General features: G+C 69.2%; 35 protein-coding genes and 3 pseudogenes. 15 read left to right on the top strand and 23 right to left on the bottom strand.

The features are described from left to right. Positions 1–173 precede the first annotated feature (173 nt). The 11 genes from AB0H83_RS45065 to AB0H83_RS45015 all read right to left on the bottom strand — a co-directional run bounded on the left by AB0H83_RS45065 (position 174) and on the right by AB0H83_RS45015 (position 13,936). Positions 174–917 (bottom strand): SDR family oxidoreductase, encoded by a 744-nt coding sequence (locus AB0H83_RS45065; protein ID WP_360107778.1) that lies wholly within the window; start codon positions 915–917, stop codon positions 174–176. 111 nt (positions 918–1,028) lie between these two features. Beyond that, entirely contained in the window at positions 1,029–1,805 is a 777-nt protein-coding gene (locus AB0H83_RS45060) for an enoyl-CoA hydratase (protein WP_360107775.1), read from the bottom strand. A 10-nt stretch (positions 1,806–1,815) separates the two neighbouring features. Then, complete coding sequence (mmsB, locus tag AB0H83_RS45055) at positions 1,816–2,706, bottom strand: 3-hydroxyisobutyrate dehydrogenase (RefSeq protein ID WP_360107772.1); 891 nt, start codon at positions 2,704–2,706, stop codon at positions 1,816–1,818. Then, positions 2,703–3,764 (bottom strand): enoyl-CoA hydratase/isomerase family protein, encoded by a 1,062-nt coding sequence (locus AB0H83_RS45050; RefSeq protein WP_360107770.1) that lies wholly within the window; start codon positions 3,762–3,764, stop codon positions 2,703–2,705. The genes mmsB and AB0H83_RS45050 overlap by 4 nt, the downstream gene beginning before the upstream one ends. After that, entirely contained in the window at positions 3,761–4,906 is a 1,146-nt protein-coding gene (locus tag AB0H83_RS45045) for an acyl-CoA dehydrogenase family protein (RefSeq protein ID WP_360107767.1), read from the bottom strand. Before AB0H83_RS45045 ends, AB0H83_RS45050 begins: the two co-directional genes overlap by 4 nt. 1 nt (position 4,907) lies before the next feature. Continuing rightward, positions 4,908–6,416, bottom strand: a complete 1,509-nt coding sequence (locus AB0H83_RS45040) for a CoA-acylating methylmalonate-semialdehyde dehydrogenase (protein ID WP_360107764.1) — start codon at positions 6,414–6,416, stop codon at positions 4,908–4,910. A 253-nt stretch (positions 6,417–6,669) separates the two neighbouring features. Beyond that, a complete protein-coding gene (locus tag AB0H83_RS45035) occupies positions 6,670–9,030 on the bottom strand; it encodes a pyruvate dehydrogenase (RefSeq protein WP_360107761.1) in 2,361 nt (786 codons plus the stop codon). A gap of 14 nt (positions 9,031–9,044) precedes the next feature. Beyond that, positions 9,045–9,908, bottom strand: coding sequence for an enoyl-CoA hydratase-related protein (locus AB0H83_RS45030; RefSeq protein WP_360107758.1), 864 nt, complete (start codon positions 9,906–9,908; stop codon positions 9,045–9,047). A gap of 1 nt (position 9,909) precedes the next feature. After that, positions 9,910–12,015, bottom strand: a complete 2,106-nt coding sequence (locus tag AB0H83_RS45025; protein WP_360107755.1) for an acetate--CoA ligase family protein — start codon at positions 12,013–12,015, stop codon at positions 9,910–9,912. Further along, positions 12,012–12,956: a CoA ester lyase gene (locus AB0H83_RS45020; protein ID WP_360107752.1), complete on the bottom strand. Its 945-nt coding sequence runs from the start codon at positions 12,954–12,956 to the stop codon at positions 12,012–12,014. Before AB0H83_RS45020 ends, AB0H83_RS45025 begins: the two co-directional genes overlap by 4 nt. Further along, positions 12,950–13,936 carry a 2-dehydropantoate 2-reductase gene (locus AB0H83_RS45015; protein WP_360107749.1) on the bottom strand — a complete coding sequence of 329 codons (987 nt, stop codon included), beginning with the start codon at positions 13,934–13,936 and terminating at the stop codon, positions 12,950–12,952. The genes AB0H83_RS45020 and AB0H83_RS45015 overlap by 7 nt, the downstream gene beginning before the upstream one ends. A gap of 291 nt (positions 13,937–14,227) precedes the next feature. On the opposite strand from AB0H83_RS45015, the gene AB0H83_RS45010 reads away from it, so the two are divergent. The 4 genes from AB0H83_RS45010 to AB0H83_RS44995 all read left to right on the top strand — a co-directional run bounded on the left by AB0H83_RS45010 (position 14,228) and on the right by AB0H83_RS44995 (position 18,641). Beyond that, positions 14,228–15,301, top strand: coding sequence for an ABC transporter substrate-binding protein (locus tag AB0H83_RS45010; protein ID WP_360107746.1), 1,074 nt, complete (start codon positions 14,228–14,230; stop codon positions 15,299–15,301). A 108-nt stretch (positions 15,302–15,409) separates the two neighbouring features. Further along, positions 15,410–16,156 carry an ABC transporter permease gene (locus AB0H83_RS45005; RefSeq protein ID WP_360107743.1) on the top strand — a complete coding sequence of 249 codons (747 nt, stop codon included), beginning with the start codon at positions 15,410–15,412 and terminating at the stop codon, positions 16,154–16,156. Continuing rightward, positions 16,138–16,983, top strand: coding sequence for an ABC transporter ATP-binding protein (locus AB0H83_RS45000; protein ID WP_360107740.1), 846 nt, complete (start codon positions 16,138–16,140; stop codon positions 16,981–16,983). Before AB0H83_RS45005 ends, AB0H83_RS45000 begins: the two co-directional genes overlap by 19 nt. Beyond that, positions 16,980–18,641, top strand: coding sequence for an FAD-dependent monooxygenase (locus AB0H83_RS44995; protein ID WP_360107737.1), 1,662 nt, complete (start codon positions 16,980–16,982; stop codon positions 18,639–18,641). Before AB0H83_RS45000 ends, AB0H83_RS44995 begins: the two co-directional genes overlap by 4 nt. Here the strand turns inward: AB0H83_RS44995 and AB0H83_RS44990 are convergent. Next, positions 18,640–18,780 (bottom strand): annotated as a pseudogene (locus AB0H83_RS44990) (IS5/IS1182 family transposase); the annotation flags it as partial. The gene AB0H83_RS44995 and the pseudogene AB0H83_RS44990 overlap by 2 nt on opposite strands. A gap of 133 nt (positions 18,781–18,913) precedes the next feature. Between AB0H83_RS44990 and AB0H83_RS44985 the strand changes: the two are divergent. Then, positions 18,914–19,486 carry a hypothetical protein gene (locus AB0H83_RS44985; protein WP_360107735.1) on the top strand — a complete coding sequence of 191 codons (573 nt, stop codon included), beginning with the start codon at positions 18,914–18,916 and terminating at the stop codon, positions 19,484–19,486. Between the two features lie 347 nt (positions 19,487–19,833). Here the strand turns inward: AB0H83_RS44985 and AB0H83_RS44980 are convergent, their stop codons facing one another. The 3 genes from AB0H83_RS44980 to AB0H83_RS44970 all read right to left on the bottom strand — a co-directional run bounded on the left by AB0H83_RS44980 (position 19,834) and on the right by AB0H83_RS44970 (position 21,319). Beyond that, positions 19,834–20,163: a hypothetical protein gene (locus AB0H83_RS44980; RefSeq protein WP_360107732.1), complete on the bottom strand. Its 330-nt coding sequence runs from the start codon at positions 20,161–20,163 to the stop codon at positions 19,834–19,836. Next, positions 20,160–20,564 (bottom strand): cupin domain-containing protein, encoded by a 405-nt coding sequence (locus AB0H83_RS44975; protein ID WP_360107729.1) that lies wholly within the window; start codon positions 20,562–20,564, stop codon positions 20,160–20,162. Before AB0H83_RS44975 ends, AB0H83_RS44980 begins: the two co-directional genes overlap by 4 nt. A gap of 68 nt (positions 20,565–20,632) precedes the next feature. Further along, positions 20,633–21,319: a hypothetical protein gene (locus AB0H83_RS44970; RefSeq protein WP_360107727.1), complete on the bottom strand. Its 687-nt coding sequence runs from the start codon at positions 21,317–21,319 to the stop codon at positions 20,633–20,635. Between the two features lie 21 nt (positions 21,320–21,340). Between AB0H83_RS44970 and AB0H83_RS44965 the strand changes: the two genes are divergently transcribed. Then, complete coding sequence (locus AB0H83_RS44965; protein ID WP_360107724.1) at positions 21,341–22,162, top strand: SDR family oxidoreductase; 822 nt, start codon at positions 21,341–21,343, stop codon at positions 22,160–22,162. Positions 22,163–22,444: 282 nt separating this feature from the next. On the opposite strand, the gene AB0H83_RS44960 is transcribed toward AB0H83_RS44965, so the two are convergent. After that, positions 22,445–23,062 (bottom strand): TetR/AcrR family transcriptional regulator, encoded by a 618-nt coding sequence (locus AB0H83_RS44960; RefSeq protein WP_360107721.1) that lies wholly within the window; start codon positions 23,060–23,062, stop codon positions 22,445–22,447. 120 nt (positions 23,063–23,182) lie between these two features. On the opposite strand from AB0H83_RS44960, the gene AB0H83_RS44955 reads away from it, so the two are divergent. The 4 genes from AB0H83_RS44955 to AB0H83_RS44940 all read left to right on the top strand — a co-directional run bounded on the left by AB0H83_RS44955 (position 23,183) and on the right by AB0H83_RS44940 (position 26,748). Further along, entirely contained in the window at positions 23,183–24,334 is a 1,152-nt protein-coding gene (locus AB0H83_RS44955) for a mandelate racemase/muconate lactonizing enzyme family protein (protein ID WP_360107718.1), read from the top strand. Positions 24,335–24,360: 26 nt separating this feature from the next. After that, the gene (locus AB0H83_RS44950; RefSeq protein WP_360107715.1) at positions 24,361–25,722 is read left to right on the top strand and encodes a hypothetical protein; all 1,362 of its coding nucleotides are present in this window, start codon (positions 24,361–24,363) and stop codon (positions 25,720–25,722) included. 138 nt (positions 25,723–25,860) lie between these two features. Further along, positions 25,861–26,106 (top strand): reprolysin-like metallopeptidase, encoded by a 246-nt coding sequence (locus tag AB0H83_RS44945; RefSeq protein WP_360107712.1) that lies wholly within the window; start codon positions 25,861–25,863, stop codon positions 26,104–26,106. 9 nt (positions 26,107–26,115) lie between these two features. Continuing rightward, positions 26,116–26,748 (top strand): hypothetical protein, encoded by a 633-nt coding sequence (locus AB0H83_RS44940; protein ID WP_360107709.1) that lies wholly within the window; start codon positions 26,116–26,118, stop codon positions 26,746–26,748. A 261-nt stretch (positions 26,749–27,009) separates the two neighbouring features. Here AB0H83_RS44940 and AB0H83_RS44935 read toward each other — a convergent pair. From AB0H83_RS44935 to AB0H83_RS44925, 3 genes and pseudogenes are all read right to left on the bottom strand, one after another. Then, positions 27,010–27,672 (bottom strand): annotated as a pseudogene (locus AB0H83_RS44935) (tyrosine-type recombinase/integrase); the annotation flags it as partial. 173 nt (positions 27,673–27,845) lie between these two features. Continuing rightward, positions 27,846–28,091, bottom strand: a complete 246-nt coding sequence (locus AB0H83_RS44930) for a hypothetical protein (RefSeq protein WP_360107706.1) — start codon at positions 28,089–28,091, stop codon at positions 27,846–27,848. 417 nt (positions 28,092–28,508) lie between these two features. Continuing rightward, positions 28,509–31,115, bottom strand: a complete 2,607-nt coding sequence (locus AB0H83_RS44925; protein WP_360107703.1) for a CHAT domain-containing protein — start codon at positions 31,113–31,115, stop codon at positions 28,509–28,511. A gap of 101 nt (positions 31,116–31,216) precedes the next feature. On the opposite strand from AB0H83_RS44925, the gene AB0H83_RS44920 reads away from it, so the two are divergent. Genes AB0H83_RS44920 through AB0H83_RS44910 form a run of 3 tightly spaced genes read left to right on the top strand, consistent with a single transcriptional unit; the run spans position 31,217 to position 33,445 of the window. Further along, entirely contained in the window at positions 31,217–32,338 is a 1,122-nt protein-coding gene (locus AB0H83_RS44920; protein ID WP_360107700.1) for a S8 family serine peptidase, read from the top strand. A gap of 60 nt (positions 32,339–32,398) precedes the next feature. After that, the gene (locus AB0H83_RS44915) at positions 32,399–32,947 is read left to right on the top strand and encodes a sigma-70 family RNA polymerase sigma factor (RefSeq protein ID WP_360107697.1); all 549 of its coding nucleotides are present in this window, start codon (positions 32,399–32,401) and stop codon (positions 32,945–32,947) included. Positions 32,948–32,998: 51 nt separating this feature from the next. After that, the gene (locus AB0H83_RS44910) at positions 32,999–33,445 is read left to right on the top strand and encodes a hypothetical protein (RefSeq protein WP_360107695.1); all 447 of its coding nucleotides are present in this window, start codon (positions 32,999–33,001) and stop codon (positions 33,443–33,445) included. A 171-nt stretch (positions 33,446–33,616) separates the two neighbouring features. Here the strand turns inward: AB0H83_RS44910 and AB0H83_RS44905 are convergent, their stop codons facing one another. Together AB0H83_RS44905 and AB0H83_RS44900 are read right to left on the bottom strand one after the other, a co-directional pair. Continuing rightward, complete coding sequence (locus tag AB0H83_RS44905; protein ID WP_360107692.1) at positions 33,617–35,953, bottom strand: hypothetical protein; 2,337 nt, start codon at positions 35,951–35,953, stop codon at positions 33,617–33,619. Positions 35,954–36,046: 93 nt separating this feature from the next. Further along, positions 36,047–39,979, bottom strand: coding sequence for a hypothetical protein (locus AB0H83_RS44900; protein WP_360107689.1), 3,933 nt, complete (start codon positions 39,977–39,979; stop codon positions 36,047–36,049). A 745-nt stretch (positions 39,980–40,724) separates the two neighbouring features. Between AB0H83_RS44900 and AB0H83_RS44895 the strand changes: the two genes are divergently transcribed. Beyond that, positions 40,725–41,186, top strand: a complete 462-nt coding sequence (locus AB0H83_RS44895) for a hypothetical protein (protein WP_360107686.1) — start codon at positions 40,725–40,727, stop codon at positions 41,184–41,186. A gap of 124 nt (positions 41,187–41,310) precedes the next feature. On the opposite strand, the gene AB0H83_RS44890 is transcribed toward AB0H83_RS44895, so the two are convergent. Then, positions 41,311–41,841: a hypothetical protein gene (locus AB0H83_RS44890; protein ID WP_360107683.1), complete on the bottom strand. Its 531-nt coding sequence runs from the start codon at positions 41,839–41,841 to the stop codon at positions 41,311–41,313. Positions 41,842–42,075: 234 nt separating this feature from the next. Here AB0H83_RS44890 and AB0H83_RS44885 point away from each other — a divergent pair, with 234 nt between their 5' ends. Further along, complete coding sequence (locus AB0H83_RS44885; RefSeq protein WP_360107681.1) at positions 42,076–42,312, top strand: hypothetical protein; 237 nt, start codon at positions 42,076–42,078, stop codon at positions 42,310–42,312. Positions 42,313–42,657: 345 nt separating this feature from the next. Here AB0H83_RS44885 and AB0H83_RS44880 read toward each other — a convergent pair. Then, a pseudogene (locus tag AB0H83_RS44880) lies at positions 42,658–42,951 on the bottom strand (hypothetical protein); the annotation flags it as partial.

Here is a 42,951-nt window from a genome sequence, read left to right as displayed (position 1 = left end):
GGCGAGGCCCGGCAGGTCATCGACGCGGTGCGGCTCGCCGTCGAGCAGGGCGTGCACCGCCGCCGCGCACACCGCGGGCATCGTGACGGTCCGGTGTGAAAGTCCACCGGATCATCGCGGAGCGCAGCTCGCGAACCGCATCACGGATGATCCGGTGGACATCGCGGCAGTGACTACTGCGGCGCCATGCGCAACGCGCCGTCCAAGCGGATGGTCTCGCCGTTGAGGTAGTCGTGGTCGGCGAGCATGAGGACGAGCCTGGTGTAGTCGACGGGCTGGCCGAGCCGCTGCGGGAAGGGCACGGAGGCGGCCAACGATGCGTTGACCTCCGGGCCGAGTGAAGCAAGCATCGGGGTGTCGACGATGCCGGGAGCGATCGTGTTGACGCGAATGCCGTTGCGCGCCAGATCGCGGGCGGCCGTGATGGTCATGCTGACGACACCGCCCTTCGATGCGGCGTATGCGATCTGGCCGATCTGCCCCTCGTATGCGGCGATTGACGCGGTGTTGACGATGAGGCCGTGCTGGCCGTTCTCGTCGGGCTCGGTCTTCGCGATCGCCTCGGCCGCCAGGCGCATCACGTTGAACGTTCCGACGAGGTTGATGTCGACGGTGCGCTGGAAGGTCGCCAGGTCGTGCGGGCCGCGCGACGACAGGATGCGCTTGGCCGGAGCGATGCCGGCGCACTGGACCACGAGACGCAACGGGGCGGCCGCAGCGGCGGCGGCGACCGCAGATGCCACCTGCTTCTCGTTCGTGACGTCGGCCGCGACGAACGCCACGCCGTCTGCGGCATCCGTCACCCTTTCAATGGATGCCGCCAGGTCCACGCCCGTGACCCGCGCCCCGCGCTCGGCGAGGGCCCTCGCGGTGGCCGCGCCGAGGCCCGAGGCGGCGCCCGTGACGATGGCCGCCATTCCTGCAAGATTCATGTGTCTCCTCAAGAGCGATCGCTGCACCTGCCGAAGTGGGACCGTGCGAGCCTGTCTTAGGTGCTCCCGTCAAGGCTTCGGGAGCGGCTTCCAGGGTCAGCGGTTCTGGAAGTTCGCGGCGCGCTTGTCGCGGAACGCGGCCATGCCCTCGGTTTGGTCGTCGAGCGCGAAGGTCGCGGCGAACGCCTGCTTCTCGAAGCGCAGCCCCTCGGCGAGCGTGGTCTCCTGCGCCGCCTGCAGCGCGTCTTTCGCGGCATACACGACGGGCAGCGACTTTGCCGCAATGCTCTCGGCGACTCTGGTCGCCTCCGCCAGCAGGTCGGCCGCCGGAACGATGCGCGAGACGAGCCCCGCCCGCTCCGCCTCCTCGGCGCCCATCGTGCGTGCGGTCAGCACGAGCTCCGCGGCCTTGTACTTGCCGACGGCGCGGGGGAGGCGCTGCGTGCCGCCGATGCCGGGGATGACGCCGAGATTGATTTCGGGCTGGCCGAACTTGGCGGTGTCGGCGGCGAGGATGATGTCGCACATCATCGCGAGTTCGCAGCCACCGCCAAGGGCGAAGCCGGCGACGGCGGCGATGATCGGGGTGCGCAGCCGCGCGAAGTCGCCCCAGCCGCGGAACGGGTCGTGCAGGTACATGTCGATGTACCCCTGGTCCGCCATCTGCTTGATGTCGGCCCCCGCCGCGAACGCACGCTGCGAGCCGGTGACGACGATGGCGCCGATCGACGCATCTTCGTCGAAGATCTTCGCCGCCTCGACCAGCTCGCCGATGAGCGTGCTGTTCAGCGCATTGAGCGCCTCGGGCCGGTTGAGTGTGATGTACCCGACGCCGTTTCTCGTGTCGGTCAGGATGGTTTCATACTGCTTCATGGGATCCCTCTCAGGAATTCGCGCTCTGCCTGCGGATGGTGTTGATGACTCCGGAGAAGTCCTGACCCGCGCCGTCCCCGTCCGCGAACGCTGCGTAGATGCGCCGGGCATGCAGGCCCAGTTGCGCGTCCACGCCAGTGAGCGAGATCGCCTGCTCGGCGAGGCCCAGGTCTTTCGCCATGAGTGCGCCGGCGAAACCCGGTTTGTAGTCGTTGTTGGCGGGGCTCGTGGGCACCGGGCCCGGCACCGGGCAGTTGGTCGTGAGCGCCCAACACTGGCCTGACGCGTTGGAGGCCACGTCGAACAGCGCCCGGTGCGAAAGGCCCAGCCGCTCCCCGATGACGAACGCCTCGGCGACGGCGATCTGCGAGACGGCAAGGATCATGTTGTTGCACACCTTCGCCGCCTGGCCCAGGCCGGAGCCGCCACAGTGCACGATGCGCTTGCCCATCACCTCCAGGACGGGCACAGCCTGCCGGAAGTCGGTCTCCTCACCGCCGACCATGAACGCGAGGGTGCCGGCGTCGGCACCGACGACGCCGCCCGAGACGGGCGCGTCGAGCGCACGGTGCCCGGCAGCGACGGCGGTGCTCGCCGCGGCGCGTGCCTCGTCGACGGCGATGGTCGACGAATCGATGAACAGCGTGCTGGGTTTCGCGGCGGGAAGCAACGTCTCATAGGCGGTGAGCACGTGCTTGCCGGCCGGCAGCATCGTCACGACGATCTCGGCTCCGGCGGCCGCGGCCTCAGCCGACTCGGCGATCTCGACGCCGGCCTCGCGGGCGGCATCGAGGGCGGCGGGAACAAGGTCGAATCCGAGCACGCGGTGACCCGCTGCGACGAGGTTCTTGGCCATCGGGCCGCCCATGTGGCCGAGCCCGATGAATGCGATAGTGGTCATGGCATCTCCTTCGACGGGAGCCGGAACCGGATGTCGCCCTCTGGCGGCGCGGCGAAGAACGCCTCGATGTCGGCGGACGTCACATCGGCGAGGGTGGCGGGATTCCATTTCGGATCGCGGTCTTTGTCGACGATTTGCGCGCGGATGCCCTCGGCGAAGTCGTGCGTGGTCGAACTGTGCCGAGATACGCGGTACTCCTGCTGCAGCGCCGCCTCCAGGTCGGGCAGTGCGGCAGCACGTCGGAGCGATGCGAGGGTCGCCGAGAGCGCGATCGGCGACTTCGCCGAGATGGTGCCGGCGAGCTTCGTTGCCTCATCCGTATCAAGCCGGCGCAGCTCGGCGAGGATGGTCGCGACATCGACGGCGCCGAACGCTCCATCCACCCACTGGCGCTGCTCAGCCAGCATGCCGGCGGGCGGCTCCTCCGCGACTGCCGTGATCGCGGCAGTCGCGTCACTCGTCTCCAGCGCCGCCATCAGCTGCGGCAGCTTTTCGCTCGGCACGAAGTGATCCGCGAGCCCGAGCAGGATGGCGTCGGCAGCTCCGACGTTCTCCGACGAGAGCGCGAGGCGCGTGCCGAGCTCGCCCGGTGCGTGCGAGAGCAACCACGTACCCCCGACGTCGGGGATGTAGCCGATGGTCGTCTCGGGGAACCCGATCTTCGTGCGTTCGGTGACGATGCGGTGCGAGCCGTGCGCCGACACGCCGACCCCGCCGCCGAGCACGATGCCGTCCTGGACGGCGATGTACGGCTTCGGGTATGCGGCGATCATCGCGTTCATGGCGTACTCGTCGCGCCAGAATGCGGCAGCGGCCATTCCGTCGCTCATCGTCACGTTGTTGTAGAGCGAGACGACGTCACCACCCGCGCACAGGCCGCGGTCGCCCGCGCCCGTCACCGCGACCGCCGCGACGGAGAGATCGTTACGCCAGCGTGCGAGCGTGTGGGTGATGACGCCGACCATCCCGTGCGTAAGCGCATTGATGGCCTTCGGGCGATTCAGTGTGATGAGGCCGAGCCGACCACGCTGAGCCGTGAGGACCTCGGGTTCGTTCATCCCGATTTCCCCAAGAGCGATCTGCCGACGATCATCTGCATGATCTCGTTTGCCCCCTCCAGGATCTGATGCACGCGCAGGTCGCGCACGACGCGCTCGATGCCGTACTCGTGCAGGTAGCCGTAACCGCCGTGCAGCTGCAGTGCGGAGTTCGCCGCCTTGAACGCGGCGTCGGTCGCGAACCTCTTGGCCAGGGCACAGGCGGTCACCACGTCGGGTGCACCCTCGTCCATCTTGGCCGCCGCCCGCTGCAGCAGGGACCGGGCCGCCTGCAGTCCGGTCTCCATGTCGGCGAGAGTGAACAGCACCGATTGGAGAGCCGCGAGCGGCTTGCCGAAGGCTTCGCGCTGCTGCACATGCTCGACCGCGCGGTCGAGCGCCCACTGTGCGCCGCCGAGCGAGCAGGCAGCCACGTTGATCCGGCCGCCGTTGAGGCCGCGCATGGCGATGCCGAAGCCGTCGCCCTCCTCACCGAGGCGGTTCGCGACCGGCACCCGCACGTCGTCGAGAACGACCTGGCGGGTGGGCTGGGCGTTCCAGCCCATCTTCTTCTCGTTCGGACCGAAGCTCAGGCCGGGCGTGCCGTCCGGCACGACGATCGTGCTGATGCCCTTCGAGCCCGGTTCACCCGTACGCGCCATGACGACGTACACCGACGACGCCCCGGCACCCGAGATGAACTGCTTCACGCCGTTGATGACGTACTCGCCCCCGTCCCGCCGCGCCGAGGTCCTGATCGCGGCGGCATCCGAGCCGGCGCCGGGTTCGGTGAGGCAGTAGCTGCCGAGGGCCCTCATCGACGTCAGTTGCGGCAGCCACCGGGCGCGCTGCGCATCGTCGCCGAACGAGTCGATCATCCATACGACCATGTTATGAATGGAGATGTACGCAGCGATCGTCGTGTCGCCCTTGGCCAGTTCCTCGAAGATCGCCACAGCGTCCTGCCGCGACAACTCCGAACCGCCGAACTCTTCGCGTGCGTAGATGCCGCCGAGGCCCATCTCGCCTGCCTGCCACAGCGCGTCCAGCGGGAAGTGTTTGTCGGCATCCCACGTGTTGGCGTGCGGGGCGAGGACGGTCTTGGCGAAGTTGCGTACGGCTTCGACAAGCGCCTTGCGCTCGTCAGTTGCGGTCGTGTACATGTCAGTGCATCGTCGGGATGACGAAGCTTGCGCCTTCCTTGATTCCGGATGGCCAGCGCGAGGTCACGGTCTTGGTCTTCGTGTAGAAGCGGAACGAGTCGGGCCCGTGCTGGTTGAGGTCACCGAAGCCCGACTTCTTCCAGCCGCCGAACGTGTGGTAGGCGATAGGCACCGGAATCGGTACGTTGACCCCGACCATTCCGACGTTGACGCGGGCGGAGAAGTCGCGGGCGGTGTCGCCGTCGCGGGTGAAGATCGACACGCCGTTGCCGAACTCGTGTCGTGACGGGAGGGCGAGGGCCTCCTCGTAACAGCCGGCGCGCGCGATGATCAGCACGGGACCGAAGATCTCCTCCTTGTAGATCGTCATCTCGGGGGTGACGTTGTCGAAGAGGGTCGGGCCGAGGTAGAAGCCGTTCTCGTGTCCGGGCACGTAGTAGCCGCGGCCGTCGGCGAGCAGCGTCGCCCCCTCAGCGATGCCCTTCTGGATGTAGCCGCTGACACGCTCGACCGCCTCGCGGGTGACGAGCGGGCCGTAGTCGCTGCCCTCTTCGAGCGCCGGGCCGACCTTCAGGTCTTTGACGCGTTCGGCGAGTTTCGCCGCGAGAGCATCGCCCGTCGCCTGGCCGACGGGGACGGCGACTGAGATGGCCATGCAGCGCTCACCGGCCGAACCGTAGCCTGCACCGATCAGGGCGTCGGCCACCTGGTCGAGGTCGGCGTCGGGCATGACGATCATGTGGTTCTTCGCCCCGCCGAAGCATTGGGCACGCTTGCCCGTCGCGGCCGCCGTCGCATAGATGTACTGCGCGATCGGGGTCGATCCGACGAACCCGACGGCCTTGATGCGGTCGTCGTGCAGGATGGCGTCGACCGCCTCCTTGTCGCCGTTGACGACGTTCAGCACGCCCCCGGGCAGGCCGGCCGCGAGGAACAGTTCAGCCAGACGTAGCGGAACAGAGGGGTTGCGCTCGCTGGGCTTGAGGATGAACGCGTTGCCGGCGGCGAGAGCGGGCCCGGCCTTCCACAGTGGGATCATCGCGGGGAAGTTGAAGGGGGTGATGCCGGCGACGACGCCCAGCGGCTGGCGCATCGAGTAGACATCGATGCCGGTGCCGGCGCTGGTCGTGTACTCGCCCTTCAACAGGTGCGGGGCGCCTGCGGCGAACTCGATCACCTCGGCGCCGCGCTGGATGTCGCCGATGGCATCCGGCACCGTCTTGCCGTGCTCGCTGGAGAGCAGCTTCGCAAGCGTCGGGGTGTCTTTCGCGACGAGATCGAGGAACTTCAGCAGGACACGCGCGCGCTTCTGCGGGTTCTGCGCGGCCCATTCGACCTGAGCCTCCTCGGCGTTCGCGATGGCCGCCGCCACCTCGGCGATGCTTGCGAGCGGAACTTTGGCCTGCACCTCACCCGTCGACGGGTCGTACACGTCGCCGTAGCGGCCGGATGTTCCCTCGACATGCTTGCCGCCGATGTAGTGGGTCAGTGTGTGTGGTTCGCCCGTCATCGGGAGTCCTGTTCTCGAGTGCCGTCGTCGGCGCCGGCTCGGGCGTCCTTCGACGAGGGCAGTTGGCATCTAACGCATTGCTTCGGGGTCGAACTGTTCGCCCGCTCCGGCGGTACGACGGTGACGAGGTTGCCCTGGTTCGGATACGGGCGGGCCGGCTCGAACGACTCGCCCGCCTGGTGTTTGCCTGCCTGGTGCCGGCCAACCAGATGCCCGATCGGGAGGAAGGATGCGCGTGGGCGCCCTTCCCGTGCTATTGACGGCCGGCGTCGGCCAAACTGAGCGCAGCCCTGATGATGCTGTCCGTATCGATTCGGTGGTAGCGGTAGACGTCAGCGAGGTCGCCGGACTGGCCGAACCGGGTCACGCCCAGATGCGTGGCGCGTGCCTTGCCGATGCCGGCGAGGAAAGCCAGCGTGTGGGGATGTCCATCGAGGACAGTCAGCAGTGGGGCAGCGCGGTCGGCGGGGAACACCTCGTTGAGAATCCACGACGAACCGTCAGCGAGGCCACGCGTGGCCTGCATCGCACGGAAGAGCAGGTCGGGGCTTGTCACGCAAACCACGTCGGATGGCACGCCGAGGTCTTCGAGCCGATCGGCCGCCGCGAGCGCTTCAGGCACCAACGCCCCCATGGCTGCGATCGTCAACCGGTGCCCTGCGCGGCGGCGGAGCGGATAGGCGCCCGCCACCACCTGGCGCCGCCGCAGTTCCCGGGCGGCGGGATCGTTCGGCACAGCGGCGAGAGACTGGTCGACCGGCCGTGTCGACAGCCGAAGGTAGGCCGATGTGCCGTCGGGGCGTCCCAGCCGTGCCAGGCTCGCCAGGAGGCACCACTCGAGATCGATGGCGAAGGCCGGTTCGTAGCCGATACAGCCAGGCTGTTCGATGGCGATCGAGGGGGTGACGATCGACTGGTGGGCGCCACCTTCAGGGGCCAGACTCACGCCGGACGGTGTGCCAACCAAGATCGACTGTCCGCCGGCGTAGATCCCGAAGGACCAGGGTTCGAGCGCACGAGCGACGAATGGGTCGTAGACCACGCCGATCGGCAGCAGCGGCTCACCCCATCGGCTCCACGTCGCCCCGAGTTCGCCGAGCAGCCCGACGAGGTTGGTCTCCGCGATGCCAAGTTCGATGTGCTGGCCGTTGGGGCGTTCGCGCCAGTGCAGGACCGTCTCGGCGTCGTCGGCGAACCAGTCAAGCCGGTCGGTCGTGGACCAGACGCCAACCTTGTTGACCCAGCCGCCGAGGTTGGTGCTGGAGCTGACGTCGGGGCTGACGGTCACGATTCGCCTGGCTGTTTGCGGTGCCTGGCGGGTCAGGTCGAGAAGCGCCCGGCCCAGTGCGGCCTGGGTGGTGGCGGTCCCGTTGGGGGTGCGACCGAAGTCTTCCGGAAGATGCCCAGGGTCCACGAGGTCAACCGGGTGGCGTCGGAGGCGCTGGGCCACCGTTGCGCACAGCGACGCTTCGGCCGTCCCGGCGGCGAACCGGGCCCACGGGTGGGCCGGGTCCATGCCGAGACGTTCCGCGAGCTCATCCATCTGTTCGCTGCTCAGCAGCGAGGAGTGGTTCTGCGGGTGTCCCTCGGTGGCCAACCCGTGGCCTTTCACGGTGTACGCGAGGATCGCTGTCGGTCGTGTGTCGTCGATGGCGTCGAAGGCATCGCAGATCGAGGCGAGGTCATGCCCGCCCAGGTTGCGGATCGCTGCCAAGAGCTCGTCGTCTTCCACGCCGGACAGCAGCGCGCGGATGGGTGCGGCCGAAGGGCTGACACCCGGCAAGCGTTCCCTCAGCTGTTCAGGGCTGCAGCGCAGCAACCGCTGGAACTCGGCGTTGGACATCTCGTCGATCCGGCGGCGCAGGGCGGCGCCGCCCGTCCGGTTGAACAACTCCTCCAGCAACCGGCCGTACTTGACGGTGAGCACCTGCCAGCCCGCCGCGTCGAACATGCCGCGTAACCGTTCAGCGGCGAGGTGCGGAACGATCCGGTCCAGCGATTGCCGGTTGAGGTCGACGATCCAGACCACCTCACCCAGTTCCGACACGGTGGGATCAAGGATCGCCTCCCAGCAGGCGCCCTCGTCGAGTTCGGCATCGCCGAGGATCGAGTACTGGCGGCCGGTGCCCGCGGCACCGATGTGGCTGTTGACGTAGCGACGTGCCACCGCTCCCCAGATCGGTGCGGTGGCACCGATGCCCACCGACCCGGTCGAGTAGTCGACCAGGTCGGGGTCCTTTGACCGGCTCGGATAGCTCTGGAGCCCGCCGAACTCGCGCAGCGTGGTCAGGTATGCCTCGTCGAGCTCGCCGAGCAGGTAGCTGATGGCGTGGAGCACCGGGGAGGCGTGCGGCTTGACCGACACTCGGTCGTCTGCCCCTAGCTGCCGGAACCACAGCGCCGTCATCAGCGACACCACGGAGGCGCTGGACGCCTGGTGGCCGCCGACCTTGATGCCGGACCGGTTGGGTCGCACCCGGTTGGCGTGGTGGACGATCGCGGTCGACAGCCAGAGCACGTGGCGTTCGACCGCGCGCAACACGGCCATCGAGTCGTCATCTACCGCGACACGTCCGCTCCGGGCCGACAGCGCACCCGTCATGGCTGTGCCCACGCTCGATGAACCTGTCATGCCTGCTCGCCGCCGGCCTCGCGGATGGCTCGCCAGAAGTTCGGCTTACGTTTCTCGAAGAATGCCTGCTGCCCCTCCCTTGGTTCGGGACCTTCGAAGAAGTGGGGGCTGATCTGCGCACCGATACGGCCGGTGCCGGCCACCAGATGATCGATGGCCGCGTCGAAGCTGGCTTTCAGAATTGTCACGCACGACGGTGATTTGTCCAGGATCTCCTCGGCCCACCGGTCCACCTCGTCGTCAAGCTGATCGAGGGGGACGACGGTGTTGACCAGGCCCATCTCCAGCGCTTGGGCCGCGGAGTACTTGCGGCAGAGGATCCAGATCTCCCGAGCCTTCTTCGCGCCCACGACGCTGGTCAAGTACGAGACCACATACCCGTCGATGGGGCTGCCGATTCTCGGACCGTTCTGTCCGAAGATCGCGTTTTCTGCGGCGATCGTGAAGTCGCAGAAGTAGGCCAAGTGGTTGCCTGCGCCGATCGCGTAGCCCTTCACCGCGGCGATCACCGGCTTGCGGCACAGTCTGAGGTGGTGGTTCGGCTGCGGTTCGTAGTAGTAGATCCGCCTGGTGCCGCCCGCGGCCTCGAAGGCGACGTCTCCACCGGCACAGAATGCCTTCTCACCGACGGAGGTGAGGACGACTGCGCCGACTTCGTCGTCATGACTGGCATCGTCCAGGGCCGCGTACAGCTCGTCGAGCGTCACCCGCGTCAACGAGTTGTAGCGCTGCGGTCGGTTGATCGTGATCCGGGCCAGTTGCGCACCGTACTCCCGGTGACGCTTCTTCTCGTAGATGATGTCCGCAAAGTCGTGGCCGGGGGCCGATTCCCACGGCTCCCACACCAAGTTGTCCGGCATTTCAGGCTCCTTTCGTCATGATGCGCGCGTCGACGGCGGTGACGACGCCGGTTCCGAGGTCGATGAGGATCGGGTTGATTTCTACCGAGCTGAGGTCGGGGCGGCTGACGAACCACTTCGCGAGGCCGCACGCGTGTGCGACCAGGCTCGCTGCTGCGGCCGGTGATCGTCGCGCGACAACCCCGCCGACGGCGGTTCGCCGCAGTGCGGCATCGATCTGCCCTTCGTCCGCATACTGCAGAACGCTCATCTGCGTGTCGCGCAGCGATTCGACCGCGACGCCGCCCGTGCCCTGGATGAGCACCGGCCCGAAGGTCGGGTCACGGTGGAACCCGAGAAAGCATTGCAGCTCACCGGTTACTTGCGCCTCCACGACGACGGCCCGCCGGCCCTGGTCCGCGAGCCGCCGGTACGCCGTGCGGACCGCGGTGTCCGAGGTCAGGCCGAGCATCACCAGGCCGTCCGCCGACTTGTGGGTCGAGCTCGGCACGTCGGCCTTGACCACGACCGGAAACCCGAGCCGCGCAGCCGCTGCGGACGCCTCGTCCTCGCTGAAGCAGCGGCGAGCCGGAGCGAACGTCAGTCCGCAACTGGCAAGCGCGTCACGCGCCTCCGAGTATGTGTTCCCCGACGCGGCGATCGCAGAGACCTCATCGTGTTGAGGCGCGGAGAACGGAGCATTGAACAGCGTCGCGGTGGCCTGTCCGACGTCATGGTAGGCCGACAGAGCCGCCACCGCGCGGATCGAGCTGTCGATCATCGGGCGGTCGAGGGCGCGCAGGACGTCCTGCTGCTGGTCGGTCAGGCCGGGGACGCTCCATGACGACAGGACCACCCGTGCCGGTGAGCCGGCGAGGGCGTCGGTGACCGGCGGATAGAGCTTGCCCGCCAGTTCGGGACCGAAGACCGGTGACGCGAGCAGGACCTCCGTGAATGACTCGTCCTCGACGAACGCGCGTACGGCGTCCCGGAGCAGACCGGGGTTACCGATCACCTCGCCCGAGGGATCGAACGGGTTCGCCGCGCGGGTGAACGCGAATTCCGCGTCGACCACCTGCCGGAGCCCGCCGCCCGGTGCGGGCAGTTCGAAGCCGGCGCGGTCGGCGGCGTCGGCGATCATCGCGCCCTCCCCACCGGAGAAGGCGAGGACACCCAGGCGCGGCTTCCTACCGTCCGGACGTCCCCACCGGTCAAGCAGGTGGGCGACCTCCCACAGCTGGTCGAAGTCGTCGACCCAGTGCACGCCCAGCGCTCGGCAGGCTGCCCGCTGCACCTCAGCGTCTCCGGCCAGGGATGCCGAGTGGGCGAGCACCGCGGCGCCACCCTGTGCCGTCTGGCCCAGCTTGAGCAGCACGACACCCTTGCCGGCACGGTCAGCGGTCTCGGCCAATGCCTCCAGCCCCGTGCGGTCGGACAGGTCCTCTGCCACCACCGTCAATACCCGGACTCGCGGATCGTCCAGCAGGGCACGGCCGACCTCCCACAGCGTCAGGTCGATCTGGCCGCCGGTGGCGACGACGTATCCGACGCCTACACCCGCGGCCTGCGCCCGGTTGAACACCACATTGCTGCAAGCGCCGCTCTGGGTCACCAGCGCGACCCGGCCGGCGCGCAGTCGTTCGGGAGGCAGATGGTTGTAGGCGGCCCTCGGTACGTATCCGTCCCAGAGGTTGATCACTCCGGTGGTGTTGGGACCGAGCAGCCGCATGCCGCTCGCGGCGAGGGCCTTGCGGAGTTCGCCGTTGCGTCGCTGACCGTCAGGATCGGCCTTGCCCTCGCCGAACCCCGAGCTGACAAGGGTCACCGAGCGGACTCCTGCGTCGGCGCATTGCCGCACTGCTTCAACGGCGTTGGCCGCGCCGATGGTGATGACGGCCGCCTGGGGCGCTTGCGGCAGGTCAGCGACGCTCGGAAAGCACTGGGTGCCGCGCAACTGCGCTCGGCGCGGATTGACCGGGTAGATGACGCCGCGGAAACCGTGCCGGAGCAGGTTGGCCAGGGGAGCCCCGGAGAATGTCGACGCATCGTCGTTGGCGCCGATCAGCGCGACGCTCGCCGGTCTGAGCAGATCGTCGATGATAGTCCCGTCATGCGATCCGGCGTTCATCGGGCCCTGCCCGCCACCGGGTCGGCCGGCGGGGCCGACTCAGCCGGGTGCCGTGTGTGGGCCAGCTCGTAGCGCCGGACGATCGACACCGCGTTGCGGACCAGTGGGCCTTCGATCATCTCACCGTCGAGGACGGCGACGGTCTCGCCGTTCTCTTCGGCCGCCTGAACGGCCTTGATGGCCGCCATAGCCCACGCGTAGTCGGCGTCGCTCGGAGTGAGCGCGGCGTGGACCGGCGGGATCTGGCGGGGGCTGAGCACGAGAAGACCGTCGAAGCCCATCTGTGCGGCGGCGAGCGCTGTCGTGGTGGTGGCGTCGATGTCGCGGAAGTTCGTCGGCGAGGTGTCGAGCGCAACCACCCCCGCTGCCCGGGCCGCGAGCAGCGTGTGCTGCTTGGCGTACAGCAGTTCCAGGGGAAAGTCCCAGATCGCCCGCTCGGCGCCCAGCCCGATGCGGCGGACGAACAACTCGGCGGACAGGTCACCCGGTCCGAAGAGCAGGCCGCGGACGCGGGGATGGGCGGCGATCTCTTTGGCGTTCAGGATCGCTTCGGTGGTCTCCATCATCACCCAGAGGCGGACGGAGCGCATCGGCCTGGTGGCGTTTCCCTCGGCACGGCGCAGCAGGGCGTCGGCCCGCTCGACGTCCGCCAGCGTGCGGATCTTCGGCAGCATGAGGTCAGTGGCGTCGGCCGCCGTGAGAGCCTCGATGTCGGCCATGCCGAACGGGTGCAGGACGTCGTTGATCCGCACGATCGCCGGCTTGTGCCGGTTCAGGTCCGACCGGAGGAAGTCCGCTACTGCGGCGCGTGCCTCGTTCTTGCGACTGTGGTGGATGCCGTCTTCGAGTTCGATGAGGAGCGCGTCCGCCGATGTGCGCACCGCCTTCGCGACGACGTCGGGTTTGAGCGGTGGGACGACGAGCAACGAGCGGATCAGCATGAAGACCCCTTCTGTTCGATGTGCCGGACCTTGGCGGTTGCTTGCTGGTGCAGGATTGTTGCGGCGCCCACGGCGTCCCCGTGGCGGACGATCTCGCCGTTGATCCAGGCCACCTCGGTCGGTCGGCCTTGGTCGAGGTCGCGGCACATGCTGGAGCGCAGGGCCGCGACGGGCTCGTGGGCGGCGGCGTAGTCGGCCATCAGGCGTCGACCGTGCGGACCTGTGCTGCCACCCCGTACCACCTCGGGCGCGATACCGAGCAGGTCCGCCGCCGCCAGTCGGACTCCGTGCCGGGCAGCGACCTCGGCCCCCTCGGACATGAGATCGACGCACCAGGCCAGCAGGTCCGGGTGGGCGGTCACCTCGCCCATCGTGAGGCGCGTGATCGCGCTGACAGCATTACCCGCGGCATTGGTGACCAATTTGCCCCACAGGGTCGCGTCGATCTGCTCGCTGAGCGTGACCGGGGCGCACCGGGACAGGAGCGTAGCGGCCGGCCGCAGGCCGGCGGGGGCGGTTCCCGACACCATACCGAGGGTGATCCGTCGGCGAGTGCGTCGCTGCACGGCCCGACCACCGTCCAGCGCCGTCCCGTCGAACGCCATGACCGCCGCGGCGACGCTGGTGCCGGGCAGCCAGTCCGCAACGCGATAGGCCTGGAGCCCGTTCTGTGGCGTCACTACCAGAGTCCCATGGACATGGGCCGCGACCGCCGCGACCGCGCGCTCGGTGTCGTCGCCCTTCACACAGAGCAGTACGACGTCTGGGCGTCCGACAGTGCTGTCGACGGCGCTCAGCGGAACGATCGGCGGTCGCACGGTGACCGTACGTTCGGGGGTGAAGACGGTGAGCCCGGAGGCCAACCCGTCCACGGACGTCCCTCGCACCGGAACGAGCAGCACATTCGTTGCAGGCGGGTCGTGCAGGTAGCCGGCCAGGACCCGGCCGAGGCCACCTGTTCCGATCACCCATACGTTCATACGCTCACCTCCCTGCTTGCTCGCAAGCAAAATAGGAGATCGGCGTTGGTCGCGTCAAGCGGGCGCCATGGGCCAGGCGTGGTCGTCTGTGTGCTGCTTCTACTCCGCTCCAGGTGTTGCCCTGCCCCGCTTGCCGCTGGCATTCGACGCCGTTGACAGCCAGGGTTTAGAAGTGCTAGACATCTGCTTGCGAGAAAGCAAACTGAAGCGCCGTCAGGGGAGCGCCGCCATCCCCACGCTTCGAGTTCGGCTCTTCCGCCACACCCCCGCTTTCCCACCTCGGAGGGCACCATGAACTACTGGACCAAGCGCCGCTTCCGCCTCCTGTCGACGACGTGCGCCGTGGCGCTCGCCCTGACCGCCGGCGCCTGCGCCCGGAGCGAGTCAGGTGCCAAGGAATCGCCGTCAGGTAATGCCGACGCTGCGACGCAGGCGATCCGCGACAAGCTTCGACTCCCCACCACCGTCAAGTTCAAGCAGGGCGCCGGCACTGACCTGCTCCCGGAGTACATCGCCAAGGAAAAGGGCTTCTTCACCGCGTACAACCTCGACGTCGAACTCGTTCCGGCCAAGGTCGGCGGCGTGGCCTGGATCCCGCTGCTCGCCAGTGGGCAGATCGACGCCACGGCCGGGGCGGGGGTCAGCGCGCCCATCATCAGCCGGGGCAACGGCGCCAAGGTGATCGCGGTCGCCGCTGGGTTCGTCACCACGGACACGTTCCACAACTTCTCGCTCTACGCGCGCAAGGGCACGGCCGCCGCCAAGCCGGCCGACCTGGTAGGCAAGCGGGTCGCGATCGCCAACGCCGGCTCGACGATTGACATCGGGATCGACGCCTGGCTGCGAGGCGGCGGGATCGAGCCGAACCAGGTGAAGAAGGTCGTCATCCCGTACGCCAACATGCCGACGGCGCTGTTGAGTGATCAGGTGGACGTCATCGGTGTGACCGGTGTTGTCATGGATCCCTGGATGAAGAACAATCCGGCCAAGGCGGAGGCTGTCGAGCTGGTCCGACATGACTCGGATCTGCTGCCCTCGAACAAGCTGTTCACCGCCTATTCGATGCGCGAGGACTACGTGCGCGACCATCCAGACGTGGTCAAGGCATGGATCGCGGCGATGACCGAAGCGACGGATTGGATCGTGAAGAACCCGCGTGAGGCGGCGGAAATCGCCGTCGCGGCAAAAGCGATACCCACGGCCGACAACGTGCAGGTGCCCGGCTGGCCGAAGGGATTGTGCATCGACGCCTCGGAGTCGCGGACCTGGATGAACATCATCGAGGGCGCGGGCCAGGTGAAGGCCGGTGCTGTGGATACGACGCAGTGGTTCACGAACGACGCGAACCCAACTGGCTGCGCCTGAGCGGGTGAAGGAGCATTCTCGATGGCGATGACGGAAGTCCCCCGTACGAGGACGACGCGAGGCACGCCGCCGCGACGCGCAAGCAGCACGGGCACAGAACGAGGCGTCATGGGCTTCGTCTGGTGGCTCGTGCCCATCGCCGGACTCCTGGCGATCTGGCAGCTTACGGTGATGCTGAAGCTCGTCGACGAGACACTGCTGCCAAGCCCGGCCACGGTAGGGAAGGCGCTCGTCGACCTGTTCGTGACAGGTGAGATCTGGCCACACGTCTTCGCGTCTCTGCAACGCGGGTTGGTCGGATTTGTCGTGGCCACAGTGATCTGCGTGCCGCTCGGGATCCTCATCGGATGGTTCAAGTCCGTTGAGCGAGTGCTCGCTCCCCTGATTGAGCTCTTCCGCCAGCTTCCGTCGCTCGCGATGTTCCCCATCTTCCTGCTCTTCCTCGGCATCGGGTTCCAGTCGCAGCTGGCGATGGTGGTCTGGGCTTCCGCCTGGCCCATCCTGCTCACCACGATCACCGGCACCCGGAGTGTGGATCCGCGTCTGATCAAAGCCGCGATGACGCTCGGCGCCGAGCAGAAGGACCTGTTTCTGCGAGTTGTCATCCCGTCTGCCGTGCCGTACATCGCCACCGGACTGCGGCTTGGTGGTTCGTTCGCGTTCTTGGTGCTGGTCGGCGCGGAGATGATCGGTGCGGACGCGGGCATCGGTTACCTGGTTATCAGCAGCCAGCAACTGTTCAAGATCCCCGACATGTTCGCGGCGCTGGTGGTGTTGGGAGTTATCGGATTGGCCATCAACTACGGGCTGATCGCCGGCGAGCGGAGGATCTCGAAGTGGCGACAGACAAACTGACCATGCGTAATGAACTTGTGACGAAAAGTGGCGGCCGCGGGCATGTGCGGATCGAAGGGGTCGCCAAGACCTTCCCGGTGAGGGACGGCGAGGACGTGACCGTGCTGACGGAGGTGTCGCTCGAACTGCGGCCGGGAGAGCTGGTCAGCCTGCTCGGTCCGAGTGGGTGCGGTAAGAGCACCCTGTTGGAAATCGTCGCAGGTCTGCAGGCACCGACCCGCGGCCGGGTCACAGTAGACGGTGTGCCGGTCACCAAGCCGGGCCCGGACCGGTCCGTCGTATTCCAGCACTACGCGCTGTTTCCATGGCTGACCGCGACGCAGAACGTCGAGTTCCCGCTGCGGTTGGCCGGCGTCGACCGCGGGATACGGGAGTCGAAGGCGCGGGATGCGCTCAAGACGGTCGGCCTGGCTGAGGTCGGGTCCCGGTACGCCTCGCAGCTCTCCGGCGGAATGCAGCAGAGGGTCGCGCTCGCCCGTGCCCTGGTCTGTGAGCCCGCGGTGCTGCTCATGGACGAGCCGTTCAGCGGCGCTGACGCCATCACCCGGGACATCTTGCAGGAAGAGCTGCACGACCTGCACACGCGGCTGCGCAACACGGTCTTGTTCGTCACCCACTCCGTCGACGAGGCGCTCCACCTTTCCGATCGCGTCGTTGTCCTCGGCACCAGGCCCGGGAAGATCGTCAAGGAAATCACCCTCGACCGGGCCGCGCTCGGCGCGATGGAGCCGGCCGACCGGGAGCGGACGTTGGGTGCGCTGAAGTCCGAGGTGTGGGAGCTTCTCAAGAGCATCATCTCGGATGCAGGGACGTACCAGGCACGATGACCCCCGACCCACGAACGCCCGCGGATCTGCCGTGCGCCGTTGACGTCCTCGTCATCGGCGCCGGCCCGACGGGCCTCGCCCTCGGCTACGACCTGCTTGGGCGCGGCGTCGACACATTGGTGGTCGACCTGATGACGCACCGAGCCAGCCATCCCAAGGCCAAATTCGTCAACCTGCGGTCCATGGCGCTGCTGCGCCGCTGGGGACTGGCCGAGCGCCTGCGGGCAGCCGCGCCGATCCCGCCGGACCATCCCTCGGACGTGCACTACGTGACCGCGCTGACCGGCGAGGTCATCGCCTCAGTACCGGATGCGTTCCCCACCGGGGACCGGGCCGGCGCAGCACATCCGGAGCCCGCCCTGCGCATCCCGCAACCGGTCTTCGAGGATGTACTCGAAGCGGCCCTGCGGGCGCGAAGCGGTGAACGGCTACCGGTGCTCGGCTGGCGGATGGAGCTGCTTCGGCAACACCGGGACTGGGTCGAGGCGACCCTTGTCGAGGTCGGTACGGGACGCACCCGGCGGGTCCGAGCCAGGTACGTCGTGGGTGCGGACGGAGGCCGCAGCACCGTGAGGGCATCCATCGACGCAGTCATGATCGGCCGCCCAGCGCTGGCCCGAAGCGTCGGTGCCGTGTTCCGCGCGCCCACCCTCAGCGAACGGCTCACCGCCGGGCCGGGGGTCCACTACTGGGTGGTCGACGACAACCTGCCGACGACGCCCGGGTTCGGGCCGCTCGACCTTCGCGGCATGTGGTTCTTCCAGGCAATGGGCGTACCCGAGGGATTCCCCGCCGACGCGGAGACAGCGGCGGCCATCATCAGAACGGCGATCGGCGACGACCTCCCGTTCGAGGTCATCGACGTGGCTCCCTGGACGGTGCACCACCTCCAGGCAGACCGCTACCGCCGGAGCCGGGTCTTCCTCGCCGGCGATGCCGCTCATCTCCACCCGCCCACCGGCGGCTTCGGCATGAACATGGGCCTGGCCGACGCGGTCGACCTGAGCTGGAAGCTGGCGGCCGTCCTGGGCGGCTGGGGAGGCCCGGGGCTGCTCGGCTCCTACGAGCTGGAGCGCAGGCCTGTGCACTCGCGCACCATGGAGCAGTCGGTCCGCAACTTCGGCGCGGTTGATCTCCGCACTCCCGTCGGCGGCGACCCCGTACAGTGGCGACGGCAGCTCGGGGAACGATTGGCCGGCCCGAGCCCGCGCTACTTCGACAGCGTGGCCCTGCAGGTCGGCTACCACTACGAAGGCTCGCCGCTGGTGTCACCCGAGCCGGCTGCGAGTTCTGCAGTGGATACCGCGGCGTACCTTCCGTCGGCCGCGCCCGGCCACCTGCTTCCGCACGCCTGGCTGGCGGACAGAAGCTCCACCTTGGACATGCTGGGTGAAGGGTTCACCCTGCTGACCTACCACGATGCGACGACCGGGCCGGTACGCCAGGCGGCCGAGGCCAGGCAGATCCCGATGCGGGTCGCGGCGTATCACGACAAAGCGGTCCGCGCCCTGCTCGGCCGCGACCTCGTGCTCGTGCGCCCCGACCAGCACGTCGCCTGGCGTGGCGACGACATCACACTCGCCGTGGCGGCCCTGGACACCGCAACCGGCCATGCCGTGACCGCCGCGGCGGCCACGCCACGCATCGGCACGGTGTGAGCCGGTTGCAGCAGCCGTTCACGACGTTACGATGCCGGTAGGCGCCGGGATCGAACGCCGGCGCCGCCCGCCGCGGGCGGCGCCGGTCGGCCTGCTGATCAGCGCGTTCGGCAATGGTGTGGCCGATGCGGCGACGGCGCCACCTCGTCGCGATGACGGCCGCACCGGGACACTCCCCTGGCCGGGCGACCACCTCTGAGCCGTGCCCGGCGGACGCCGCGGCCGACCGCCAGGCCAGCTCCGCGTGGCGGACGCGTCCTACCATTCCGCGGATGACCGACATGTTCGAACGGCACGAAGCCGTGTCCCTGTTGCTGCCGGTCGAGTTCACGGACGCCGCGAAGTCCCGGCGGTACCTCCGCGATGTCCTCGACGCGATCGGCGTGAAGGTGACCGGCAAGGACCGGGCCGCGCCGGACGACCGCCCGCACATCCTGGTCGTGCACACCCACGACCACCGGTTCGCCAGCACCCTCTACTCGGTGCCGGAGGAGGCGGTGACCGGGCGGTTGCGCGCGGCGCTGCGCGCGGCGCCGGAGTGCTTCGCCGCACCGGACGACGCATACCTGGCGAGCTGGGGCGACGTGCTGCGGCTGCTGGCCGTGTGGGGTCTCGACGGGCTCGGCGCCGAGCAGTTCCACGAGGTGATGGTCGAGGACTTCGGCGGCCGGTTCGGCCACCGTGACCTGCCCGGCCTCGACGAGCTCGCCGCGCTCGGCAACGCCTGGGCCGGCTACGCGGTGGCGACCGTCGAGCACGACGAGCGCTGCCCCCGCATCGACGCGGCCACGCCCTGGCTGGGGTACCACTACCGCTCGATGCACGCGTTCCGTCAGAGCATGTAGTCACCGGCAGCGCGCCTCGTCGACGCGGAACACCCCGGCGGGGCACATTCAACCGGCGGCGCTGCACGCCTCGCCGGCCGCGGTGGGTGGGGTACGGGCGAACCGTCTGGGTGCCGGCCGTGTGTGGCCGAGTCACTGGCGATCTGCATCCCGGCCGGCGCGCCCAGCCGGGCGCCATCGGCGTAGCCGCCGGCCCGGTCCAGCAGGTCACCTGAGCACCGGGACCCACTCGCCGTCAGTCCGGCCGGCGGCAACCGCCGCATCTGCGCGGGACTACGGCCGTCCGCATCCGCGGCGCCGCGAGTCCCGCTGTTGCTTCTCGTCCGACCTGCGCCGAACGTCGTTGCTCAGGCGCTCAGCCTGGCGACCCAGGTGAACCTCGCCGGCGCACCAGCAACAGCGTCATGGTTGTGGGGAAGGTAGAGGCGGTCGATCTCGGCGTTGTTGTCACGTTCGTTGGTGTCGAGGAACCGCGCGACAGCCGCCTCGTCATCGCCTTCGATCACGGCGACCACGACGCCGTCCTCGCTCAACTCTGTTGAGGTGAAGAACTCGAGTCGCCGTATGCCAAGTGTGCGTAGCTCGTCAGGGTCAGATCGATAGGCATCGAGCCTTGCGTCCACCTCGGCGCGACGTCCGGGGCGGATTCGGGTCAGGTGGACGAGCGTCGCGGTCATCTTGTTTCTCCGGCGACTCCCGGCCAGACGTCCTCGTCGTACACGAGGCCGTGGTCGGAGCGCTCGGGCAGGTTGAACGTCCAGAGCACCTCGGCAGGGGCGTCGCTGTCGTTGCGGATCGAGTGCACAACATTTGGCGGGATATAGACAGCAGTGCCGTATCCTGCGGTGATGTCCTCACCGTCGATGTGTATGACAAGTTCGCCGCTGAGGACCACGTATGCCTCGCTTGCGTTTGGATGATGATGAGGCCGTCGCGACTCGCCTGCGTCGAATCGCGCCAAGCCAACCATGATGTCGGTGGATCCGCCGTGTTCCTGGGAGACGAGCGTGCATACCCTGCCCTGTTCCCGCGGGTCCCCGGTGATCTCGTGGAGTGGTGTGAAGTCGTCGGCGGTCACTCGCCGTACGAGTGCTTTTGCGGTCATGGCCGGCCCTGCCTTTCGTTTCGCAATGGATGCTCGTTCGCTCACATGCTTGTGGAGCTTGAGGTATTCCTCGATGACCGTTGCCACAGGTCGGTGAACGCGGTTCCGGCTGCAATGCCGGCGATCAGCGTGTTGTCGGCTGCTGCGAACGCCGTGGCGAGCGTGATCGTCTCGGTGACGGCCTCCTCCGGAACGACGACAAGACCTGTGGCATCACCCAGCAGCAGGTCGCCGCGACGGATCTCGGCACCGCCGACCACCACGCGGTCCACGAGTTCGCGGCGCACGGACCCGAACCCGGACAGATGCGTCTCGTGTCGGGTGAGCAGGCGCAGCCGGGTCTTGGCGATGGCCGTGCAGCCTCTGGATCCGCCGTTGACGACGACCCCCGTCGCTCCCGCGGCGGCGTAGGCGCCGGCGGCGACAGGTCCGAACACCGCCGCCGGTTCACCGCCGCCTTCGATGACCACGACGGCACCCGGGAAGACCGCAGCCTCGATCTCCTCGGTGCGATAGTCTTCCGGGTCGACAGCGCGGAAGCGTTCCCACAGGCACTGGACCGGTAGCGCGGTGCCGGCGAACCTCCCGTCGAAGCGGCCTCGCCAGCCGGGCAGGTAAGCGCCGCCGATATGCAGTTTTTTGAGCGCGTCTGTGACATGGTCCAGCGCGAGTGTCGTGAGTCCCGACCAAGTCGTCACATCTTCGCCCTTCTGCTTGCTCGCAAGCAAGTCCGGTCTTACGTTATAGGCGTGATCGAACCCACGTCAACGGTGCCAGGAGCCAGCGGTCAGCAGCCGAGCATCCCGGACTCGAGCGTCCCGCCCGTCGTTCTCGTCGCCGGGGCCAACGGCGGGATCGGGTCGGCGGTGGCCGCTGAGCTGGCGGCGGCCGGCGCGCGCCTGCACCTGGGCTACCACCGTGAGCACCAGGCCGTGGACGAGGTCGTGGACGAGGTCGTCGCCCGTGGTCGTGGCGACAGCGTCACAGCGGGGCGCGTGGACGCTTGCGATCGCAACTCCGTACAGCGTTGGATGGCGACGGCACTTGAAGCGCACGGCACAGTGAACGCGCTGGTCAGTTGCGTGGGGACCGCGTTGCCGCCGGTGCCGTTCCTGAACCAGGACCCCGCAGACTGGCGGCGAATCCTTGCCGTCGAACTGGAGGCAGTGCTGACGCTCACACATGTCGTGGCGCCATCGTTGATCGCAGGCGGCGGGGGTCGGATCGCGGTATTGAGCTCAGACTCCGGTCGGGCAGGTGCGACCGGGCAGGTGGTCAGCTCGGCCGCCCGCGGCGGAGTCAATGCCCTGTGCAAGGCGTTGGCCCGCGAACTGGCCCGGTCTGGCGTGACCGTCAATGCGGTCTGCCCGGGCCCGGTGGCCGGTGCCGCGCTCGACCGGCTTCAAGGGAGTAGTTCGGGTGCGGTGTCGGCGGTCGTGCGCGCCATTCCGATTCGCCGGGTCACCACTGCGCAGGAGGTCGCCGCGGTCTTCCGGTTCCTGGTGATGGATCACGCCGCGGCAATCACCGGCCAGCTGATCAGCGTGAACGGCGGCCTTTCGATGGCCTAGTTTCAACGTTTTCAGTCGACAAATGACTGCCCGGGGAACGCCGCCCGGCGTTGCGGCCGCCACCAGTCCTCGGCCAGGTTCAGCCAGCAGACCAACTGCCTCGGCCGGGAATACCGAGGCCGACTCATTGGTCAATTCCTTGTACGCGGGCCAACAAATCCCCCTGTGCCCGAGGAGTCCGACGCGTGACAAAACCACGTCCACGGCAGCATGGGCGGACCAGGACGTCGGCATGCCGCGCGCCGTCGCCGCGCCAGGAGATCGACCGGCCAGCGCGCCGGCCTAGCTCTGTCCGGTCCATCGGCTCGTGGGATGCTGCTCCGCTCGGGCGAAACCACCCATCAGCAGTTGGACGGCGATGTCGGTTACCTCGTCGGGGGAGAGCTGGCCGGTGGGCCTGTACCAGCGATGCAGCCAGTTTGCCGCCCCCATGGCGATCTGGACGGCAACCCGTGGATTCTGGTCGACCAGTCGGCCGCTGTCGATCCCCGCCTGGAACGCCCGATAGAACCGGGTCAGGTACTCCTCCCGCATGTCGAGGACGCGCCGCGCCATGTCCTCGGGGAGATGCCGGTGTTCCTGCACTGACATCTGCGCCAGATAGGGATTGTTGGCCAAGAACTCGATGTGGGAACGCACCAGGTGCTCGAACGTCCCACGCCCGTTGGCCTTCACTTCGGCGAGATCAGCCAGCCGGTTCAGTTCCTGGAACATGCGGTCGAACAATGCCCACAGAATGTCGTGCTTCTTCGCGAAGTGATAGTAGAGCGCTTGGCGGGTGACACCAAGCTCGGCGGCCACGTCTTGCAGGTTGGTTCCCAGATATCCGCGCTCGGCGAAGATCCGGGCGGCCACATCGAGAATCGAGTCAACGCTGACGGCGCGTTCATTGCCTGCCACGAGGTGTCCCTTAGATCACGAACGGTCGATGTGCGGTGTCGCCCACGCTAGCAGTCTGGACAACTTGCTTGCTAGCAAGTAGCCTACGCCATGTTCTGAAGTCCCGCATCGGGAGGGCACATGGGCTCCGTCGAACTGGCCGAGCGGCAACCGAACACCCTGGGTCCGCTGGACACACCTATCAGGTCGGTCGCAGCGCGAGCGCTGTGGGTCCCGTTTCGAAAGCCGATCGTTACGCCCAACTACCAGATCAGCGGTATCGACACGATCGTCGTCAGAGTCGTCGACGCCGACGGCGCAACCGGCTACGGCTACCTCTGGTGCGTGTTGGAGAGCCAGGTACCGGTGCTCATCGAGGCGCTGCGGTGCCTCGCACGCTGTGTGCGGGACGCTTCCCCGGCTTCCATCGGCGCCGTGCACGCTCGGTTGCGCAACGACGTCAACTTCCTGGGGCTCAAGGGCGTCGGCGTGTTCGCCCTCTCCGCGCTGGACATGGCCGTACACGACCTGCGGTGCCGGAGGCTTGGCCTCAGTCTCGGAAAGCTCCTCGGGAGAGTCCGCGATAGGGTGCCCGTCTACTGGAGCGGCCTGATGCTAACCGAGAATGACGACGATCTGGTCCGCGAAGCCGAAGAACTGGTGTCCCGTGGCTTTCGCGCGTGCAAAATCAGGGTTGGGCGCAACAGCATCGAGGAGGATGCCCGGCGGATTGCGTTGATCCGAGAGCACACGCCGGCCAACATGACCCTGATGCTCGACGCGGTCCAGTACTACACGCCGCAGGAGGCGCTGCGCGCGTGCCGCCGGTTCGCCGAGTTCTCGCCGCACTGGCTTGAGGAACCCGTCGTGCACAACGACTACGCCGCGCTGCGGCACATCGTCTCCAAGGCTCAGGTGCCGATCGCAGGCGGCGAGAACGAGTACCTGCCCGAGGGGTTCCGGGAGCTGCTCGATACCGGTTTGGACTATCTGCTTGTCGATCTGGAACGGGTCGGCGGAATCACCGGCTGGCTGGAGACCGCGAGCCTCACCGCGACGGGCGTCACAGTCATGACGCCGCACGTTTACCCACACGTGTGTGTCCAGCTCGGCAGCGCTTCACAGGCGAGGGAGACCTGGGTGGAGTACATGCCGTGGTGGGACGAGCTGATGACGTACGAGCTGACGGTTGATGACGGTCAGATGGTTGTGCCGGACATTGCGGGCATCGGCATCGACCCGGATCCGCAGTCGCTGGACCGCTTCGCCCGGCACGAATGGCAGAGCCTGTGAAGCGCCGGCCCGCGACGGGTCTGCGCATGCGCGAGACCATCGCCTACCACGGCGCGGTCGACCCAGGATCGATCGTCCAGGAGTACCCGCCACCACCAATGCACGTGATGCAGTTGAGCCGGATCAGCGAGGACGAGGCGGCTGCCCGTACCCTGGGCCGCCTGCGGCGAGTCCTCGACCGTGCAGCCCAGTTACCGTTCTACAGCGAGCGGTGGGCGGCGGTCGGGTTCGAGCCCGCGGACCTGCGCGAGCTCGACCAACTTTCGGCGCTGCCCACGTTCACCGTGCACGACCTGCGGGAAAGCATTGACGCGAATCCTCCGTTCGGGTTGCACCAGAGCCGGGTCGGCGGTCCGCACCGCGTGCTGTTCTCCGGTGGCACGACGGGCTCGCCACGGCCGGTGCTGCACAGTGCCCGCGACCGCGAGATCGGTGAGATCATCCAGGCCCGACACCTCTGGGCGGCGGGCATCGGCGCGGATGACGTAGTGATGAATTCGTTCGGCTATGGGCCGCACAACGCGGCGAGCACCATGCATGAGGCGCTCTACCGATGGATCGGGGCACTGGTGCTGCCGGTCTCCACGGGGAACGTGACTTCGTCCCGGCTGCAGGTGACGATGGCGCATCAGTTTCGCGCCACGGCGTGGATCGGCATGTCCGACTATCTGGTCCATCTTGCCAACGTGGCCCGCGATCTCGGTCTTGACCCGGCTACGGACTTCGCGTTGCAGACGCTGGTTGTCGGCGGCGACGCCGCACTTGCAAGCGCGGCATGGTGCGGGGTTCCCGCCTACAACCTCTACGGTACCTATGAGCTTCAGACGCCGGGCGGCGAGTGCTGGGCGCGCGGCGGTGTGCACTTCAGCGACGACGCGCACATCGTCCAGGTGCGGCACGAGGAGACCGGCGAGCCACAGCCGGACGGCGCACGCGGACAGTTGATCTTTACAAGCCTCTATAACGAGGCGTTTCCTATCGTGCGGTTCAACACTCTCGACCGCAGCGCGCTGCTGCCTGTCGAGCAGTGCCCCTGCGGGCAGTCATCCCGGAAGATCGCGGGGTTCCTCGGCCGCAGCGACACGATGGTGAAACTGCGCGGCATCAACATCTACCCAGAGGACGTCGGCCGCATCGCCACAGAGCACCCCGGCGCTAATGGCGAATACCTGTGCGTCGCGTCGCGGACTCCCGGCGGCGACGATCTCACCCTTCACGTCGAGCTGGCGGACGCCGTTCCGGCAGACGAGGAGGTCATCGTCCGCTGGCTCCGTGAACGACTCGGCGTCCGGATCACCGTCGAGATCGAGCGTCCGGGCGCGCTTGCCTCGCAGACAGGGCTGGGTGTGCGAACGAAGCCCGTCAGGTTCCGCGACGACCGGACATGACTGTCGCCGGATCCTGAAACGGTGGATTCGAGTGGTCGTCGCAATGGTGACGGTGTTCATGATGGCAGCGCGGCATCACGAAGATCTCCACCGGAGGCCACCAGTTGACGACTTTCGGGTCAGTCGCTTGGCGACTATGTGTGCCGGTCATTTTACGTCAGTGGCAAGTGTGATCGCGGACGACTTCGGTTCAAGGGGAGCCTCACCCGGAACATCTCCGGCGATGCCGGGTTCGGCATCGCGTGCCATGAGATCGGCCATGCGGTCGGGGCGGAGCACTACCAGGACGGCGGGTGCATGCCGTCGACCATGAGCCTCGACTGGCCGTTCACCAACGTGTTGAGCTCTCATCTCGTTGCCCACATCGACGCGCAGTACGGATAGGTGGCCACAGTGCGAAAATGGATTGCTGTGGCGGCCGCGGTGCTGCTCAGCGGATGTTCGGGTAGCACGGCCAGCGACGATGCGGTGGCGGTCGCCGCGTACGAGGCGTCGTCCGTGCCGTTCGACAGCCTCAAGGCCTTCGTCACCGAGCGGCCGGTCATTGCGACCGGGACGGTGACCGCCGTGAACGAGATGGCGTACGAGGTGCCGGTCGACCCGGACGCCGAGGGCAACATCCCCGGCGAAGGCCCGGAGATCTACGGGTCGATCTCGTTCAAGCTCGACACTGTCGTCAAGGGCGACGTCAAGCCCGGTGCCACGCTCACGATCGTGTATATGAGCGGCAAGTGGAACAAGGCCGACAAGAAGGGCGGCCGCCTCGCGTACACCCACGAGAAGTTGGCGAACGTGCAGAAGCCCGACGCGCGGCTCAAGAGCCCGTCCGAACTGGGCGGCACCGCGTTCGCGATCTTCGCGGCACCGAAGCCGGCCACCCTGCCGGTGAAGGCCGAAGGGCTGTACGTCGCCGGCATCGCCACGGTCGACGCGAGCGGACAGCTCACATTCGCAGGTCCGTCGCCGTTCGTGTCCAAGACGAACACGGCGGTGAAGCTCGACGACGTGAAAGCCGCCCTCGGCTGACGCGCGGGCCCGGCGTGGGTGGCGAACAGCGGTCCGCCACCTGCGCCCGGCCCAGGGCAGCAGCGGGGCGACCTCACAGGCGATCCGGTCGCGGCGGGGGTCACCATCTGGTTGATTGTTGATGGTTTGGGGGAGTGGGTGTGGTTGGCCGGTCATGGTGGCGAGGGCGTTGGCGACGGCTTGGAGGTCGGCGCGGATGTAGGTGGTTGCTGGTCCGGTGTGGCCGGCGTAGGCGCGGGCGATGCCGTAGCCGAAGTGGCGTTCGAGCCAGGTCAGTGTGGTGTGCCGGAGCCAGTGGGTGCTGGTGCCGTGGGCGGCGTCCCAGGGCAGGTGGTGGCCGATGCGGTGCCAGAGGTGGTCGTGGCGTCGGCTGGTGAGTGGTGTGGCGTTGCGGTAGCGCAGCAGCGTATCGGTGGGTAGGACGGCGCTGCGGAGGTGGGCGTGTTCGGTGGGTCGGGTGGCGAGGTCGACGCTGATCGGCTGCCATCGGACGGTGCCGCCCTTTTCGTGGAGCAGGATGAGGCCGCGGTCGGCGTCGAGGTCCATGAGGCGCAGTGTGAGAGTGCCGCCGCGTCGGCAGGCGGTTTCGGTGTACAGGCGGAGGAGGAGCGCGTCGAGGATGACGTGGTTGCCGGTGGTGCGGGCGATGAGGTTGATCTCGGTGAGCTCGTTTGGGGTCAGGGCGCGGCGGGTGCTGGGTAGGTGTGGGGGTTTGCTGATGCGATGGGCGGGGCTGTTGGCTGCGTCGATGAGGTTGTCGTCGGCGGCGCATGTGTAGTAGGTGCGGGCGGCGGCGATGAACAGTTCGCCGGCGTGGCGGCTGTTGCGGTGGCTGCGGGTGGTGGCGACGATGACGAGCCGTAGTGCTTGGGTCTCGCTGGCGGTGATGTCGTCGATCGGTCGGTCGGTCCAGGTGTTGGCCATGCGGTTTCAGTAGGTGCTGTGGACGCGTGTGGAGCTGGGTCCTGCGGTTGCGGCGACGTGTGGCAGGTAGTCGGTCGAAGGTCGGCTGTTGTGGTCGTGCGTCGTGCTGTAGGTCGGCGAGGGTGATCCCGAGGTCGGCGAGCGCGGCCCACGCGGCGGCGAGACGGTTCGGGTCAGCGACCACGGCGGTCGTCCGTGGGGCGTGGGTGGTGTTCGGTGAGCAGCCGGGCCACTATTGCCATCGGATAGATGGTCATGCGGTTATGGGTGAGGTCGGCGGTGAGCACGATCTGGTCGCCGCTGGAGATTCCGCACAGCTGTCGTGCCGCGGCGGGCAGGGTGAGTGTGTCGCGGGTGTCCACCGGGGCCCGGCGGCCTGGGTGGCGTTGGATCTGGATCGTGCCGTCGGCGACGTCCACGACGAGTCGGTGGTCCGGGCGCCAGTCCAGCTGGTGCAGCAGCGTCCGGGCCGAGCAGCGCCTTGTCCGGTCGAGCCGGGCCACGTCGAGTTCGATCCTGTCCGGACCGGTCGGTGCCCGGGTGGTGGGAGGGTCGGTAGTGGTGTCGGCGTCGGGAGGGGCCGGGGGAGTGGCTGAGGGATCAGCGCGCCGATGAGCTGCTCGGCGGCTGGTCCGCTGCGTCTCATGGCGGTCATCGTGACCGCACCGGGATCGAGGGGCGTGTGCCGCAAACGGGCTGGTCACCGGATCGAGTCACCGAGCATGCGGTGGCACACCAGCGCCGTGGGCGGTCGTGCCCTGACGTGATGTTGGTGTAATCCCACACGAACTGGTGTCTAATCAGGTGCGCCGACGATGGCACTCACCGGTGTCGGGTCAGCCGGCGCCCAGGCAGATGAACGTTGCCGCGTTGATCCGGTCCACACCGGCCGACTGCGCCTGCGCCTGCGCCAGCGCCACGGCCGGGGCGACGCCGGCGGCGAGGCGGCGGTGCAGGTCGGTCATGAGCCGCAGCGTGTCCTCGTCGTCGACCGGCCCGAGGCTCGCCACGACGGTGCGGGTGCCGAGCCCGAGCAGTGCTGCCGCCAAGCCCTGCAGCTCGTCCCCGGGGTGCACCGCGGACAGTCCGGCGTCGCACGAGGAGAGCACCAGCAGCCGCGGCGGGTGGCGCAGCGCCGACAGGTCGCACACGGTGAGCGGCCCGTCGGCGAGGATCAGGTGGGAGAACATCGGGTTGTCGGCGCGGAACACGCCGTGACTCGCCACGTGTCCCACCGCCGCGCCGTCGAGGGCGCGCAGGGCACCGGTCACCGTGGCCGCGGCACCGGTGAGGGCGGTGACCGACGGCAGCCACCCGGCGAGCGCGGTGACCTCGACGGTCGCGTGGTGCGGCGCGGGCCCGGCGACCAGGACCCGCCCGTCGCCGCCGTGGGCGTCCGCGGTCGCCGCCCACCACCACTGCCAGGACGACGGGCTGACCGTCACCGCCCGGCCGCGGCAGGTCGGCAGCATCGCCCACGGCAGGGCGTGCAGGGCGCCGCTGGGCACCAGCACCATCGGGCGCCCGTCCAGCAGGTCGGCCAGCGGACGCAGCAGCAGCTCGTCGAGGAGGCCGGCGGAGTACGCGGCCGCGTCGTCGGCGCGGGCGGCGATGCGGGTGCCCGGGTAGATGACCCGCCGGCGGATCGCGAAGCGCAGCGCGGTCAGCTCCGTGGTGACCGGCTCGATCGGGCCCAGCTGCCGGTGCCGCACGCGGCCGTCGGCGAGCACGAGCGCGTGCAGCCGGCCGTCGAGCGCCGCCAGCTCGACGAGGACCCGCTCGCCGAGCGCCGCGGCCAGCGCCGCCGGCGAGGGCGGGCGGCGCGCCGCGACGGCGGTGCCGGCGCTGTGCCAGGACCGCTGCCGCACCTCGGCCTCGATCGCCCGCTGGCGGCGCAGCAGCCGGGCGGTGCGCGGCGAGTCGATCGCGGTTGTGGCGCTCTCCGTGGCGACCGTGCGCAACTCCGCGAGGAGCGCCTCGACCACCGGGTCGTCGGACGGGCGGGCCGGCGGCAGCCGCAGCGCCGCGCTGCGGACCCGCTGCAGCCAGGTCAGCGCGCCGCGGGCGTCGCCCTCGCCGAGGCTGAGGCGCAGCCGGGTCGCAGCGATGTCGACGCCGATCGCGCCGCCGCGCATGCCGAGCTCGGTGGCGCCGAGCGTGGCCTGGTGCTGCTCGATGTCGCGGTAGCCGGCGGCGAGCCGGCGCTTGGCGACCGGCAGCTGGCCCTGCCGCAGCGCGATGCGCGCCGCCGCGTGCCAGGCCCGCGCCCGCAGCGGCGCCGGTCCGTCGCGCCGGCCGGCGCAGGCCTTGCCGAGGCACCGGAGCGCGGTGTCCAGGTCGTCGAGGTCGACGGCGAGGTGCGCGGCGTCGATCCAGGCGTCCCAGGCGTTGGGCAGCCAGACGGCGGCGGCCAGCCGGTCGCCGGTCGTCTCCAGGTTCCGCAGGTCGCGATGGTTGCCGCCGGCGGCCGCGACGCGCGCGGTGAGCTCGACGCGGTGGGCGAGCGTCGCCCAGATCGGGCGGGCCTGCCGGGTGAACGTGGACCGGGCCCGGCGGGCCAGCGTCCGGGCGAGTCCGGCGTCGCCACCGACCAGCTCGATCCGCGCGGACAGCAGCTGCGCCTGGCCGAGCAGCGACGAGAACGCGCCGGCCCGGGCGGCCTCGACCGCCTCGCCCACCGCGACCCGCGCCTCGGGCCGCAGCCGCGCGGTGAGCAGCAGCTCGGCGCGGTCCAGCTGGGTGACCGCGGCCGCGCCGACGTAGGCGAGCTGGTCGCGCGCCTGGTCATAGTACGACAGCGCGGCCGGCACGTCGCCGGCCTGCGCGGCGAGGAAGCCGAGGTTGTGCTGGACCCGTGCGACGGCGTCGGGCAGCCCCAGCGCCGTGAAGATCTGGACCGCGCGGCCGAGGTCCGCCCGGGCCGGGCCGAGCTCGCCGCGGTAGCCGCGCAGCACCCCGCGGTTCACCAGCGCCCGGCCCTCCCACAGCGCGTCGCCGTGCTGCCGGAACGCTGTCAGTGCACGCTGGTAGCCGGCGAGCGCGTCGCCGTCGCGGCCGACCCGGCGCAGGATCAGCGCCCGCTGCATGGTCGCGCGGGCCAGGCGCAGGCCGGTGAGCTGCAGGCAGGCCCGCTCGATCTCGCGCAGCGCCGCCGCGGACGCGCCGCGGTCGTCGAGCACGAGAGCGTGGCTCATGCGGCACTCGGCCTCCACGGTGGCGTCCCCGGCCCGGCGCGCGGAGCGGATCGCCGCGCGCAGGTGCGCGGCGGCGGCCGTCGCGTTGTGCAGCCCGTGCGCGGCCAGCCCCAGCAAGCGCTGCGCGGCGGCCGCGGCGGCGAAGTCGCGCTCGTGCCGGGCCCGGGCGAGCGCGTCGCGTGCGTCGGCGGCGGCCCGGTGCGGATCGGCCTGAATTGCCTGCAGGAGCTGGTCGGTCGGACCGGTCATAAAAGCCGGCCAGAATTTCTTCCGCCCGGATGTATCAGGAGGCCGTGCACGCCCGTCATCTTGCGCATCCTATCCACGGCGACGAGTGAGGAAGACCTGCGATGGCGAATGAGACGCACGGACGCCGGCGGGAGCAGCGTGCGGCCCGGTTGGCGGCGCTGCCCTGGCTGCACACCGACACCATGACCGGCAGGCCGGTGCGCCGCACGAAGAACGAGGTGCTGGTGGCCGTCGACCACGAGCGGGCGGCCCGGGCGGCACTGGCATCGGCGGGGGTGGCGCCCTCGTCGATCGCGGCGCTGTCGGCCGTTCCGGGGTTCGTGCGGCTGGCCGCGCCCGGCGTCGACCCGGAGGCCGTGACGTCGGCGCTGCCGAGCGGCGCCGCGGCAGCCAACCACGTGTTCATGTCCAACCCGTTCGAGATGGGTGGCCCCTTTGGGCCGCCGGTCACGGCCGCCACCTACCCCCTGGACGGCGGACCGGCCGAGGACGCCGCCGTGCGGCTCACCGTGCTGGACACCGCGGTGTGGAGCGACAGCCCGCTGCCGTCGCACTGGTACGAGACCGACGACCTCGACGACGAGCTGGACGTCGGCACCGACCTCGGCCACGCGAACTTCATCATCGGCGTGGTCATGTCCCGCACCGACAACGCCCGGGTCCGCGCGATCAAAGTGCTCGACGCCGACGGCCTGTGCACCGAGGTCGACCTGGCCCGGGCGCTGTTCGCCCTGACCGACGTCGACGTGGTCAACCTGTCCCTCGGCGGGTTCACCCGCAACGACCGCCCGCCGCTGCTGCTCGCGGCCGCACTGACGAACCTGCTGCGCGGCAAGGACCGGGTGGTCGTGGCGGCCGCCGGCAACGAAGGTATCAGCGACCGGCCGTACTGGCCCGCCGCGTTCGCCGGCACCTCGCTGCCGTGGGCGTCGCAGGTGATCGCGGTCGCCGCGCATGACGGCACCGAGCTGTGCGAGTGGAGCAACAGCGGCTCGTGGGTGGACGTGACCGCCCCCGGTGCCGACGTCACGAGCACGTACGTCACGCACGAGGACTTCCCGACCGGCTTCGCGAAGTGGAGCGGCACGTCGTTCGCCGCGCCATACGCCGCGGCGGCGATCGCCAGTCACCACCGCACGGCGGGCTCGGTGGTGGGCGCCGCGGACCTCGTCCGCAAGGAGGCGACGGAGCGCACCTTCGGCGGCCTGCCCGGGCTGGCCTGACCGGCGCCGGGACGAACAGGACCGGAAACCGTCATGACAACGGCTGTTAGGGTTCCGGGCGTGACTGATTTCGATCCCGCGACCGCCCTGGCCGCCGCCGCCGACGGCGACCAACGGGCCTGGAACGCGATCGTCATGACCTACTCCGGACTCGTCTGGTCCGTCGCGCGCAGCTTCCGGCTGTCCACCGCCGACGCCGGCGACGTGGTGCAGGGCACCTGGTTGCGGCTGGTCGAGCACCTGCACGACATCCGCGATCCCGATCGGCTGGCCGGCTGGCTGGCCACCACCGCCCGCCGGGAGTCGCTCAACCTGATCCGCCGGGCCGGCCGCGACGTGCCCGTCGACGACGTCGACGGGCTGGGCGGCCCAGCCGCGGTGGCCGCCGCGGCGGTCGACGAGCGACTGCTGCGCGACGAGTCCCAGCGTGCCCTGTGGCAGGCGGTGTCCCGGCTGTCGCACGGGTGCCAGCGGCTGCTGCGGGTCATGTTCGCGGACCCGGCGCCGAGCTACGAGACGGTCGGTGCGGCGCTGGACATCCCGATCGGCAGCATCGGCCCCACCCGGGCGCGGTGCCTCGCCGGCCTCCGGTCGATCCTGACCGGCTGACCAACTGGCCGACCGGCCACCACATCATCCGATCGACGTGCGAGGAGCCCGATGAACGACGACGCTCTCGGCGACGCCCTGCAGTCGATGTGGAGCGACGCCGACCCGGTCCCGGAGCTGTTGCTCCAGGCCGGATTCGAGTCCCTGGCGTGGCGCAACCTGGCCGGGGCGCTCGCCCGGCTCACCGACGACACCGCCGCGACCGGCCGGGAGCTGGCACACGTGCGCGGCGGCGCGGCGCGGCTGCTGACGTTCTCCCGCGACGAAATCATGGTGGTGCTGGAGCTGTCGAGCGACGACGGCGCGCTGCGGTTGCTCGGCCAGCTCGACCCGCCGGTGCCTGCCGACGCGACCGTCGAGTCCCCGACGGGCATGCGCGCCGTCCGCGCCGACGACCGCGGGAGGTTTCAGGTCGACGGGCTCCCGCACGGCCGGCACCGGGTCTCGGTGACGTTCGACGACGGCGCCCGCCTCGTCACGGAGTGGTTCGACGCCTGACAGCGCGGCCGAGCTGCCGGACTTTCGGCGTATCACCTTCCTTGCGGCGACGCCGGCGCCTTGCTGCTCAAACCCGGACGGGACCCCCGCCACTGGTTCGGCGGAGGTCCCGGCGCTGCGCCGGCGCCCTGCCCGCCCCGCCCAGCGGAGCAGCAGGGCGGCTGAGGCGGCTCAGCGCACGATCGGGGTGCGCTCGACCGCGGCGTACCGGCCGAAGGCGTGCACCGCCGCGCCGAACTGGTCCAGCACGTAGGCCGAGGCGAGCGCGGTGAGCCGGCCGGCGATGACCGGTCTGCGATCCGGGTTCCAGGCGCGCCGGGCCTGCTCCTCCTGCTCCAGGTCGCCCGGGGTGAGTGCGCGGAGGTCGAGTGACACGCGGCCGACGGTAGCGCCGCCCGGGTCGACCAGTGGCGCGACGAGCGCCGCGTAGCCGGGGTCGAGCAGCCGGGGCAGGGTGAGCACGGCGACCGCGGGATCGCCGTCGACGGCCACGTGTAACGTCCAGCCCTGTTCCCGCTGCGCCTCGACCGGCGCTTCGAGGATGGGCCGCCACTGCGAGAAGTACCCCACTGCGTCGACGGTGTAGCGGTGCCGGTCGGCGGCGCGGGAAGGCTCGACTGGCAGCACGAAGCCCGACCGGGCGGCGTCACGGCGCAGGGTCACCGTGACCCGCGCGCCGTCGGCCTGGACGGCGCCGGGGCGGGCGAGCAGGTCGACGGCGTGGACGGTCACCGCGAGCAGCGAGGCGGTCCGCGGCTCAGGTCCGGGCCAGCGGCGCCAGCCCAGCGCCACGGCTGCCTGGAACTGTTCGGCGAACCGGGGCACGAACGCCTCGACCAGCAGGCCCAGGCGCCGGCGGGTCGTCGCGTCCGCGGCACCGGCCGTCCTGGCGAAGGTGGTGAGCGCCGCGGCGATGTCGGCCGCGGTCGTCACGGCCGCGCCGGGCCCGGCCGTGGCTACTGCCTGGTCGGTAAGGGACGGGCCGACGTCGGCGAGCAGGCGGCGCGCCACCGCGTCGAGGCCGATCGCCAGGACGTCGGCGAACGCCTCGTCGGACATCGGCGCGAGGACCCCCAGGACGGTGTCGGCGCACGCGGTGAGGACGCCGAGGACGACGGCGGCCGCCTCGGGCGCGGCGGTGAACCGGGGCGCCTCCGAGCTCACCAGCAGCTGCAGGTGCTCGTCGCCGGCGTAGAACTCGCTGCGCCCGTCGGGGCCGACTGCCAGGAACAGGTCGTGCAGCCGCTCGGGCTCGTCGTCCGCGGCCACGATCCGTCCCGGGCGGTGCGGTCGGTCCCCTTGGCGCGTGTACCGGCTGAGCACCGGCCGATCGGCGCCGTCGAGCGGGCGGATGCCGTACTGCGCCAGCGACGGCACGGTCTCGGCGAGCCCGGTCGGGTCGGCGGCGGCATAGGCGGCGGCCCCGCCCCGCACGACGAACGGGTGGGTCGCCGCGAACGAGAAGCCGGCGTCCGTGAACCGCGCGAGGGTGCGACCGGCGCGCGGCGGGGAGGAGTGGAACACCACGTCCCGGGGGCCGGCCGGGGTGCTGACGGCGTCGCCCGGCCGGACGTGTTCGACGGCGCGCAGACTGCCGTCGGCCATGACGATCCGGGTGCCCGGCGCGAAGCAGGACCGCTGCGGCACCTGCCGGTACGGGCTGCCGGGCATCGTGTTGGCGGTGAACTCGTAGCTGTTGCCCTCCGGCATGGTGGCCGGCCACGGGGCACCGACGACGACCTGGTAGGTCGTGGCGAGGATCGGGCCGGTCGCGTCGGCCAGGTCCCAGCCGTCGATGTCGCCGGCCCACCATCGCGACCAGGTCTGCCAGCGCTCCACGCCCAGCGCGTCGGGCACCGGAACTCCACCGGCCCTGATGCGGCGGATGACGTCGTCGACCTGTTCGAAGGTGGCGCCGAGCAGCCCGAGCTTGACGTAGTGGTGGAACAGTTCCCAGTCCCGGTCGGGCCAGAAGCCGAGCCGGTCCTGGCTGAGCTTGTCGTTGATCCAGGTCGGTGAGGTGAGACCGGCGACGTAGTGCCCCAGGGCGAGGCGGCGCTGCTGGTCGGTGCCGAAGGCGCGCAGGGCGGTGGCGACCGGCCCGGGCGTGGCGGACAGCATCTGGCCGTACCAGCGCCGGACCCGGGGACGCAGCGTCCGGTTGTGCTCGGCGACGCCGGCGTCGATGCGGTCGCCGACGAGCTGCGGCTGCAGGACCCGGGTCGTCTGGTGCATGCGGTCGCACAGCGTCACGGTCGCGAACGCGGCGAAGAAGTCCGCGCCGAGGCCGGTAAGCGCGGTGATCTTCGCGTCGTCCGGGCCGGCGGCGGTACCCGGGAAGAACACGGTGCGAAACGGTGCGCCGCCGATGGACTGACGCCCCGGTGTGGCGAGCTTGATCCAGCGGACCAGCGCGGTGCGGGCGGCGTCGGCGGCCGGGTTGGCCCCGGTCGGCGGCAGCGCCTCGGCGAGCTCGTGCACGCTCGTGGGATCGAACGGACTGGGCATGGTGGACACTCCTGCCGGATGAGGCGGACCTGGACGCGGCGAGGTGCCGGAGCTAGTCCGGCACCTCGCCGCCTGGCCTGACGTCGGGGCTCGTCAGCCGATCAGGGCGGGGATCCGGGCGGGCGTGGACACCCGGACCTCCAGGGTGAAGTCGGCGTGCGTGGAGCCGATCTGGTTGGCCACGGTCAGCCGGTACTTCGTCGGCGGGACGGGCGCGATGTCGGCGCCGCGGACCATCGCGATCTCACCGGTCGTCCGGTCCAGCACGATGTCGGCGGGCAGCGCCGGGCTGATGCTCCACTGCCTGGGGGTGCTGCCCGGCAGGTCGAGCCCGGCGGAGCGCCGCTCGTCGTGCTGGTTGGTCAACCAGAGGATGTCGTTGACCTGGATACCCTGCGGTGCCGTGGAGACGACCTCCAGCCACAGCACGGTGGCCACGCCGGCGTCGTCGCCCAGCTTCCAGCCGGTCAGGCCATCCGGCGTCAGGTATCGGCGCTGGCCCTTCGCGTCCCAGTACCGGCTGCGGATCTTGAACGGGGCCCGGTGCAGCCGCCGCTCGTCATGGTCGTCGGTCTCGTATTCGCCCTTGCCCTGGATCTCGGCGATCCACAGCAGCTTCTCGTCGCTGGTCGAGGTCTCGCTGACGGCGTTCGTGGCGCCGACCGCGCCCGCGTCGTCGGTCGACAGGGCGAACAGCACCCGCCGGCCCTCGGTGTCCCGGATCGGGGCGCCGATCTGCACCCGGCCGGCGTCGTCGACGCGGGCGTAGAACGCCGTGTTGCCGGTGGCGTCCAGCGGCCCCTGCACCACCGAACGGTCGCTGTTGATCCGCATGACGCGGCGGTGCTTGTCGACGGTGACCGCGATCCCGGCGCGCTGCGGCTGGCTCAGCGGCTGGTACACCTGGAACGAGTCGATCGCGGCCTCGAACGGCATGTAGTAGTCCCCCGAGGACTCCGCGAACAGCTCGACCGGGCTCTTCTGCGGCCGGGTCATCCAGATGATCATCGTGATGAAGCCGGCGACGAGCACCGCCAGACCGATGATCGAGACCACCGCCAGGATCGAGCTGACCGCCATGCCGCCGATGGTGCCGATGCCGGCGGCGGCCAGCCCCCACGCACCCGCCGTGGCGATGAACTCCAGGGCGGAGGCGATGAGGAACAGGCTGTTCACCGCCTTCTCCAACGGCTCCTCGCTGCTGTGCAGCGCGATCGCGGAGGCGATGATGCCGCCCGCGGCGAGACACGCGCCGATCCGGGTGGCGACGAACTCGCGCATGTTGCGGCCGAAGACGAACGTGAGCGCCTTCTGCCGGCTGATCTGGCGACCCATCTGGGCCGCCTCCTGGGCCGTGCCCTGCCGCACGTACCAGTCGGCGCGCAACTTCAGCCGGTTCAGCGTGCCCTGGTTGCGGGCGTCCGTGGTGGCGTTCAGCCACCCCATGAAGCCCGACGCGTTCAACGCCTGCGCCTTGGTCAGGGTTTTCGAGCTGAAGCACGTCTTGACGGTCTTCCAGAACCCCTGACCCGGCACGAAGATGTCGTGCACCGCGAGGCCCCGCTTGACCAGGAGCACCAGTGCCTGCGCGGTGAACCCGACCGCCGACGCGATGATCACGAACTGCTGCTCCACCGGGAGGTCCGACCAGGAGCCGACGCCGGTGACGCAGAACCAGATCATGAGGCCCACGGTCGCGAAGAGAATGCTCTTGACGACCGCCTGCGGGACCTTGCCCAGTACCTTCTGCACGGTCGAGGTGTAGCGTTCGGCGACCAGGGCCCAGTTGTACAGCCCATCGGAGGTCGCCGCGGCGATCCGCAGGCAGTTCAGCAACGCGGCGGTCACCTCGGCGCTCGCCGCGCGCTGCAGCTCCTGAGCCGCCTCCCGCAGCGTCGGGTCCTCGCTGTGGAGGTACTTCGCGACGAACGCGTCCACGATCTGCTTGACCGCGAAGTTGAACCCGGCGCTGTCGCCCGAGTAGTCGACGAGCTGGGGCAGCAGGCTCGCCACCTGGAACAGCTGCAGTATCTCCGCGTACTGCTGGGCGACCGTGTTCGACGGGTCGAGCACGGCGAGCAGCGCCACGTTGCGCTGGACCTGCTGGGTGAACATCGACCCGTCGTTGGTCGGGTCCTCGAGGATCGACTGCAGCAGATTCATGTACGCCGGGCCGGTCGCCTGGACGAACAGCCGGAACGCCCAGTACACCTTGAGCTCTTTGGTCTTCGCGCCGAACTCTTTGACGTCGGCCTCGGCCTTCTCCCGTTCGGCCGGGGTGGTGGCCTTGTCGTCCTGGATCTCGGCGACCCACTTGGCGACGGTCGCGTCGACGTAGGCGTTGTACTCCGGCAGCCGGTCCGGGTCCTCCTGGTCGAGCAGGAACCAGTCCAGCTCGTCGCGGTACTTCTCCGAGTACCGGTTCTGGTACAGCAGCGGGCCGTGCTTGTCCATGACGTCGCTGGACTCGGTCTGCCGGGTGAGCCAGGCGGCGGCCCGGTTGCCGTTGAGTAGCACGGCCTTGGGGTCGTCGCTCCATTCGGCGAGGGACTGCACGGTGTAGGCCAGGCCGAGCGACTCGTACCAGCCCTTCGGGTGGGTGCCCTTGCTCCCGTCCTTCCTGGCGATCTCCGCGACCGCGGGCGGCAGCGGCTTGAGGTTCGGGTTGATGAACTTCCTGCGCAGGTCCTGGTTCATGTCGTGCTGCAGGATGTGGTAGAAGTCCTCCATCGACTTGGCCTGGACGTCGTCGACGTAGAGGCCGTGCGCGTTCGTGACGAACTGCGTCATTCGGGTCAGGTCGGTGATGGTGTAGGGCGGCCCCTGCCGCACCCGGTCGCGCCCGTCGTGGTCGTGGTGCTCGCCGGCCGCTTCGTCGGGGGAGATGCGCTCGCCGACGACGCCGAACGACGAGCCGGTCACGCCGCCGCCGTCGACGGAGAAGTCGAGGTGGCCGCTGGCGGGCAGGCCGGTCTTCTTCACCAGCCGGTCCGGCAGACCCCGCCAGGTCAGCCGGCCGCCCTCGAGCGTGGTGCCGGGCACCCGCTCCTCGCCGATGTAGAGCTCGCGGTGGTGCACCCCGACGGCGACCTGCGTTCCCCGGCCGCGCAGCCGGTACAGGCCGGCCACGTGCCCGCCGTCCCAGACGCCCTGCAGGCCGTAGGCGACGCCGTTGGCGGTGTTCTGCTCGCAGATCATCCCGCCCTCGAAGTCCAGGCCGAACGGGGTGAGCTGGACGCGCAGCTGGTAGGGGAACAGGTCGGTGTCGTCGGAGGACCGCGGCGGACGGCTGCCACCCAGGAGGTTGAACCGCAGCAGGGCATGCCCGTCGATGCTGGTGGTAGACGATGCCACGCTGGGCGTCCAGGTCACACCCGAGGCGATGTCGTCGAACGTTACCTGCAGGCCGAGCGCCGTGGACTCGTCGAACGTGCCCAGCCCGTCTGGTCCGAACGTGAAGCCGAGCTGGTGGTCCGCCGGCCAGGCCGCATCGCGCCACCGGGCGCTCTCCGGGTCCCACTCCACGACGGGTTTGCCGCTGCCGGTGCTGACGTAGGCGGCGCCGCGGGCGAGCTTCATGAGGTACCGCTGGGGCGCCAGCGCGTACTCGACGCTCACGTCGACCCCGGCGTAGTGCAGGACCCCGTATGCGCGGGTGCGGGCGTGGGTCATCTGCAGGTAGCCGCTGACCTTGGCGCCCGCGGCGGTGCGGGTGGTGAACGTCAGGTCCTCGAAGTCGGCGTTCCAGCGCATCTGCTCGCGCAGGACCGCGTGCGGGCCGACGAACAGGTGGTCCTGGCCCGGATCGGTGTGGTCCGGCGTGACGAGGGTCAGCGTGCGCGGCACCTGGCGCAGCTGCGCCACGGACACCGGCGCCGAACCGGTCGGGGTGACCGACACGGCGGTGAACGTCCGCGTGTTCGGATACAACGCCCCGATGGCGGCGATGCGGGCGTTGCGCTTGCGCAGCCGGGCGCGCCGGGCCGCGTGCACGCGCGGCGGTGCCGGTGGAATCTGGATACCCATGGGTCCCCCTCGGTCGGGTCGCGCCGTCGTTGTGGCACGATCGGCCAGCAAGACGGGCCGTGGGGGAGTGGTGATACGGACGGCGATGTACAGAATCGGACACGCACCACGGCGGGCGCGTGGGTCGGGTACTGCGGGCAGGCCGGCGGTCAATTCCGGCGGGCAGAGTCCGGCCGGTACGGCCGACAACGAGGCGATCAGCGATGATGGCGATGCGGGCATGGCTCACTTCGGAAGTGATCAACAAGGCGTAGGAACCTCGATGATCTTCTGAACCGGTCATGCCCGTCTTGCTGCCTCCGGCAAGGGCGCGTCTACACCAATCACCTCAGGCCAGGCGCCCGTCACGACTTTGCCGGGGCCCTGGCGCGGGTCCGACGACGCCCGATCCTGGGCGGGCTGATCAACGAATACTCGCAGGCAGCGTAAGCCGAACCCAATTTACGAGCCGCACACGCGCGGCGACCATGGCCGAGGTCGCCGGCGCGCTCCGGTCGATCGACGAGTCCACTGTGGAGACCATCGCACCGTCCACATCGGAGGGCGATACGGTACGGGTGGACGGCGTCCCGCTGGCGGCGACGGTCGCCCTGCCGGCCGGTTTCCTACCGCCGCGTCAGGCCGGCCGGGCTCCACTGTGGTGGGCGTTGACCGGGGCCGCGCTGGCCGCGCTGGTCCTCGGCCGTCTCGCCTTCACCTCACCCCCGTCGGCCAGCGGCGGGCGACCGTCACCGCCTCGATGGGGGTGGCGCCGATCGTCTCGTGCGCGGTGACCTACCAGGTCGAGCGGGTGGGCCGCGACGGCTTCGACGCCGCCGTCACGGTCGGCCACGGCGGCGACGTCATCCCCGGTGCGAGTGCGTTGAGCTTCGCGTTCCCGGGTGGGCAGGCCATCGTGGCCTCAGCCGGCGGATGGCGCCAGAGCGGGAACGACGTGGTGGCGACGGTGGACGGCGCGTGGGCGGCCCAGTCGCCGACCACCCTCCGGTTCCCCGCCGGCTACCAGGGCCAGAACCCGCCGCCGCCCGCCTTTTACCTCGGTGACTCCGCCTGCCAGACGACGGTGGTGACACCGCCGGCGGCGGTCCCGTCGAACACCGGCGATGACGGCTCGGACGACGACGGAAACAGCGGCTCCGGGAATAACAACGGCAACGGGAACGGCAACGGGCGCAACCGCGGTCGCGGCAACTCACAGGCTGAATAAGCCTGTTCGTCGGCCGTTCCTCCAGCGGTGAACGGCCGAGCCCGGCGCCGCGCGCGTCGTGGCCGAATCGGCTGGTGACGTTGGTCGCAGGCGCCGGGCTCGTTTTCTATCATGCGATCCAGAGTTATAGGTTGCCGTCAGCTCGCCAATTCTGGAAGCCCCCGCCATTGCAGGACATCGTGTAGACGTCGCCGGCGTAGTTGCTGTCGAGGCAGAAGTTCGGATCCGGGTACCACTTGAAGCGGGTGACCACATAATTGTTGGATGTTGGTGTGTCCCAATTCTGGCTTTGGTTGCGAATCCAGCAATCCGACCAATCCGACGTCGTTTGGACGTAAGCGGGGGCGCCCCAGGACACTATGCAACGGCCGGTCTCGGCGTTTATGAGGAGGCTCCCTACATGACAGGAACCGTACCCGCAGCGGTCAATGATCACATTGATGTACCAGTTCTGGAAGTTCCCGCCGTTGCAGGGCAGCGTGTAGACATTCCCGTTCCAGTCGCTGTCGAGGCAGCGCCCGGTCTCCCAGTTTCGGATGATGCCGGCGTTCGGTGGGTAAGCCTGCGCCGGGGTGGCCTGGAATGCCAGCGAGGCGACGAGCACGCCGACTATCAGCAGGAGTGTGCGACGGAACAGTCCGGGACGTTTGAGCATGAGTCTCCTCCGAACTATGTTGGGTTGGTTCGATGAAGGTGGTGATCCGCGCGGCCCAAGATCATCTACAGTGATCTTGGATCGGGCACCCCCCGAAAGTCGAGGGGCGATCGGGCAAACAGAGTGGTCGAAGGGCAAGGCTGAGTCGCGACTCAGGCGTGGGTGCGACGCGGTCGTGGGACGCCCACGGCAGCGGCGCGAGCAACCCTCGGGCGGCGCAATCCGAGCAGCGGAGTGATCCCGCTGTGTACCGTCGAACAGAGCGACACGTTCGAGAGGTGGACTGATTTCTGGCGGCGACGCAAGGAACAGGAACTGGCAGACGCGCGGGAGGAGGCACTGCGCTGGTACGATCTGGTGAGCGGCCAGATCACCAACCTCTCGCCCGGTGACACCCCGGCGACCAAGCAGGTCGTGGTGCGGGTGCTGCCGAGCGCCTTCTCCTTGAGCGTGAGGTCGACGCGCAGGTAGATCTGAGTGTTGAACGGCACTGAGGATCCCCCACAATGTCGGGGTGGATCGGGGTGGGCGGGTATTGATCATCCCCACGAGCTCCGGAACCTGTCAAGTCCAGTGAGACAGCTTCTTGATGTTGGTTAGCTTGCCGGCAGGGGTGTCGGTGGGTGGCTCGTGTTGGTGGCCTGGTCGGTATCGGTGCTGTCGGTGCTTTCTGAACCTCCGGTCGTAGGCAGGCCAGGACAAGGCAAACGTTTCACAGGCTGTAGCGATCGACATCCAGACGCAGCACATCGTCCAAGATCAACGGTGTGGGCATTTGGTGTGTGTCAGCCTGTGGGGCTCGTAAATCCGGTTTGGTTAGGCTGCCTGCGTGTATTCGTTGATCAGCCCGCCGAGGATCGGGCGCCGTTGGACCCGGGCGGCGTTGAGGTCGACGACCTGCGGTGGCGGGTTGGGTGGTTGCTGGCCGAGCGGTCGGTGTGGCCGATGGTCGTTGTAGTGGGCGGTGTACTCGGTTAGGACGCTGGCCAGGTGCCGCTTGCCGGCGATGAGGATCCTGTTCCGCCCCGGGTTAGATGGAGACATCGAAACCTGGAGGAACACCGGCAATGCCTGCACCGAAGAAGTACAACGATGAGCTGCGTGAGCGTG

The organism is Dactylosporangium sp. NPDC050688 (genome assembly GCF_040654515.1).
In the GTDB taxonomy this organism is placed as follows: Bacteria; Actinomycetota; Actinomycetes; order Mycobacteriales; family Micromonosporaceae; genus Dactylosporangium.
Note: the sequence above shows the minus strand (reverse complement) of the source record. Positions and strands in the feature narration are given on the sequence as shown.

Excerpts from the sequence above, each read along its gene's own strand:
- AB0H83_RS45065 (WP_360107778.1), bottom strand. The coding sequence starts at position 917 with ATGGCGGCCATCGTCACGGGCGCCGCCTCGGGCCTCGGCGCGGCCACC.
- AB0H83_RS45060 (WP_360107775.1), bottom strand. The coding sequence starts at position 1,805 with ATGAAGCAGTATGAAACCATCCTGACCGACACGAGAAACGGCGTCGGG.
- mmsB (WP_360107772.1), bottom strand. The coding sequence starts at position 2,706 with ATGACCACTATCGCATTCATCGGGCTCGGCCACATGGGCGGCCCGATG.
- AB0H83_RS45050 (WP_360107770.1), bottom strand. The coding sequence starts at position 3,764 with ATGAACGAACCCGAGGTCCTCACGGCTCAGCGTGGTCGGCTCGGCCTC.
- AB0H83_RS45045 (WP_360107767.1), bottom strand. The coding sequence starts at position 4,906 with ATGTACACGACCGCAACTGACGAGCGCAAGGCGCTTGTCGAAGCCGTA.
- AB0H83_RS45040 (WP_360107764.1), bottom strand. The coding sequence starts at position 6,416 with ATGACGGGCGAACCACACACACTGACCCACTACATCGGCGGCAAGCAT.
- AB0H83_RS45030 (WP_360107758.1), bottom strand. The coding sequence starts at position 9,908 with ATGCCGGACAACTTGGTGTGGGAGCCGTGGGAATCGGCCCCCGGCCAC.
- AB0H83_RS45025 (WP_360107755.1), bottom strand. The coding sequence starts at position 12,015 with ATGAACGCCGGATCGCATGACGGGACTATCATCGACGATCTGCTCAGA.
- AB0H83_RS45020 (WP_360107752.1), bottom strand. The coding sequence starts at position 12,956 with ATGCTGATCCGCTCGTTGCTCGTCGTCCCACCGCTCAAACCCGACGTC.
- AB0H83_RS45015 (WP_360107749.1), bottom strand. The coding sequence starts at position 13,936 with ATGAACGTATGGGTGATCGGAACAGGTGGCCTCGGCCGGGTCCTGGCC.
- AB0H83_RS45010 (WP_360107746.1), top strand. The coding sequence starts at position 14,228 with ATGAACTACTGGACCAAGCGCCGCTTCCGCCTCCTGTCGACGACGTGC.
- AB0H83_RS45005 (WP_360107743.1), top strand. The coding sequence starts at position 15,410 with ATGGGCTTCGTCTGGTGGCTCGTGCCCATCGCCGGACTCCTGGCGATC.
- AB0H83_RS44995 (WP_360107737.1), top strand. The coding sequence starts at position 16,980 with ATGACCCCCGACCCACGAACGCCCGCGGATCTGCCGTGCGCCGTTGAC.
- AB0H83_RS44985 (WP_360107735.1), top strand. The coding sequence starts at position 18,914 with ATGACCGACATGTTCGAACGGCACGAAGCCGTGTCCCTGTTGCTGCCG.
- AB0H83_RS44980 (WP_360107732.1), bottom strand. The coding sequence starts at position 20,163 with ATGACCGCGACGCTCGTCCACCTGACCCGAATCCGCCCCGGACGTCGC.
- AB0H83_RS44955 (WP_360107718.1), top strand. The coding sequence starts at position 23,183 with ATGGGCTCCGTCGAACTGGCCGAGCGGCAACCGAACACCCTGGGTCCG.
- AB0H83_RS44950 (WP_360107715.1), top strand. The coding sequence starts at position 24,361 with ATGCGCGAGACCATCGCCTACCACGGCGCGGTCGACCCAGGATCGATC.
- AB0H83_RS44925 (WP_360107703.1), bottom strand. The coding sequence starts at position 31,115 with ATGACCGGTCCGACCGACCAGCTCCTGCAGGCAATTCAGGCCGATCCG.
- AB0H83_RS44920 (WP_360107700.1), top strand. The coding sequence starts at position 31,217 with ATGGCGAATGAGACGCACGGACGCCGGCGGGAGCAGCGTGCGGCCCGG.
- AB0H83_RS44910 (WP_360107695.1), top strand. The coding sequence starts at position 32,999 with ATGAACGACGACGCTCTCGGCGACGCCCTGCAGTCGATGTGGAGCGAC.
- AB0H83_RS44905 (WP_360107692.1), bottom strand. The coding sequence starts at position 35,953 with ATGCCCAGTCCGTTCGATCCCACGAGCGTGCACGAGCTCGCCGAGGCG.
- AB0H83_RS44900 (WP_360107689.1), bottom strand. The coding sequence starts at position 39,979 with ATGGGTATCCAGATTCCACCGGCACCGCCGCGCGTGCACGCGGCCCGG.
- AB0H83_RS44890 (WP_360107683.1), bottom strand. The coding sequence starts at position 41,841 with ATGCTCAAACGTCCCGGACTGTTCCGTCGCACACTCCTGCTGATAGTC.